56 protein-coding genes and 1 pseudogene (1 of these 57 running past the window's edge) are annotated in these 57,671 nt (G+C 27.8%); 38 read left to right on the forward strand and 19 right to left on the reverse strand.

What is annotated here, in order from left to right; genetic code table 11:
• The coding region (locus T324_RS18160; RefSeq protein ID WP_028330677.1) for a hypothetical protein at nucleotides 1-819 on the forward strand (819 nt) is incomplete at its 5' end.
• A 39-nt stretch (nucleotides 820-858) separates the two neighbouring features.
• On the opposite strand, the gene pyrR is transcribed toward T324_RS18160, so the two are convergent.
• Nucleotides 859-1,389 (reverse strand): bifunctional pyr operon transcriptional regulator/uracil phosphoribosyltransferase PyrR, encoded by a 531-nt coding sequence (pyrR, locus tag T324_RS0113145; protein WP_028330678.1) that lies wholly within the window; start codon nucleotides 1,387-1,389, stop codon nucleotides 859-861.
• Between the two features lie 232 nt (nucleotides 1,390-1,621).
• Here pyrR and T324_RS0113150 point away from each other — a divergent pair, with 232 nt between their 5' ends.
• The 18 genes from T324_RS0113150 (at nucleotide 1,622) to T324_RS0113240 (ending at nucleotide 18,663) form a co-directional block, all read left to right on the forward strand.
• A complete protein-coding gene (locus T324_RS0113150; protein ID WP_028330679.1) occupies nucleotides 1,622-2,170 on the forward strand; it encodes a flagellar basal body-associated FliL family protein in 549 nt (182 codons plus the stop codon).
• A 46-nt stretch (nucleotides 2,171-2,216) separates the two neighbouring features.
• Nucleotides 2,217-3,248, forward strand: a complete 1,032-nt coding sequence (gene fliM / locus T324_RS0113155) for a flagellar motor switch protein FliM (RefSeq protein WP_028330680.1) — start codon at nucleotides 2,217-2,219, stop codon at nucleotides 3,246-3,248.
• 4 nt (nucleotides 3,249-3,252) lie between these two features.
• The gene (gene fliN, locus T324_RS0113160; RefSeq protein ID WP_028330681.1) at nucleotides 3,253-4,329 is read left to right on the forward strand and encodes a flagellar motor switch protein FliN; all 1,077 of its coding nucleotides are present in this window, start codon (nucleotides 3,253-3,255) and stop codon (nucleotides 4,327-4,329) included.
• A gap of 157 nt (nucleotides 4,330-4,486) precedes the next feature.
• A complete protein-coding gene (gene fliN, locus T324_RS0113165) occupies nucleotides 4,487-4,831 on the forward strand; it encodes a flagellar motor switch protein FliN (RefSeq protein ID WP_028330682.1) in 345 nt (114 codons plus the stop codon).
• Between the two features lie 137 nt (nucleotides 4,832-4,968).
• The gene (locus T324_RS0113170; protein ID WP_028330683.1) at nucleotides 4,969-5,916 is read left to right on the forward strand and encodes an N-acetylmuramoyl-L-alanine amidase family protein; all 948 of its coding nucleotides are present in this window, start codon (nucleotides 4,969-4,971) and stop codon (nucleotides 5,914-5,916) included.
• 54 nt (nucleotides 5,917-5,970) lie between these two features.
• Nucleotides 5,971-6,885: a peptidoglycan DD-metalloendopeptidase family protein gene (locus T324_RS0113175; RefSeq protein ID WP_028330684.1), complete on the forward strand. Its 915-nt coding sequence runs from the start codon at nucleotides 5,971-5,973 to the stop codon at nucleotides 6,883-6,885.
• Nucleotides 6,872-7,099, forward strand: a complete 228-nt coding sequence (locus T324_RS0113180) for an AtpZ/AtpI family protein (protein ID WP_028330685.1) — start codon at nucleotides 6,872-6,874, stop codon at nucleotides 7,097-7,099. The genes T324_RS0113175 and T324_RS0113180 overlap by 14 nt, the downstream gene beginning before the upstream one ends.
• A 12-nt stretch (nucleotides 7,100-7,111) precedes the next feature.
• The gene (gene pncB, locus T324_RS0113185) at nucleotides 7,112-8,311 is read left to right on the forward strand and encodes a nicotinate phosphoribosyltransferase (RefSeq protein WP_028330686.1); all 1,200 of its coding nucleotides are present in this window, start codon (nucleotides 7,112-7,114) and stop codon (nucleotides 8,309-8,311) included.
• 595 nt (nucleotides 8,312-8,906) lie between these two features.
• Nucleotides 8,907-9,437, forward strand: coding sequence for an ATP-dependent protease subunit HslV (gene hslV, locus T324_RS0113195; RefSeq protein ID WP_028330688.1), 531 nt, complete (start codon nucleotides 8,907-8,909; stop codon nucleotides 9,435-9,437).
• A gap of 2 nt (nucleotides 9,438-9,439) precedes the next feature.
• Nucleotides 9,440-10,801 carry an ATP-dependent protease ATPase subunit HslU gene (gene hslU / locus T324_RS0113200; RefSeq protein ID WP_028330689.1) on the forward strand — a complete coding sequence of 454 codons (1,362 nt, stop codon included), beginning with the start codon at nucleotides 9,440-9,442 and terminating at the stop codon, nucleotides 10,799-10,801.
• Between the two features lie 82 nt (nucleotides 10,802-10,883).
• Nucleotides 10,884-11,348: a bacteriohemerythrin gene (locus tag T324_RS0113205; protein ID WP_028330690.1), complete on the forward strand. Its 465-nt coding sequence runs from the start codon at nucleotides 10,884-10,886 to the stop codon at nucleotides 11,346-11,348.
• Nucleotides 11,349-11,432: 84 nt separating this feature from the next.
• On the forward strand, nucleotides 11,433-13,700 hold the full coding sequence (gene lnt, locus T324_RS0113210; RefSeq protein ID WP_028330691.1) for an apolipoprotein N-acyltransferase: 2,268 nt from the start codon (nucleotides 11,433-11,435) through the stop codon (nucleotides 13,698-13,700).
• Between the two features lie 15 nt (nucleotides 13,701-13,715).
• Entirely contained in the window at nucleotides 13,716-14,888 is a 1,173-nt protein-coding gene (locus T324_RS0113215; RefSeq protein WP_028330692.1) for a chemotaxis protein CheB, read from the forward strand.
• Nucleotides 14,885-15,370, forward strand: a complete 486-nt coding sequence (locus T324_RS0113220) for a hypothetical protein (RefSeq protein ID WP_028330693.1) — start codon at nucleotides 14,885-14,887, stop codon at nucleotides 15,368-15,370. The genes T324_RS0113215 and T324_RS0113220 overlap by 4 nt, the downstream gene beginning before the upstream one ends.
• Nucleotides 15,371-15,390: 20 nt before the next feature.
• On the forward strand, nucleotides 15,391-15,804 hold the full coding sequence (locus T324_RS0113225; protein ID WP_028330694.1) for a hypothetical protein: 414 nt from the start codon (nucleotides 15,391-15,393) through the stop codon (nucleotides 15,802-15,804).
• Between the two features lie 90 nt (nucleotides 15,805-15,894).
• Nucleotides 15,895-16,749 (forward strand): 4-(cytidine 5'-diphospho)-2-C-methyl-D-erythritol kinase, encoded by an 855-nt coding sequence (gene ispE, locus T324_RS0113230; RefSeq protein ID WP_028330695.1) that lies wholly within the window; start codon nucleotides 15,895-15,897, stop codon nucleotides 16,747-16,749.
• A 63-nt stretch (nucleotides 16,750-16,812) separates the two neighbouring features.
• Nucleotides 16,813-17,817, forward strand: coding sequence for a hypothetical protein (locus T324_RS0113235; RefSeq protein ID WP_028330696.1), 1,005 nt, complete (start codon nucleotides 16,813-16,815; stop codon nucleotides 17,815-17,817).
• A gap of 12 nt (nucleotides 17,818-17,829) precedes the next feature.
• Nucleotides 17,830-18,663 (forward strand): hypothetical protein, encoded by an 834-nt coding sequence (locus T324_RS0113240; RefSeq protein WP_028330697.1) that lies wholly within the window; start codon nucleotides 17,830-17,832, stop codon nucleotides 18,661-18,663.
• Between the two features lie 8 nt (nucleotides 18,664-18,671).
• Here the strand turns inward: T324_RS0113240 and T324_RS0113245 are convergent, their stop codons facing one another.
• Nucleotides 18,672-19,754, reverse strand: a complete 1,083-nt coding sequence (locus T324_RS0113245; RefSeq protein WP_028330698.1) for a mannose-1-phosphate guanylyltransferase — start codon at nucleotides 19,752-19,754, stop codon at nucleotides 18,672-18,674.
• Between the two features lie 417 nt (nucleotides 19,755-20,171).
• Between T324_RS0113245 and T324_RS0113250 the strand changes: the two genes are divergently transcribed.
• Nucleotides 20,172-20,780, forward strand: a complete 609-nt coding sequence (locus tag T324_RS0113250; protein ID WP_028330699.1) for a response regulator — start codon at nucleotides 20,172-20,174, stop codon at nucleotides 20,778-20,780.
• 2 nt (nucleotides 20,781-20,782) lie between these two features.
• Here T324_RS0113250 and priA read toward each other — a convergent pair whose 3' ends face one another.
• The 9 genes from priA to T324_RS0113300 form a co-directional block, all read right to left on the reverse strand.
• Nucleotides 20,783-22,768, reverse strand: coding sequence for a replication restart helicase PriA (priA, locus tag T324_RS0113255; protein WP_028330700.1), 1,986 nt, complete (start codon nucleotides 22,766-22,768; stop codon nucleotides 20,783-20,785).
• Nucleotides 22,768-23,133 (reverse strand): TraR/DksA family transcriptional regulator, encoded by a 366-nt coding sequence (locus T324_RS0113260; RefSeq protein ID WP_028330701.1) that lies wholly within the window; start codon nucleotides 23,131-23,133, stop codon nucleotides 22,768-22,770. The genes priA and T324_RS0113260 overlap by 1 nt, the downstream gene beginning before the upstream one ends.
• Nucleotides 23,134-23,176: 43 nt before the next feature.
• Nucleotides 23,177-23,575, reverse strand: coding sequence for a 30S ribosomal protein S9 (gene rpsI, locus T324_RS0113265; RefSeq protein WP_028330702.1), 399 nt, complete (start codon nucleotides 23,573-23,575; stop codon nucleotides 23,177-23,179).
• A 17-nt stretch (nucleotides 23,576-23,592) separates the two neighbouring features.
• Nucleotides 23,593-24,048: a 50S ribosomal protein L13 gene (rplM, locus tag T324_RS0113270; protein WP_028330703.1), complete on the reverse strand. Its 456-nt coding sequence runs from the start codon at nucleotides 24,046-24,048 to the stop codon at nucleotides 23,593-23,595.
• 470 nt (nucleotides 24,049-24,518) lie between these two features.
• A complete protein-coding gene (gene panC, locus T324_RS0113280) occupies nucleotides 24,519-25,361 on the reverse strand; it encodes a pantoate--beta-alanine ligase (RefSeq protein WP_028330705.1) in 843 nt (280 codons plus the stop codon).
• A 3-nt stretch (nucleotides 25,362-25,364) separates the two neighbouring features.
• Nucleotides 25,365-25,826 (reverse strand): hypothetical protein, encoded by a 462-nt coding sequence (locus tag T324_RS0113285; RefSeq protein ID WP_028330706.1) that lies wholly within the window; start codon nucleotides 25,824-25,826, stop codon nucleotides 25,365-25,367.
• A gap of 223 nt (nucleotides 25,827-26,049) precedes the next feature.
• Complete coding sequence (locus T324_RS0113290; protein WP_028330707.1) at nucleotides 26,050-29,247, reverse strand: efflux RND transporter permease subunit; 3,198 nt, start codon at nucleotides 29,245-29,247, stop codon at nucleotides 26,050-26,052.
• A gap of 135 nt (nucleotides 29,248-29,382) precedes the next feature.
• Nucleotides 29,383-30,843, reverse strand: coding sequence for a TolC family protein (locus tag T324_RS0113295; protein WP_028330708.1), 1,461 nt, complete (start codon nucleotides 30,841-30,843; stop codon nucleotides 29,383-29,385).
• 9 nt (nucleotides 30,844-30,852) lie between these two features.
• Nucleotides 30,853-31,581, reverse strand: a complete 729-nt coding sequence (locus T324_RS0113300) for a TetR/AcrR family transcriptional regulator (RefSeq protein ID WP_028330709.1) — start codon at nucleotides 31,579-31,581, stop codon at nucleotides 30,853-30,855.
• A gap of 282 nt (nucleotides 31,582-31,863) precedes the next feature.
• On the opposite strand from T324_RS0113300, the gene T324_RS0113305 reads away from it, so the two are divergent.
• From T324_RS0113305 to T324_RS0113355, 11 genes and pseudogenes are all read left to right on the forward strand, one after another.
• Nucleotides 31,864-32,199 (forward strand): STAS domain-containing protein, encoded by a 336-nt coding sequence (locus T324_RS0113305; protein WP_028330710.1) that lies wholly within the window; start codon nucleotides 31,864-31,866, stop codon nucleotides 32,197-32,199.
• Between the two features lie 123 nt (nucleotides 32,200-32,322).
• The gene (atpB, locus tag T324_RS0113310) at nucleotides 32,323-33,231 is read left to right on the forward strand and encodes a F0F1 ATP synthase subunit A (protein WP_245580723.1); all 909 of its coding nucleotides are present in this window, start codon (nucleotides 32,323-32,325) and stop codon (nucleotides 33,229-33,231) included.
• A gap of 41 nt (nucleotides 33,232-33,272) precedes the next feature.
• The gene (gene atpE, locus T324_RS0113315; protein WP_028330712.1) at nucleotides 33,273-33,494 is read left to right on the forward strand and encodes an ATP synthase F0 subunit C; all 222 of its coding nucleotides are present in this window, start codon (nucleotides 33,273-33,275) and stop codon (nucleotides 33,492-33,494) included.
• Nucleotides 33,495-33,518: 24 nt separating this feature from the next.
• On the forward strand, nucleotides 33,519-34,022 hold the full coding sequence (gene atpF / locus T324_RS0113320) for a F0F1 ATP synthase subunit B (protein ID WP_028330713.1): 504 nt from the start codon (nucleotides 33,519-33,521) through the stop codon (nucleotides 34,020-34,022).
• Nucleotides 34,023-34,050: 28 nt separating this feature from the next.
• Nucleotides 34,051-34,599 carry an ATP synthase F1 subunit delta gene (atpH, locus tag T324_RS0113325; RefSeq protein WP_028330714.1) on the forward strand — a complete coding sequence of 183 codons (549 nt, stop codon included), beginning with the start codon at nucleotides 34,051-34,053 and terminating at the stop codon, nucleotides 34,597-34,599.
• Nucleotides 34,600-34,623: 24 nt separating this feature from the next.
• Complete coding sequence (atpH, locus tag T324_RS0113330) at nucleotides 34,624-35,265, forward strand: ATP synthase F1 subunit delta (RefSeq protein WP_028330715.1); 642 nt, start codon at nucleotides 34,624-34,626, stop codon at nucleotides 35,263-35,265.
• A 30-nt stretch (nucleotides 35,266-35,295) separates the two neighbouring features.
• Complete coding sequence (atpA, locus tag T324_RS0113335; RefSeq protein ID WP_028330716.1) at nucleotides 35,296-36,795, forward strand: F0F1 ATP synthase subunit alpha; 1,500 nt, start codon at nucleotides 35,296-35,298, stop codon at nucleotides 36,793-36,795.
• A 135-nt stretch (nucleotides 36,796-36,930) separates the two neighbouring features.
• On the forward strand, nucleotides 36,931-37,809 hold the full coding sequence (atpG, locus tag T324_RS0113340; RefSeq protein WP_028330717.1) for an ATP synthase F1 subunit gamma: 879 nt from the start codon (nucleotides 36,931-36,933) through the stop codon (nucleotides 37,807-37,809).
• 210 nt (nucleotides 37,810-38,019) lie between these two features.
• Nucleotides 38,020-38,760, forward strand: a pseudogene (locus T324_RS17395) (ankyrin repeat domain-containing protein).
• Nucleotides 38,761-39,135: 375 nt separating this feature from the next.
• On the forward strand, nucleotides 39,136-39,894 hold the full coding sequence (locus T324_RS0113350; RefSeq protein ID WP_028330718.1) for an ankyrin repeat domain-containing protein: 759 nt from the start codon (nucleotides 39,136-39,138) through the stop codon (nucleotides 39,892-39,894).
• Nucleotides 39,895-40,121: 227 nt separating this feature from the next.
• Nucleotides 40,122-40,832 (forward strand): ankyrin repeat domain-containing protein, encoded by a 711-nt coding sequence (locus T324_RS0113355; RefSeq protein WP_028330719.1) that lies wholly within the window; start codon nucleotides 40,122-40,124, stop codon nucleotides 40,830-40,832.
• Between the two features lie 363 nt (nucleotides 40,833-41,195).
• Here T324_RS0113355 and T324_RS0113360 read toward each other — a convergent pair whose 3' ends face one another.
• Nucleotides 41,196-42,371 (reverse strand): RNA-splicing ligase RtcB, encoded by a 1,176-nt coding sequence (locus T324_RS0113360; protein ID WP_028330720.1) that lies wholly within the window; start codon nucleotides 42,369-42,371, stop codon nucleotides 41,196-41,198.
• Between the two features lie 211 nt (nucleotides 42,372-42,582).
• Between T324_RS0113360 and T324_RS0113365 the strand changes: the two genes are divergently transcribed.
• The 3 genes from T324_RS0113365 (at nucleotide 42,583) to T324_RS0113375 (ending at nucleotide 47,962) form a co-directional block, all read left to right on the forward strand.
• Nucleotides 42,583-43,491: an SPL family radical SAM protein gene (locus T324_RS0113365; protein ID WP_028330721.1), complete on the forward strand. Its 909-nt coding sequence runs from the start codon at nucleotides 42,583-42,585 to the stop codon at nucleotides 43,489-43,491.
• A gap of 256 nt (nucleotides 43,492-43,747) precedes the next feature.
• Complete coding sequence (locus tag T324_RS0113370) at nucleotides 43,748-45,913, forward strand: PTS sugar transporter subunit IIABC (RefSeq protein WP_028330722.1); 2,166 nt, start codon at nucleotides 43,748-43,750, stop codon at nucleotides 45,911-45,913.
• A gap of 240 nt (nucleotides 45,914-46,153) precedes the next feature.
• A complete protein-coding gene (locus T324_RS0113375; RefSeq protein ID WP_028330723.1) occupies nucleotides 46,154-47,962 on the forward strand; it encodes a methyl-accepting chemotaxis protein in 1,809 nt (602 codons plus the stop codon).
• On the opposite strand, the gene T324_RS0113380 is transcribed toward T324_RS0113375, so the two are convergent.
• On the reverse strand, nucleotides 47,959-48,513 hold the full coding sequence (locus T324_RS0113380; protein ID WP_038375293.1) for a GNAT family N-acetyltransferase: 555 nt from the start codon (nucleotides 48,511-48,513) through the stop codon (nucleotides 47,959-47,961). The genes T324_RS0113375 and T324_RS0113380 overlap by 4 nt on opposite strands.
• 266 nt (nucleotides 48,514-48,779) lie before the next feature.
• On the opposite strand from T324_RS0113380, the gene T324_RS0113385 reads away from it, so the two are divergent.
• From T324_RS0113385 to T324_RS0113395, 3 genes are all read left to right on the forward strand, one after another.
• Nucleotides 48,780-49,211 carry a PepSY-like domain-containing protein gene (locus tag T324_RS0113385; protein WP_028330725.1) on the forward strand — a complete coding sequence of 144 codons (432 nt, stop codon included), beginning with the start codon at nucleotides 48,780-48,782 and terminating at the stop codon, nucleotides 49,209-49,211.
• A gap of 149 nt (nucleotides 49,212-49,360) precedes the next feature.
• Nucleotides 49,361-50,827: a SurA N-terminal domain-containing protein gene (locus T324_RS0113390; protein ID WP_028330726.1), complete on the forward strand. Its 1,467-nt coding sequence runs from the start codon at nucleotides 49,361-49,363 to the stop codon at nucleotides 50,825-50,827.
• Nucleotides 50,828-50,849: 22 nt separating this feature from the next.
• Complete coding sequence (locus tag T324_RS0113395) at nucleotides 50,850-51,776, forward strand: ABC transporter substrate-binding protein (RefSeq protein ID WP_028330727.1); 927 nt, start codon at nucleotides 50,850-50,852, stop codon at nucleotides 51,774-51,776.
• Between the two features lie 50 nt (nucleotides 51,777-51,826).
• On the opposite strand, the gene T324_RS0113400 is transcribed toward T324_RS0113395, so the two are convergent.
• Both T324_RS0113400 and guaB read right to left on the reverse strand, forming a co-directional pair.
• Nucleotides 51,827-52,195, reverse strand: coding sequence for a DMT family protein (locus tag T324_RS0113400; protein WP_028330728.1), 369 nt, complete (start codon nucleotides 52,193-52,195; stop codon nucleotides 51,827-51,829).
• Between the two features lie 376 nt (nucleotides 52,196-52,571).
• Nucleotides 52,572-53,693 carry an IMP dehydrogenase gene (gene guaB / locus T324_RS0113405; RefSeq protein WP_028330729.1) on the reverse strand — a complete coding sequence of 374 codons (1,122 nt, stop codon included), beginning with the start codon at nucleotides 53,691-53,693 and terminating at the stop codon, nucleotides 52,572-52,574.
• Between the two features lie 338 nt (nucleotides 53,694-54,031).
• On the opposite strand from guaB, the gene T324_RS0113410 reads away from it, so the two are divergent.
• On the forward strand, nucleotides 54,032-55,132 hold the full coding sequence (locus tag T324_RS0113410) for a hypothetical protein (RefSeq protein ID WP_028330730.1): 1,101 nt from the start codon (nucleotides 54,032-54,034) through the stop codon (nucleotides 55,130-55,132).
• 64 nt (nucleotides 55,133-55,196) lie between these two features.
• On the opposite strand, the gene rbr is transcribed toward T324_RS0113410, so the two are convergent.
• The 4 genes from rbr to T324_RS0113430 all read right to left on the reverse strand — a co-directional run.
• Nucleotides 55,197-55,733, reverse strand: coding sequence for a rubrerythrin (gene rbr / locus T324_RS0113415; RefSeq protein WP_028330731.1), 537 nt, complete (start codon nucleotides 55,731-55,733; stop codon nucleotides 55,197-55,199).
• A gap of 46 nt (nucleotides 55,734-55,779) precedes the next feature.
• On the reverse strand, nucleotides 55,780-56,376 hold the full coding sequence (locus tag T324_RS0113420; protein WP_028330732.1) for a superoxide dismutase: 597 nt from the start codon (nucleotides 56,374-56,376) through the stop codon (nucleotides 55,780-55,782).
• A gap of 157 nt (nucleotides 56,377-56,533) precedes the next feature.
• Nucleotides 56,534-57,598: a hypothetical protein gene (locus T324_RS0113425; RefSeq protein ID WP_028330733.1), complete on the reverse strand. Its 1,065-nt coding sequence runs from the start codon at nucleotides 57,596-57,598 to the stop codon at nucleotides 56,534-56,536.
• A 9-nt stretch (nucleotides 57,599-57,607) separates the two neighbouring features.
• On the reverse strand, nucleotides 57,608-57,671 hold the 3' portion of the coding sequence (locus T324_RS0113430; RefSeq protein WP_028330734.1) for a DNA polymerase III subunit delta'. 1,331 nt of this gene lie beyond the right edge of the window; 64 of the gene's 1,395 nt are visible here — the last part of the coding sequence; the start codon falls outside the window, past its right edge — the gene reads right to left on this strand; it ends in the stop codon at nucleotides 57,608-57,610.

The following is a 57,671-nucleotide window of genomic DNA, read 5'->3' on the forward strand; positions in this document are numbered from 1 at the left end:
TTGAATAAAGAATCAGGTGCAGAAGTAATAGATGAAAGTAAATCAGAATCTCCAACAGTTGAAGAAAGTACTTCATATAGCGATGCAGAACAATTAGAAGATGATATATTAGATGATGAAGAAAAATCTATGTATCAGGATTATTTGAATAAATTTGAGAATGATGTAAGCGAACAAGAATTAGAAGACCTTGTATATATTAATAATGTTCAGATTGATGAAATAAAAGATAGTGATCTAAGTGCATTAGAAAATATAATGATTGGCAGTGATGAAAATGATGGAATTGAACTAATTCATATATCTAATAATGATAAAGTAAATGAAAATAATAACGAAGAAGATAATAACACTAAAAATAAATCTTTAGAATCTTTTGATTCTATGGATGAGCTTTTAAATAAGGAGACTAATATGTCTGAAGAAAGAGAATTAGATACTATTGAGAAAGATGGTTTGGATAGCAATATGTCAGTTGATGAGGAGTTCACTTTGGTAGATGATGATAATGAGCCTATACTTGAAGAAAAAGAGAAACATGAAGCTTCCGATGATGAAGATTTTGATGGAGAAATTACTCAATCAGATTTAGATTATGCAATAAAATTATTTGAGTCAGAAGAGGAAAGTGGTCATGTTAATGAATATAGTTCAAGACCAGATGTTTTACTATCAGAAAGTGAAATAAATAAATTTAAGAAATTATTTGGATATTTCAAAAATATTGTGGAAAAGATGCCGCCTGAAGATTTAAATGCTTTCTCTAAAACAGAGTTTTATGATATGTATTCATCTTTATTTAGAAAATTTGGTGAGTAAACTAAAAAAGGGCTTTTTTAAAGCCCTTTTTTAATTATTTTAATTAGCTTTATCTTTTAATAATACTAAATCTTCACCTTCTAACTCTTTAACTCTTACAGATACATATTGATCTTGAGGAACATTAAGAGCAAGTCCAACATAATTAGCAGATACAGGTAATTCTCTTCCGAATCTATCTACTAAAACAAGTAAAGACACTTTTTTAGGTCTTCCATAATCAAATAAAGCATTTAAGGCAGCCCTTATTGTTCTTCCAGTATAAAGTACGTCATCAACAAGCAGTACAGTTTTTCCAGTAATATCAAAAGGTATATCGGTTTCTTTAATCTCAGGAAACTCTGAGAGAGAAGATAAATCATCTCTATAAAGATTTATATCTATTGCTCCTATAGGTATGTCTATATTAACTTTTTCCTGCAAAAGTTTTTTTAATCTTATACCTAGGAAATCTCCTCTTCTTCTTATTCCAACAATAACAAGCTTTTCAATATCCTCTTTTTCTATAATTTCAGCTGCTAATCTAGGAAGCACTTTTTGATATTCTTCAGCCTTTAATAAAACTCTCATTTTGCTTTCTCCTTGTAAATGAAATACTTAAGAAATTATAACGATTAAAAGTAAAAAAATCAATATAATTATTTTTTTACTTTTGTATAAAAAATATGTTAAGTGTTTTTGTACTTTACCGATATTATATATAAGGACAGTAAAAAAAGTTAAAGTTAACATAAGAGTTGATAATTTTATTTTACTGTTATATAATTGAAAATAAACATATTAATTTAAGAGAGGAAATTATATGGCAGACGAAGAAAACTTAGACTTAGAAGAAGGCGAAGAAGAAGAGGAACAAGCTGAAGCTACGCCAAAGAAAAAATTTGGTTTAAGCCCTATGATTGTCAAAATACTTATGGGAGTTGCTGCCATTTTAGTTGTGGCTTTAATATCTGGGCTTATAGCATTTTTTGTTTCAAAGAGTGTGGGAAGAGCTGCAGGAGTTCAAGGTGGGGTAGTTGATGACATGGTAAAACAGCCACCTCCAACATATTTTGCAGTTACTCCAGAGTTCAATGTAAATACAGCTGATATGGATGTAGCAAGATATGTAAGAGTTAGTATTATATTAACATATACTACTAATGTTAAACAGCTTGCGGTGGAACTTCCAGAGAGAGTTTACATGATAAGAGATAGAATAACTACTATACTTAGTTCTTATACTTATAATCAATTGCGAACTAATGAAGGTAGAGAACAGTTAAAAGCTGATATTAAACGAGAGATTAATAGTATGCTTAGAAATGGTCAAATAGATGGTATATTATTTGATAACTTCTTATTAAGCTAATGCTACTAATGCTAATGGAAAAAATTTATAAGAGAAGGATACTTGTATGACAGAAGTATTGTCACAAAGCGAAATAGATGCGTTACTAAGTGCTATATCATCTGGAGAAAGTTTAGATAATATTGATACTAAGCGTGTAGAAGTAGAACATAGAAAAATAAAGATATATGACTTCAAACGTCCTGATAAGTTTTCAAAAGACCAAATTAGAACGCTTCAAATGATGCATGAAAACTTCGCACGTGTTACTACAACTTCATTATCAGCACAATTAAGAACATTAGTAGGTATTCACGTAGCAAGCGTAGACCAGCTTACTTATGAAGAGTTTATAAGAAGTGTTAGTAATCCTTCTACTTTGGCTATTGTTAGTATGGACCCTTTAAAAGGTAGCTCTATATTAGAGATTGACCCATCTATCACTTTTACTATTATTGATAGATTATTTGGGGGACCTGGTGAAAGCCCTAAGAACTTAAATAGAGAGTTAACAGATATTGAGTTATCAGTTATGGAAGGTATTATAGTAAGAATACTTGGTAACTTAAGAGAGGCTTGGTCGCAGGTAATAGATTTAAGACCGCGTTTAGGTTCTATAGAAACTAACCCTCAGTTTGCTCAAATGGTTAGTCCTAATGACATGGTTGTTTTAATTACTTTGGAAACTAAAGTAGCTGATGTTGAAGGTATGATGAATTTTTGTATACCTTATATTACTATTGAGCCTATACTATCTAAGTTTTCAGCTCAATATTGGTATGCATCTATTAGAAGAGGAAGCAGTAGTGAGAATTTGAAAATTATTAAAGAAAAATTACAAAATATATTCGTTGAAACTTCAGCGGAACTTGGATCTATGCAATTGCCGCTATCAGACATTCTCAATCTTCAGAAAGGTGATGTTGTTAAGTTTACTGATACTAAGATTACAGATCCTGTCATATTTAAGATAGGAAATAGAAAGAAATTCTTATGTCGTCCTGGTATATCAGGTAGCAGAATGGCTGTACAGCTTACAGGTGTTATGGATGGTGAGGCTGATATAACCGAAGACGATTTATTAAAAGAGGAGGATTAAGGTTATGATGAGTGATGGTGCATTATCTCAAGATGAAATAGAAGCTTTGTTGAAAGGTGCTGATGATGCTTTTGGCGGCAGTGATGCTTCAGCTGGAAACAGCGGCTCAACAGTAGATAAACAGCTTTTTAATGAAGCTGCAAAATTGATAGCTGAGAATCAAGCTTTTTCATTATCTTCTATTTCTACAAAAACTGCGTCTATTACTAATATTACGACTACAGTTGGAGATGTGAATAACTTGCATCAAATGCTATCAGGTAAGATGATAGAGGCTAAAGTTGGATATACAGGCTCTATTAGCGGAAATGTTTATTACTTCATGGGAGAAAATGAGGCTTTAGCTGTTGCTTCTCTTATGATGGGACAAAAAGAAGCTGCTTTAAATGATATGGTAGCACAAGTATTAAAAGAAGCTTTTTCCCAAATGGTTGGGGTTTCTGATAGTGCTTTATCTTCAAGATTTGGAGGAAGTTTTACTAATTCACCTATAGAGACTTCTATATTAGAAGATGCTTTTGGTATTAATATACCTGGACCTTTGGCAATAGTTAGCGGTAATTTATCTATTGAAGGAGAGATAGACAATGCTCCTTATGTATTTGCTTTAGAACTTCCACTATTACAAAGCCTCTTAAGTTCAGCTTCTAGCAGTGCTGCTTCATTTTCAGCTCCTGCTTCTTCTGCTGGAAATGCTGCTTCAAGCAATAGTTCTATGGGTGGACTTGTTGATAATCAAGCTTTTGATTCAGGTCCTCAATTAGGTGTACAGCATGCTGAATTTAACTCTTTAATGTCTGCTTCTGATGTTCAGGGTACCGGCAATATAGGTCTGCTCATGGATGTAACTATGAACATGACTGTAGAGTTAGGAAGAGCTACTATGACTATTAGAGATATATTAGGACTTGGTGAAGGTTCTATTATAGAGCTTCAAAAATTGGCTGGTGAACCTGTGGATTTGCTTGTTAATGGTAAGTTAATAGCTAAGGGTGAGGTTGTAGTAATAGATGAAAACTTCGGTGTTCGTGTTACTGATATCATAAATCCTATGGATAGACTTACTAATAAACCTAGATAAGTTAAAAATAAGTACCAATATAATAAAAGCGGGGAATTTATTCCTCGCTTTTTTATTTTTATAATTGAAATTATCTAAATAAACGTATATAATTGTACATATAGAAATACCAAAAGTTTTTGCATTTTTTTAAATATATAAAGTAAGAAGTGAAATAATGAGTGATAAAAAACAAGAGAATGAATCTAAAGTTAATGCTACGCCTTCTAGTAACATTAGTTTACTTATGGATGTTTCTATTAATGTTACAGTAGAGCTTGGAAGAGCACGTTTAAGTATACGTGAAATATTGGAGCTTGGTGAAGGTTCTATTATAGAGCTTCAGAAATTAGCAGGTGAACCTGTGGATTTGCTTGTTAATGGTAAGTTAATAGCTAGAGGTGAGGTTGTAGTAATAGATGAGTGCTTTGGTGTTCGCATAACAGATATTATGAATTCTACAGATATATTAGTGGAAAATATTTCTAAAACTGATACTTCAAATAATAAAAAAAATAAATAATTCATATTGTTTATAATAAATTTTAAATTATCAAACTTTATAGCTTGTATTAATAAATTATTATTTCTAATAAGTAACTAAAAAATATTTTATATATTATAACTAATTTAATAATAAATATTTACGATAATATAACTATGAATAATAAGAATCGTTTTATAATTTTTTCAGTTGTTATTATCGTTTTAATAATAGTATCTTTTTCATCACTTATAGTTACGGCTAATACTAGAGCATCTGAAACTATAGTTAGAGATAGCGAAGTAAAACAGGATAATTTACAAAATAATGAAATTAACACTCTTAATCCAGAGAATAGAAAAATAAGAATACTAATAGATCCTGGACATAATGCAGCAACAAAAGGTGCATTAGGTTCATTGGGATATGAATATTATATGACTTTGAGAGTAGGCAGAGAATTAGCTAAAATACTTTCTGAAGATAGCAGATTTGAATATTTTTTGAGTAGGGATGGTGCTTATTACAGCAGGCCTATTAAAGAATATATGACAAATAATTATGAAAAACTTTTAGGTATATATAATACAAAAGTAGAAGATCAATATAGAAATGGTAATTTAACTAGATATCAAACATTAGAATTATATGCTATAAGACATTATGCTATAGATAATAATTTTGATTTATTAATTAGTTTGCATTTTGATTATATGCCTTATATAAGCAGAAGAAGAAAAACTTCAGGTTTCCATGTTATAGTTAGCCCTTATAATAGAGAATTTGCAGCTTCTATGCAGGTAGCTCAGAGAGTATCTAAAAGAATGCAGGAGGAATATAATATTTCACCTATTATAGGACATGATGTGGTGCTTCCTGATTCTGTATGGAAATTTTATGATAAAGATGAATTAATTGATGATGGTATATCTTTAAGAGGTTTAATTGTTATAGGGGATGCATTTGAACATACTTACAATAAGCAGGAAATGAAAAAAGATGTTCCTTCTATTATGATAGAATCTGCTTTTATACATGAAGCTAAATTTGGAAGTACAAAAGAGATAAAAGAATTGGCTAATCAAATATATAAAGCATTAGTTGATATCTATACTACGACTTGATAAATATTATATATTTTGTTAAAATGGTTGTAAAAGTATAGGTAGAATTATTTTATGTCTGAAGTTTATAAAATAAAAAAGAAGAAAAATCATAAGAAATATTTTAATAAAAACGAATCTTCATTTTCTTTATTTTTAAAAAAAATAGGTAAATTCTTAACGCATAAGATTTACTTTATGTTTATACCTCACTCCAAAAAGAAAACTAGAACTCTATCAATTTCAATATATGCTTTGATTATCATAATACTTTTAGTTTCTATAGCATTGCTTTCTACTTTTTCATTTCTAACCAAAAATACTATAATGGCGAGCAAAACAGAAATATTGAGCGGAAGCTATCAGGATAAATTAAGAGAAATAAATTCATTTGAGGAAATATTTAATTCTGTTGTTACAAATGATTATTACAGAACAGACATGTCTAATGTGGCTAGAAAATTAAATATAGAGAATTCTAATATTGATTTTAATAGTAGTAATTATGCTGATAATATTCTTCTTTTGAATTCAAGATCTGAGGAATTGGAGAAAATAAGGGGATATTTGGATGAATTAAAAGCTAATGTATCTTCAAAAAATAATTCTTTAGAATCCATACCATCTATACTTCCTATAGACTCCAGATATGCCGTTATATCAAGACCATATCAGGATGGTTCAGTTATATCTAAAGGCGTTGGTTTTGAAACTATTGCTGGTACTTTAATAAGAGCTACTGCTTCCGGAACAGTTAATGATATTTCTTATGATAAAGATACAGGATTTACTATAACTATTTATCATAGATTCGGTATTATAACAAGATATAAGGGACTTGCTACATCTTTGGTATCTGAAAATATGGATGTAGGAAAGGGTGAGATTTTAGGTAATGCTAAGACAGGTGAATTTGAATATGAATTAAGATTAGCTACAGAATATGTTAACCCTTTAATATTTACTACTTTAGATTATGAAGATAACTGATAATAAAAAATTGCAAAATGGAATCAAATATGCAGCACTTGGCGCTGAATTTGGAAGTATGGTATTAGGTTTAGCTTTTGTAGGACATTATGCAGATAAATATTTTGGAAGCCGGCCTTTATTTACTATAATAGGTATATTTGTTGGTTTTGTTTCTGGTATTTATAGATTATATAAAATATCAAAAACTTTTGACAGGATTAATAAAGATTAAAAGGAATTTTAAATGGAGCCTATAATAATTAGTTTATTGGATACGGATTTATATAAATTTACTATGCAGCAATGTGCTTTAAGACAATTTTCTGATGTTTGGGTGCGTTATGTTTTTAAAAGCAGGAATATATTAGAATGGACTAAAGATATGCATGAAGAATTTTTAGCCCAAATAAAGCATTTCTGTAATTTAACTTTTAAAAAAGATGAATTGGATTATTTGTCATCATTAAGATTTATAAAGAAAGATTTTATAGAATTTTTAAAGTTATATAGGCCATTAGAAGAACATATAAGGGCATTATTTGATAATAATAAATTAACAGTAGAAATAGAAGGTCCATGGTATCAAACTATTCTTTGGGAAATACCTGTGCTTGCTATGATTAGTGAAATTTATTATAAGCATACTGTTTGTAAAGATGATAACGGAGAGAAAGCATATAAACAGGCAGAAATTAATTTAAATAGTAAATTAAAATATATTCTTCTTCCAATGCATAGCCATGATAATGGATTTAAATTTTCTGAATTTGGAACAAGGAGAAGATTTTCATTTAAATGGCAGGATAAAGTTATTGGTATTCTTAAAAAAACTCTTCCTGCTTCATGCCTAGTTGGTACAAGTAATGTATATTTCGCTTATAAATATAATTTGCTTGCTGTTGGAACGAATGCTCATGAATATTATCAAGTAGGTCAGGCTTTAGATAAAGTAAGACTTGCTGAAAGTCAAAAGTTTATGCTGCAGTCTTGGGTAAATGAATATAGAGGCGATTTAGGTATAGCATTATCCGATACACTAGGTACCGATAAATTTTTGAAAGATTTTGATTTATATTTTGCTAAACTTTATGATGGAATAAGACATGATTCAGGAGATCCTATAGTTTGGGGATATAAAGTTATAGAACATTATAAGAAATTGAGAATAAGTCCTAAAACAAAGACTCTACTTTTTAGCGATAGTTTGAATTTTGAAAAAGCATATAAAATATATAAAGAGTTTAAAGATGAAACCAATGTTACATTTGGTATAGGTACTTTTATTATGAATGATTTTGAGCCTGTAGCTAAACCTCTTAATATTGTTATGAAACTTCAAAGTGTAAATGGAAAACCTGTTGCTAAGCTGTCTGATGATGAAGGTAAAACTATTTGCGAAGATGAGGAGTTTTTGCATTATCTTAGAATAGTAGCTAATGAGTAGTAAAATTATAAAATAATATTTGTATTATAAGCGAATATATAATACTAAATAAACAATAATAAAACCGAATATAATAGAAAATATATTTGAATAAAAAATTTTACTGATTGAAATAATTGTAAGCTGTAAGTTTTCATTTGATTTATTTTTACAGTTTCATTTAATATTTCTATGGATTTATTATAATATCTCATAAAATAATATGTTATACCTAAAATGTTTGTAGAATTTTCTATATAAATAATAATTTGATATATTTCCATAAATTCATTTCTTTTTTATATTTTCAAAATAAGGAATATGAAGTTCTATTTAAAAAGCTCTTTTATCAGATATTTTATATTTAAGTTTTAATTGATTTAATATTTTTCTATTATCATCATTGATTTTTCGTTTATATTAGCATCTTTACAAAAATTAAGATATTATATCTCTTTATCAGTTAAGAAAATTATAATTATTTTTATCATAATTCATATTGTTATTTCTAAATAAAACATATAATTGGATTATAATAAATTAAAAATTTATTTGCAATAGAAATCAATATATAATACAATATAAGATAATATATTAATTGAGAGGAATAACGAATATGTTTAAAGGCACTACAATTTGTGCTGTAAGCAGAAATGGAGTTACAGCTATAGCAGGTGATGGACAGGTTACGTTAGGAGAAACTGTAATGAAGCCAAATGCGGTTAAACTTAGAAAATTGTATGGTGGTAAAGTTGTGTCTGGCTTTGCGGGTTCTACTGCTGATGCTTTTACATTATTTGAGAAATTTGAAAAAAGACTACAAGAGTTTTCTGGAGATTTAACTAGAGCTGCTGTTGAGCTTGCACGCGAATGGAGAACTGATAAGATGCTTAGAAATTTACAAGCTCTTATTATAGTAGCAAGTAAAGATAAAATGCTTTTACTTTCCGGAAACGGCGATGTTATAGAAAGTGAGAATAACATATTAGCTATAGGAAGTGGGGGGCAGTATGCTAAAGCAGCAGCTATTGCTTTAACTGAGAATACAGATTTGTCAGCTCCAGATATAGCAAGAAAATCACTTGAAATAGCTTCTAAAATATGTATATATACTAATAGTAATATTTCTTTGGAGGTACTTGAATAAATATGTCATTTGATGCGAAATTAGAGAGTGAACTTACACCTAGAAAAATAGTAGAAGCTTTAGATCAGTATATAATAGGTCAAACAGAGGCTAAGCGTTCTGTTGCTATAGCTTTAAGAAATAGATACAGAAGACGTCATTTACCGGAGGATTTAAAAGATGAAGTTGCTCCGAAAAATATTATACTTATAGGACCTACTGGGGTTGGTAAAACTGAAATAGCGAGAAGACTTGCTAAATTGGTAAATGCTCCTTTTATTAAAGTTGAGGCTACTAAATATACAGAGGTTGGTTATGTCGGCAGAGATGTTGAGAGTATGGTTAGAGATTTAGTTAATGTTGCCATATTTGATTTAAAAACTGCTATGATGAAAGAAGTAGAGAAAGAGGCTACAGATATAGCTTTGGATAAATTAGCAAAATTGTTACTTCCATCTGTAAAAAAAGAAGATTCAGAAAATTTATCTGAAGAGGAAATGGAAAAAAAGAAAAATGCCAAGGAGCAGATAAAAAAACGTATAGCTAATGGTGATTTTGATGAAAGTTATGTTGAGATAAAAATAACAGGCGGTCAAAATAGAATGTTTGGTATAATACCAGGCATGGGATTTGAAGAAAGTGATATGATTCAATCTATGGTTGGCAGTATTATGCCTCCAAATAAGAAGCATAAGCGCCTTAGAGTAAAAGAGGCTAAAAAATATCTTATTAATGAGGCTTCTGAATCTTTAATAGATATGGAAAAAATCACATCAGATGCTTTAAGTCTTACTGAAAATATGGGTATAATATTCCTTGATGAAATAGATAAAATTGCAAGCGGAAATAAAACTGACAGTGCTGATGTTGCTCGTCATGGAGTACAAAGAGATTTACTTCCTATAGTGGAAGGAACTACTGTTAATACTAGATATGGCCCTATAAAAACAGATCATATATTATTTATTGCTGCGGGTGCTTTTCATATTAATAAACCTTCTGATTTGATACCAGAACTTCAAGGAAGATTTCCTATAAGGGTTGAGCTTAAGGCTTTATCTAAGGATGATTTTAAGGATATACTTGTTAATCCTAAAAATGCTATAACTAAGCAGTATCAGGAACTTCTTAAAACAGAAGGAGTAACTATAGAATTTGAAGACGCTGCTTTAGAGGCTATAGCTGATATGGCTTATAATATTAATACTAATGTTGAGAATATAGGAGCTAGAAGACTTTATACTATAATGGAAAAAGTCTTTGAAGAAATTTCTTTTAGTGCGGATGAACATAAGGGTGAATTTATTAAAATAAATGCCGATAATATAAAAGATGCTATGAAAGATATTGAGGATAACAGGGATATTAGCAGATATATATTATAATAGTGTTTTTTTATATAAGTAGACTTTTTGTAAATTTTTTATAAAATTTAAATTGTAAATAAAAAATTTAAAGGGGACTGAGATGGATAATAATAACAATAATAATGAGCAACAAGAATCATCGGTTTTTATTAAATGGGTGCCTCTGTATGAAACTAGACATAAACTTATAGATAGTCAGCATAAAGAATTAGTAAATATTGTTAATGAACTTTACACTGCAACAGTAGATAACAATGCAAATGCTAATGAAGCATTTATAAAAGCTATTAAAAAGTGTATAGATTATACTCAATATCATTTTAAAACAGAAGAAAAAATAATGGATCTTATTAATTATTCTGATGCTGAGAATCATAAGGCTATGCATAAAAGTTTCTATTTGGAGATAGTTGACCATATTAGGAAATATGAAGAAGGTCAGCCTTTTGTTGCCAATAAATTCATTAAATTTTTAAAAGATTGGCTTTTGGAACATATAGGATTCCAAGATAAAAAATTTGTAAATGAAATTAAAGAAGCTTTAAAGAAAAAAGAAGGTCATTAATTTATTTTACTTGTATTTTATAAACTATATAAAGTCTATACTTTTTAAAATAGTAATCTATAAAATGTTTTAGGAAATTTAGTTGTGTCTAGGAATAATTCGTATACTGTTGGTGTAATTATATTAAGTATTGTTAGTGCTGTACTTCTATCTTTGTCTTTTCCGCCCCTTAATTTATTTCCCGTATCATTTATAGCACTTGTCCCTTTAAATATTATAATTTATAAGTCTGATAAACTTAGATATTATATAATATCAGCATCTATATTTGTAGTTGTATTTTTTGGTTATCTCCTGTTATGGGTAACTTCTTTTATGTTAAAAGAGACAGAAGCAATAGTTTCTTTTTTAACCTTATTTACTATACTTTTTTTAATTACTTTTCTTTTTTATTTTCCAGCAATGTTATTAAGCAGTTTTATTTCTAAAAGAATGCCTAAATTTAGATTTTTAGCTGTAGCTGCAACTTTTACATTTATGGAATATATGAGAAATGTAGGGTATTTAGGTTTTCCATGGGGTATTATAGGATATTCTCAATGGAATTTTTCTTTGTTTATACAATCTGCTGATATATTTGGGGTATTGGGAATTAGCTTTTTTATATATTTAAGTAATGCTTTAATAGCACATTATTTAGTAATGTATGTTGAGAAGCCTAAATATAAAAGACCTTATATTCCAGCTTTAATTTTTATTGGTTCATTTTTACTTATCATAATTTATGGAGCTATAAGAATTAATGTAGAAGAGTCTAAAAGAACTTTACAGCCTAAAACTAAGATGGCATTAATACAAAAATCTTTTGACCCTAATATTTATTGGAACAGTATATATACAGGAGAACCTTATAGAAAAGGCTCTAAAGGAATACAAGGTTTTGCAGAAAAATTCTTATTAAAACCTGAGAAATTTAAAAGTGAAGAGAAACCAGATGGAGTAACACAAAATGGTACTATATCTGTTAAAAGAATAGCAGAACTTGCAAGAGATGCCTCTCTTTCAAAACCTTCATTAATAGTATATCCTGAATCTGTTACATTGGATTCTTATGGTTTTTATATATCAGAGTACAAAGAAATTTTTGACTATGGTTTGGCATCAAATTCTATGTATCCTGGTGTATTCAATACATATATACTTTATGATATGATCAGATATACTCAAACTTACCATTTACTTGGAACAACTATTATTAAAGAAGATACTAATGAGGATGCTTATAATCCATATAAATATTATAATGGCATGGAATTTATTAATGATAGAGGAAATGTTATTGGAGAATATTCAAAAATAAAATTAGTTCCAGGCGGGGAATCATATCCTTTTCAAGATAATGAATTTCTGCTTAATACCTTCCCATTTAAAAATATTATTAATTTTATGTATTCTCAATTTGATAAAGCAGGTGCAAATAGATGGGATAGAGGAAGAAGTTTAACAGTATTTAATCATCCTAATGGTTATACTTTCTCAGGCGTTATATGTTTTGAGAGTGCTTTTGGAAATTTTGTAAGGAAATTTGTTTATGATGGGGCTCAGACTTTAGCTGTTATTACAGAAGATGCTTGGTCTTATAGTGATGAATCCTTACTTCAGCATTTTTATATGTCAATATTTAGAGCTATAGAAAATAGAAGAGATATTGTACATAATGGAAATTCAGGGGTGACAGGTCATATATCAAGTACAGGAAAAATAATTTCTACTCTTCCTTTTTGGAAACCTGATTATATGATAGCCAATGTAGCTTTAAATAGTGATATAACAATATATACAAGATTTGGTGAATGGTTTGTATATCTTTGTTTTATATGTATATGTGTTTTATTATTCTTTGCTACTACTAAAAGTATATCAGAATTAAAAGAAATTATTAAACAGCGTTTATTTAATAAAGAAGCTAAAGAAGAAAAACAGGAGGCTGTTGTTATAATACCTTCTGGAAAAAAAGTTGATGATTATATCAATAGCGATACTTTTGATGAATTACCTAGTTTAGATGACATAGAAGATTCTGTATCAAAAGATAAAATTGATAATAAAAAAGTTATAGAAGATAAAGAAGCACCTAGTAAAGAAAAAGTTATAGCAAAAAAAGAGATTCTTAAAAAAGATAATGCAGAAAATGATAAAAAGATAATAGATGTATTTTCTGAAAGTAGTTTAAATGTTGATTATAGTAAAGAGATTTCTGATATAATTGAAGATTCTAATAAGGATTATAATATATTTGATGATAGTAAATTTACATCTGATATTTATTCTACTTTGAGTACTATTATAGAAGAAAATGAAGAAAATATTAGTAAAAATAATACTAAAAAAAATAATAGTACTAAAAAATAATAATAAAGGGTGTTTATGTTGAGTTCCATTAAGGTACTTATAGCTGAAGATTCTAAAGTAACTGCAGAAATGCTTAATAATATTTTATCAAGTCATTATAGAATAGATGTTGTTGGTACAGTTAATAATGGTATAGATGCGTATAGAAATATAATTTCCACTAAGCCTGATTTTCTTGTTATGGAAATAGATTTGCCTTTAATGGGTGGAATAGAACTTTTAAAATTATTAAAAAAAGAAAATATATCAATAAATATTTTAGTGATGACTTCTTTTAGTAAGAATAATGATTTGTCATCTAGAGCTTTAGATTTGGGGGCTTTAGATATAATTTATAAGCCTAAAAATATATCAGATGATTTTTTTAAAGAATCTGTATTAAATAGGATTATTGAGATAAGTAAAAGTAAATTAACTAATTTAGAATTTGATTTTGAAGTAAATTCTAATATTGAAATACCTTCAAATAATTCAAAAGAAATTATATATGCTTCTAAAGATCCGAATATTGCAAAATTTGATGACAATGTTAGAATACTGCCTTTTGATCAAAAAGGCGTAGCAACAGCCATATCTAAAGTATCAAAATTAGGATTTGAACCTCCTAAATTGGTAGCTATAGGCATATCAACAGGAGGTCCTAGAGCTCTTAGGATAATGCTGCCTAGTTTGCCTAAAGATTTTCCTATTCCAATACTTATATCCCAACATATACCTAAAGATTTTTCATCATCTCTTATATCTAGTTTGAAGGATATATCTAAAATAGAAATAAAGGAAGCTGTTTCTGATGAAGAGATACAGCCTTCTATAGTTTATATATCACCAGGTGATAAAAATATGGGTATATATTCTGATTCATCTGGAAAAATTAAAATAAGATTGTATACTGATTATGAAAATAAATTTATTTATACACCATCTGTAGATTATTTATTTGACACTATTAATGATACTTTAGTTAATAAATCTATAGCCATAGTTATGACAGGAATGGGCAATGATGGAACTCAAGGAATGATAAAATTATATAATAATAAAAATTTGTCTATAGCGCAGAGTAAAGAAACATGCACGGTTTATGGTATGCCTAGAAGTGTTATAGAGAATCAAGCGGTTCATTTAGTGCTTTCTCTTTATGATATAGCTGAATTTTTAGTACAATATGTGAGGTCTAAAAATATATGAAAAAAATACTTTTTTTAATGATGATATTATTTTTTATTTCTTGTGAGAAAGAATATAAGACTGATGGAGAATATAGTGCTTATGAATATGAAGCATATATTTCCAAATTAATTGCTAATAAAGATACTTTGGAGTTTACTTCAAATTTTATTCTTAGTTTGGATGAAAATATTGCTAATAATTTAAATGAAATGAATTTAATATATGAACTTACTCCTGGTAATATTATAGAATCTATAAAAAATAGAGGGGCTTTATATCAAAGAATTTTTTCTGATAATGATGATTCTCTTTGTAATTATTTGCCTAAAGACGGTGGATATTATGATGTTAATGTAACTTATAGGAAGTATAAGGGTATCATTGTGGCTCAAATTGAGTATCCATCTTTTAATAAGATATCTGAGAATTCTATAGAGTTAGTTGCCATTTATTTAAATAATAAGTGGAATCTCATTACTATTAATTTTTTGAATATTTAATTTTTTAGAGGAATTTTTAAATGAAAAGATTATTTGCGGCATTTATTATTATATTAATGTTTTTAGTATCATGTTTGGAAGATGCTGATACTTTAAGAAAAAAATCATTATTTGGATTTTATGATGATATGAAGCTTCAATTGCTTGATGATAATATTGATTGGATAAAAGATAATTCTGATATTGAAAATATAGATTCTATTAAGGATATATTGATAAATAATAAAGATTCTATAAAAAATCTTATATCATCTTCAAATGCAGAATATTCTGTTACTATAAATTATACTATAGGAGATAATACAAATCCTCATAGAGGATATTATATAATTAGGAATACAGAGTTTTCTCCTACTTATTATTATATTAGATTAGTTAATAAATCAACAAGTAAATGGAAGATTGAATCTATAGATAAATTACCTTTACAATAATATTTTGTTATTATTAAAAATGTTTCTATTGCATTAATTTTTTTAAAGTGTAGTATTATTTAATATAAATATTTACTTTAAGGAAAACTTATGCCTACAATAAAATCTCCTTGTAAAATTAATCTTTCTCTTGATATAACTTCTAAAAGAGATGACGGATACCATTTAATAGAATCACTTTTTCACACAGTTAATTTATATGATATTATAAATATTGAAAAGTCAAACGAATATAATATAACAACAAGCGGACAATTTGCATTGAAGGATGAAACAGAAGAGAATATTGTAACAAAAATATTTAATTATTTCAAAAACAATATTGGACTTAATGATAATTATTCTATACATATAGAAAAAAATATTCCTACCGGAGCTGGACTTGGAGGCGGTTCATCTGATGCAGCAAGTATTATAAAATTTTTTTTAAGCGAATTAGATATAGAAATAAATAATAGTTTAATAGAATCTTTTTCTAAATTCGGTGCCGATATTCCTTTTTTTATAAGAGGAGGATGTGCTTGGGTTTCTGGAATAGGGGAGAAAATAAAAAATTATGATTTTACTTTACCTTATAATATAATATTGTTGTATCCTAATATTCATGTTTCTACAAAGCTGGCATACTCAAAATTCAATAAATATGATTTCAGCAAATCAGATATTTTTGCTATAAAAAATATGCTTGATAATAAAGATTATGATTTTGAAAGTATAGTTTCCAATACATATAATATATTTGAGAAAAATGTTTTTAATATAGAGAAAAAAATAGAAGAAATAAAAATTGAAATGGAAAATATAATCAAGCGAAAAGTATCTATGAGCGGTTCTGGGTCTTCTCTTTTTGCTTTGTATAAAAATAATGATGAAAAAATAGAAGATGATTTTAATAGATTAAGGTCTGTTTTTAATGAAAATATTTATAAATTAAATTTAATATAGTATATCTATTTAATCTTTTTTATGATATAATCTAAAAAATATTTAAATAAATAAAAAAATTGTATGATAAAAAAAATAATAATAGCTATAATATTTATATATGCAGCTGTTTCTTATGCAGCTGTTTCTTATGCAGCTGTTTCTTCAAAACATTCATTATCTGTTTTAAACACAAGCAGTACAAGATCAAGAGGTATGATGGGGGCATCTTTCTTAATAGGAAATGATTCATCTGCTTTATTTTTAAATTCTGCTTCTTTGATGGGAGTTTTGAGAGATAGTATAAATTTAAATTATACTTTAACTCCTAATTTACAGAATGAGTATATATTCAATGCTTCTTATGCCCATATAGGTGCTTCTTATGCTGTAGGAGTTGGTTTTGCAGGAGAGGTAAATAAAATATATTCTTATGATAATTTAGGAATTAAAAAAAATGATATATATAATGGTTTGTATTTGATAAATATTGGAGCAGCTTATGCTATTAGCGACAGTTCTTTTATTGGTGGAAATATTAAGAGTGTTATAAATAATAGCGGAAAAGATAATAATTTTGGAATGTTTTTAGATTTATCATATATGCAGTCTCTTTTTACTCCTAATTTTAAATTAGGTGTTGGTGTTAGAAATTTCGGATTTTATGATAATGTATTCGGCAAAATAGATACAGATATAGTGGCTTCTTTAGCCTATAGTAAAAGCGATTCAAAATTTAATGTATCTGTACAGTATGCTATATCTGTTCCTTCTGTGAGCCATGAAATATCTGTAGGGCTTGAAGCTATGATTGTTGATTTTAATAAATTAGGATTATTCAAGAATAAGAATTCTGCATGGTATGATGATTTGCCTGAAAATATATTGGATGCTCCTAGTGCTATTCAGAAAAGATTATCAGCAAAACTTCCTAGCGGTATTTTAGCTAGAGTTGGAGTTGGAAATAAAGGTGCTTCTTTAGGTTTATCACTTTATTTGGATTTATTTAGACTTGATTATGCTATTGTTTTTGATAATTTTAGCAAAGATAATATATCACATGATTTTGGTTTAAGCTTCATGTTTTAAAGATTGATTATTATGGCTATTTGTAAACAGAAAATATCTAATACAGAAAACTGTGACAGAGAAGAATATAAAGATGGTTTATGCATTATACATCATAATAGTAATGATAAACCGGACGGGCTTTTCAGACGTATTATAAGAGATGATTTTTACAGAGGATTTTATAATTTCTCTTATATGATTAGCTATGAGGGATTTAATTTTGAAGGGTTAAAAGTTGATAAAGATATAAATTTGATATTTAAAAATTGTTCTTTCTTTGGTCCTTTTCAAATGAGAAACTTTGATTTAAAGGCTTCTTTAGATTTTACAGATTCTAATTTTGATTCTGGTATATTTATAACTATGTCTAATGTTCATAAAGAACTTATTTTAAAAAATTCTAATATAAATATTGATTTTAATTTTTCATTATCTGATTTCTTTTCTATAGATGTAGATAATATAACAGTAGATTGTAATTATAGTATGGCAAATTCTGATATACATGATAAACTTTCATTTAATCATATACATTTTAAGAATAATTTTAGCCTTCTTAATTCCAGTCTTCATGGAGATGCTAGTTTTGAAAATATAATTATAGAAGGTGATGCTGATTTTAGAAATATAATGTTCTATAAATCATTAAAATTTGAGAATGTTCAAATAAAAGGTAAAACTATACCATTTGAAATAGCAGATAACAAAAATATAGAGTTAAAAAATGTTGTTATGAATGGAATATTGATAGAAGATAATCAAAAAGAAAAGAAAGAAGAAGAAAAGAAAAAATTAAATCTTGAGAAAATAAAAGAAGCCAAAGATAAAATATACAAAGATTCTATTTTAAAAAATAAAAAATAAAATATTATTTATAGTAAATCTCTTTTATCTTTTAGTTCATCTTTTTCTCTTATATCCTTTAATATTTCCTTAATTTTTGAATCTTCATTATTAGGATAAATTAAAAATACACCATTAGAATGTACGATAGTTAGGTTATCTACTCCGTCTATTGCTACAAATGTATTGCTTTCATCATTTATTATGATATTATTATTTGCCTCTTTAGCATATACATTTCCAACAATTACATTGTTATTGCTGTCTTTGTCATGTATTCTTCCAAGTGCAGAGAAAGCTCCTAAATCATCCCAGAAAAAATGCGATTTTATACATATAATATTATCCAGTTTTTCCATTACAGATGAGTCAAAGGATATTTTGTCTATATTTTTGAATAATTCTATAATTTCATTATAATCTTTGTTATCTTTTAATGCTTCAAATGTTTTTAATACCTTATTATATGTATCAGGCATAAACTTTTTGATACTGCTTATAATATTATCAATATCCCAAATAAACATTCCGCTATTCCATAGATAATTTCCATCTTCTAAAAATTGTATTGCTTTTTCTAAATTTGGTTTTTCTAAAAATCTTTCTACGTTGTACTTGTCATCTTTTATATTATCTTTTAGTTTTATGTATCCGTAGCCAGTTTCAGCTCTATTAGGGGTAATCCCTACTATCACAATATTTTTTGTTTCTTTCGTTATACTTATTGCATCTTCGATATTTTTTATAAACATATCTTCATTTTTAATTATAGGGTCTGCAGGCAGTATTACAGCAATAGCATCCCCTAATTTTTCTTTTATAGTTAATATACCTAAAGTAATTGCAGCAGTTGTGTCTCTTCCCATAGGTTCATATATTATATTTTCTTTTTTAAAGTTAGGTATATATTTATCAAATGATTCTGAGTATCTTTTTCCAGTGATTATAAATATATGTTCTTCATCTGTTATTTTTAAAGCTCTGTCTATGGTCTGCTCTATTAATGATTTATTTTCTATTATATTTAAAAATTGTTTTGGTTTGTTTTCTCTACTTAAAGGCCATAGTCTTTCACCTATTCCGCCAGCCATTATAAGTACAGCTATATTCATTTTATTATTTCCTTTTTTATATTATTATATAATTACAATATATATTATATTCAAAAATTAATAAAAAACAACAAATATATTATTTTATATATAATATTTTTTATAAAAATAGAATAGTATATCACTAAAAATTGTTAGATATAGCTATATTTTATTTATTAAAATCAAACATTATAATTTTTATGTTTAACTGCTAGTATCTAAAAAATATTATTTACATTTCATACATTAAAGAAAAAAAAATATTTTTTTTGTAAAAAATGTAGTTCTTATAGAAACATAAGTAAATTTTGTTGTATTAATATAAAATATTCTTTAATATTTTTATTTGACAAAATTATGATTATGTATTAATCTTTATCTATAATGGGGATAAGTTAATTTTTTTTTATCAAAAATTTTATTTTGAGGAGTATTATGAATAATAGTGAGCAACTAATATATGATGATGACGATTTGTTGTCGCCTATAGATGCCGCGAAGATAATAGGTGTCTCTAGAACAACAGTTAATTATTGGGTCAGACATTACGGGTTAAAAGCGGATGTTACTCCGGGCAAGAGATATAAAATACGTTATGCCGATTTAAAAGCCTTTTTAGCCTTTAATAAGAAGGAGAAGAGAATAAAGTTAAAAAGGAAACGTTCTAAATACAAGCTTGCTATTATTGAACCCATGGAAATAACTAGGAAAAATTATGTTGATTGGCTTAGTACTGATTATGATGTTGTATGTGTATCTAATTTATTAAGCCCTCTTAAGGAATTAAAAAAAAATGCTCCTGATATAATCCTAATGGATATTAATTTGTCAGAAGACAAGGACTATTTTTATTTATTAGATGAAATAAAAAAAGAAATTTCTCTAAGGACTGCACTTATTATAATTATAACCAAAAAATACAATGAAGATGATGTTGTTAATGGGCTTGAAAAAGGAGCTTGTGATTATGTAAAAAAGCCTGTTGGACAGAATGAACTTAAAGCTAGGATAAAGAATGCTATTAGGTTTTATGTAGATGTATAAACTTATAGCATGCTTACAGGATCTATATCTATTTCTATGTAATTACCATTTTGAGCTATAAAGTTATCACTTAACTTGTTGAAAAAGCCTCTTAATAGAGCATGTGATGGAGTTTTTATGAGTATGTTCCATCTGTAGTATTTGTTTAATTTACTTATTGTACATGGAACAGCTCCTAATATTATAATTTTATCAGAGTGTTCATAAATGGACACTCTTAACATATCCGCTATAATATTAGCATCATTTTCCACATTTTTTTCATTTGTACCTCTTATTACCAATCTTACAAGCCTTGAGAATGGAGGATAATTAAGAGGTGATTTTCTTTTTTCTATCTCATTATTATAAAAAGAAATATAATCATGGTTTTTAGCACATTCTATACTATAATGATTTGGAGAGTATGTTTGAATATATACTATACCTTTTTTATTTCCTCTTCCGCTTCTTCCTGCAACTTGAGTAATAAGATTAAATGTTCTTTCTGCACTTCTGAAATCTGGTATATGAAGAGACATATCAGCAAATAAAACACCTACTAATGTTACATTTGGAAAATCGAGCCCCTTTGCTATCATTTGAGTTCCTATAAGTATATCTATTTCACCATCAGAGAATTTTTTGAATATCTTTTCATAGTTTTTTGTTCCTCCTACTGTATCTTGATCCATCCTTTCTATTACTGCATTTGGAAATAGTATATTTAAATTTTCTTCTACTTTTTCAGTACCGCTTCCTATACGTTCAAAATGTCCTATTTTGCATTCATCACATAATTCTTCTAAAAATTGAGTATATCCACAATAGTGACACATAACTACATTTTTTTTCTTATGATATGTTAAAGAAACCGAACAGTTAGGACATTCTAATACTTTTCCGCAATGTGAACAGCTTACAATAGGGGCATATCCTTTACGGTTTAGAAAAAGTATAATTTGTTCTTTCTTTTCTAGCTTATTATTTATCTCTTCAACTAGCTTTTGCGTCATCATTGGAAATATATCCGATTTTTTTTCATGCTTTAAATCCAATATTTTAACTTCAGGCATATTTACAGAAGCTGCTCTTTTGTTTAAACTTAAAAGCTCTATTTTACCAGTTTGGGCATAATAAAAACTTTCTATAGAAGGAGTAGCACTCCCTAAAACTAATGTAGCATTTTCTTGTTTTTTTCTATAAAAGGCTATTTGTCTTGCATGATATCTAGGTGTATCACCTGCTTTATAGCTAGTTTCATGTTCCTCATCTATAACTATTATTCCCAAATTTGGAGTAGGGGAGAATATTGCACTTCTTGCTCCTATTACTATTTTTATTTCATCCTTTTTTATCATCTGCCAATATCTGTATTTAGCATTTGGGGATAATTTGCTATGAAGTACTGCTATTTTTCCTTCAAATCTTTCAGCAAACCTTTTTATAGTCTGAGGTGTTAATGATATTTCTGGTAATATTACTATAGCCTGTTTTCCCATATCTACAACTTTTTTAATAGCCTGTAAATATACTTCGGTTTTACCACTTCCTGTTACTCCATGAAGTAAAAAACTTTTTGGATTATTTGATTCTATACTTTCGATTATTTTTTTTAATACAGTTTCTTGTTCATCATTTAATACTAGATATGGTTTTTGTTTTGCTGGAATAGGCTGGGCTTTTTTCTCTTTTTTAGCAGGTGTTCCTACTGGAAGGGCGGCAAATAATGCCTCTCCGAATGATGAATGGTAATAGTTACTCATCCATTTAGCTAACTGGAATTCTTTATCAGAACATATAGGTTCAAGATCTATTCTAGCTTTAATAGGATGTATTTTATAATTTCCATCAGCAGAGTCAGTTTCTTCTATAACAATACCTTTATTACCTTTTCCGCGTATTGGAGCAATAACTCTACATCCTACCAAGCTATCATTAATCTCGTCTGGTTTTTTATATGTAAGTATTTTATCTATAGGTAGGTTAAAAACAACTTTAACATACATTACATTTTTTCACGACGTTTTTTATCTTCATATTTAGCCATGCAATTTACGCATCTTAAAGTTTGCGGTATGGCAGTTAATCTCTCTTCGCTAATTTCTTCTTTACAATCTATACATTTACCATATGTGCCATCTTCTATTCTTTTAAGAGCATTATTAAGCATTTCTAATTTATCTTTTTCTTTTTGAGAAAAATTTACTAAATTTTGTTTTTCATAAGCCTGAAATGCTATATCTGCCATATCTCCATGAGAATCTTCTTTTAGAGACTCATAAATTTCATTGCCGCTTAACAACTCATCTAAAGTCTTTTTCTTTTCTTCTAATAATAAATCTTTAAATTTTTTTAATTTCTTAGCAGTCATATAATAAACCTTTAAATAAATTCATAATAACTAAGATAAAAGCTTAACGTTTAGAGAACTGGAAGCGTTTTCTAGCACCAGATCTTCCGTATTTCTTACGTTCAACCACACGTGAATCTCTAGTAAGAAAACCATTTCTTTTTAATGTAGTTCTGAAATCCTGACTTTCTCCTACTAATGCTTTAGCAATACCATGTCTAACAGCATCAGCCTGAGCAGAAACTCCGCCGCCATGTACATTAGCAAATACATCATATTTACCAAAATTACCTGTTACTTTTAAAGCATCTTCTACTACTTTAAGAAGTGCTGCTCTATTACAGAAGTATTCAGCATAATTTTTTCCATTTATTATAATTTTACCGCTGCCTAAAGTAATACGTACTCTAGCATTAGCTGTTTTTCTTTTACCAGTAAAAATAGTTAATTGTTTAGCTGCCATTTTTATTTATCTCCTAATTATATATTTACTACAGTAGGTTTATTAGCTTCATGCGGATGTTCGCTTCCGGCATATACTTTTAATTTTTTAAGATGAAGTCTGCCTAATGGATTATGAGAAAGCATACCTTTTACAGCTATTTTTACCATTCTTTCAGGATTTTTCTCTAATAATTCTCCATAACTAACAGCTTTAATACCGCCAGGATAACCTGTATGTCTATAGTGAATTTTTCCTTTCTTTTTATTGCCTGTTAATACTATATCTTTAGCGTTTATAACTATAACATAATCTCCATTGTCTAAATTGTATGCATAGTCAACTTTATGTTTGCCTTTTAGCATATAAGCTGCTCTGCTTGCAACTCTTCCTAATGACTTACCTTTGGCATCTATAATTAGCCAATTTTGTTTAATATCTTTTTGTGATAGAACGTAAGTACTATTTTTTGTTTTTAATGTCTTTTTATCCATCATACACACCTTGATTTAACGTTTAAAAAATTTGGTAGTTTTATAAAATCTTAAAATGTAACGGTGCGTTATTATAACATAAAAACATTGTAAAGTCAAATTTTAATTGCTATTTTAACATAATATTATGATTTATATGGAATTTTTAATTTAATGTGTTTTATATATTATTCTTTTATTGTTCTAATTATCAGAAATGTGTTTTTTATACCTATTAAACTAATTATTTTAGCTGATTTTTTTAGTCCTATTATACTAATTAAGCCTATTAAGTTTTTTTGTTTAGTTAGTTTTGGTATATTTTTTAACCCTATTAATTTAATTACACTTTTGGATTTTTTTAGTCCTATAGCTTTAATAATTTTGGATATCTTTTTAATATTATTCATAAACATTCAATTATATTTTATACTATTATAATTATAATAAAATATTCGTATTTATTTTTTTATATTTTATAATTAAAATATTTATTTTAAATGTATATTGTCTAATAATCTGGTAGCTCCGCAATAGCATGATATTAATATAATAGAATTTTTCGTTGCTGTTTCGACACTAAGTAAAGTATCTTTATCTACTATATCAATATATTCTAATTTAAGCATTTTATGTGTACGCAGATTATTTTTTATAATATCTATTAAATATGAGGATTTTGTACTTGCTTTTTTGAATTCTTCTCTAGCTTCTTTTAATAGCTCATATATAATAGCAGCTTCTTCCTTTTCTCTATCACTTAATAAGGCATTTATACTACTTAAAGCAATCATATTATCATCTCTTACTATGGGTATAGTTTTTACTGTTATATTATAATTCAAATCTTTGATCATTTTATTTATTATGAATACTTTTTGATAATCATTTTCTATTAAATATACATGTGTCGGAGATACTATATTGAAAAGTTTAGCCATTATTGTAACAACACCTTTATAATACAAAGGTCTTGATATTCCATAAGATTTACTGTAAATACTATCTATATTTATATAAGTCCCATAATCATCAGGTATCATATCTTCTACAGAAGGTAAAAATAATATATCTGCATTAAGCTCATTTAATATTTTTTTATCTGTATCTATATCTTGGGGGTATTTTTCTATGTCTTCTACTTTAGTAAACTGAAGAGGATTAAGAAATATGCTTACAATAACAATACCACATTCTTTTTTTGCCTTTTTTATAAGTTCTTCATGTCCTTTATGCAATGCTCCCATAGTTGGTATTAAAGCTATTGTTTTATTTTTATTGTTATTAACAAACTTGTATACACTCTTGGCAGTTTTTAGTATAGTTAAAGCCATTTGTTATTCCATTTTCTTATTCATTTTATCCTGATTTGTAGCAGGTTCATAAAAATATAATGCTAATATAGTTTGTATTGGAAACATTATAACAGCTTCCGCAAACATACTAATTCTTCTTACAAAAAATATACTTTCTTTTTTTATTATAAATACATTTAATATATATAGTATTTTTACAGCAGCAAATGCTAAAAATAATAATATTATTAAAAAATAAGGAATAGTATTTGGTGCCGGAAGTAATGCTATATATTTTGGTATTTCATCATTATTTGAGTTTACTATAAATAAATAAATTCCAAATAAATATATAAATGCAAAAATAGCATCTAATACAATAGTAACAATAGTAGCATTTTTGTATGATATTTCCGGATAAAGCAATGTACCGCAAGAACGGCATTGTTTAGCATATTTATCATTAACTGTTTTGCAAGATTTACATTTAATAGTTTTAGCCATAATTTTTTAATAGCTCCTTCAATTTAATCAGCTTCAATGTTAAAAATAATCATATTTATAAATAGTAAAATTGTCAACTGTTATTATAAAAAATAGTAATATATTCAATTAAAATGTATATTATTGATTTTTTAATTATTAAAAAAGAAGTTAATAGAATTTTTGTAATTTTCTCTATTAACTTCTTATTAATTAAAATATGTCCTTTAAGTACAAGCTATGATTAATTTGTTGTTGTGGTTACTGTAGTAGTAATTTCCTCTGAAGAAGTTTTTGTAGGAGGAATTTTTATTAATCTTAAGTCAAACATAATCATAAACATACAAGGCAAGAATATAAGGGTAAGCAATGAAGCAAATAAAAGTCCATAAGCTAATGCCATAACTATAGGAATAATAATATCTGCTCTACCGCCTATACCATAAACAGTAGGTAAAAGTCCTATAACTGTAGTAACTGTAGTTAAGAATACAGGGCGAAGACGCTGTTTAGCACCATCAACAATAGCTTTTGCCACACCTTTTTTACCGCCTTCAACACCTTCATCTATAAGTTTGTTAATCAAGTCAACAAGTATGATACCATTGTTTACTACAACACCTGCCAAACCAATAATACCTACAACACCCATGAATGATAAAGGCATTCTGTGAATAGCAAATCCAAGCAATACTCCTATCAAACCAAATGGAATAATTATCATTATCATAATAGGCTGTATGAATCTGTTTAACTGTAATAATAGTACAATATATACGAATATGAATGCCATAGCAAAACTGAATGCCAATTGTTTTAATGCTTTTACAGTTTCTTTAGCTTCACCTCCGAATACTAGTTTTAAGCCTCTGTATTGTTTAGAGAAATCTTTGAATTTTTCTCTAACAGCATTCATCACCTTTTGAGAAGTATTTTTTCCATATTCTATATCGGCTGTAATTTTTATTGTTCTTTCACCATTATAGTGCTTTAAAGTTGCAAGTCCGTCAGCAGTTTGTATTGTAGCTAAATTATGAAGATATAAAAGCCTTCTGCTTGAATTTGGAATAAGTAAATTGGTAAGATACTGCATATCATAAGTATATTTATCATCAAATACAACTCTGAAATTTAATTTATTTTCAAGCTCTTGTATATATGTAGCTTCTATACCATAATAAGCTGCTCTAGCTTCATTAGCAACAGTTGCTACATCTACTCCAAGTTCTGCTATTTTGTCATAATCAAGCATGATTCTTAATTCTTCTTTACCAACTTTATCATCATCATCAATATTGATAACACCAGGTATGGTAGCTAAAAAATCTTTTATTTCAACTTTTGCCTGTTTAGCTAATTCAGTTTTGTTACCTACAATTCTAATATCTACAGGATCCCCAGGGTCAACGCTTCCTTTTGTATCCATACTAAATATAGGGACAGTTTGTCTTATATCTGTTTTATCTAATTCTTCATTAATTAAAACAACTAGTTCATCAGCTGTTCTATTTCTCTCAGCAGCAGGAACCAAATAAACCATAATACCTGCTAAACTTCCTTTTTCTTCAGAAACAACCTCTTGGTCAACCTGCTTACCAACTAAAGAGTATAAAGCAACAAGCTCTTCAGGTTTTACAACTTTTGCAATAACATCTTCTATTTTTGCAATTTCTTTAGTTGTAACTTCTTTAGTGGTACCTGTAGGCATTTCTATATTTATAACTATAGTATCAGCACTTGTATCATATATAAGTACGAAGTTTTTAAAGCTGTTTTGAGCTAAAAATACTGAAGCTATCAATAATGCTACGAACGCTCCTACTACAATATATCTTATATGTATTAATTTCTCTAATGCTGCTCCGAAAGGTATTTTCATTTTATCGAATAAGGCATCTTTATCAAAATCAAGAGGATTTTTAAATCTGCTTTTCTTTTTAGGAGGTTTATAAGATTTGTATTTATCTTCTTTATCCTGCAATTGGTTAGGAAGCAATAGTATAGCCTGAAGCATACTCATAACAAGAGTGAATATAACTATTTTTGGGAATATATTTAATATTTTACCCATTATACCGCTTATTGTAAGCATAGGGAAGAATGCTGCTACTGTTGTAAGAGTTGATGCTAGCATCGGCATTACAACATCAGAAACAGCAAGTCTTGTAGCTTCAAGTCCTTTATATCCCGCCTGCTTAAAGTTAAATATATTTTCAGATACTACTATTGAGTTATCTACTATCATACCAAGTACTGTAATAATAGCAGCTAATGACATCATATTGAAAGTAATACCTGTTACCTTCATATATATAAAACATGCAAACATAGTAATTATCATGCCTAAACTTGTAAACATGGCACTTTTAAAGTCTAGGAATATGATTAATGTAATAAATATTACAATAAAACCTTGTATAAGGTTTGAAGTTACAATATCTAAAAGTGATTTTATTGTTCTTGAATCGTCACCCATAGGAGTTACCTGTATATTTTCAGGTATTAAATCAGCATTATCTTTTAAATATTGATTTACTACATTAATAGTTTTAAGAATGTCTGCATTTTCATTTTTTACAACAGATAAAGAATATCCTGATGCTCTGTTTACTCTCATGTATACTGTTTTATCTTCAAAACCTTCTTCAACATGTCCTATATCGCTTACTCTCACTCTTTGTCCATTAAATGTGGAACGTATAACAGCATTGCTTGCATCCAAAGGATTTTCAAATTCACCGTAAGTTACAACGGTCTGTTCCTTTCCGCCAGATTCCATATCTCCGCCGGTAGCTCTTACGTTTCTTACACTTAGAGCATTAACAACATCGCTTAAAGCTATATAATTTTGCTGCATTTTTATAGGATCAACATAAACTTTTATCTCAGGATCTGTTCTTCCGTCTATTCTAATTTCTCCTACACCCTCAAGTCTTACAAGTTCATTTTCAAGCATTTGGCTTACATCAAATAATTCTCTTTCATTACCTGACATGCCTTCTTTAAAATGCACAGCTAAAGTATATATAGATTTTTTATTAGGGTTCAAGTCATAAGTAGTAACCTCTTCAACATCTTCTGACAAATCAGGTACGTTTTGCATTTGTCTGAATACTTCATCTTTAACAGGCTGTCTGTCAGGCAAGGTTTCATCTAATGTTACTATAATGATTGCAACATTTTCAATGATTGTTGTTTCATATTCATCTATTCCTGATATTCCCTGCAATTCCTCTTCAATAGGTATAACAGCATTCTGTTCTACGTCAAGAGGAGTAGCTCCAGGATATGTTACAGCAATTAACATTTTATCTAAATCAGTTGAAGGTATTGATTCTTTTTGTAAGTTAAAGTAGTAATATCCTCCAACGAATAAAATAGCCATTACTATTATATTTACAAGCATAGTTTTTTTGGCAAAAAATACTATAATTCTTTCCATATACTGCTAAATCTCCTATTTTTCTATTTTTGTATTACACTAAAAACTTAAAAGATTTTGTTGTTTGGAGATTAATTATAATAATTAACCTCCAAACAATATATATATTCCTCTAAATCCTTATATGATGACTGCTTATTCATAATCAATAGCAAGTAAAGCTCTGTAATCAAATATAGTTGTTATAAACTCATATTGAAGATTTAAAAGCTGAGTTTGAGTATTTACCAAATCAAGCCTTGATGTTAATAAGTCATCAACTTCTAAACGTCCTTGATCCAACTTTTGAAGCTGTGTTCTTATTCTTGAATTGATAGCTCTTATTTGAGCCTGTTTGCTTGCTATCAAATTTTTATATGCCTTGAATGCGGAAATATATGATTGCAGCTGTGTATTAAAGTCTTTTTCCAACTGATCATATTGAGCAATAATTCCATATAATGAGTTTTCAGCCATTTGGTATTGTGCTTTATTTGCTCTGTTTCCTATTGGATAAGAAAATTGTATTCCTGCAAAAAAGTCAACATTTGTCATGCTTCCAAAAGACTGAAAATATCCATCACTATTAGGACTAAGTCCATTTAAACTTACACTTCCTACTAAATCTAAATTAGGAAGAGTACCGTTTTTCATAGCTTCAAGAGTATATTCTGCTCTTATCTTTGACTGATATGCAATTTGTCCATTAACACTGTCAGCAAAAGGTACAGCTTCCATTTCCATTCCGTTTCCAAGTTCTAAATATGCATCCCATGTAGTATGATCTGGTTTTATATTAGTTACCGGCATAAAGAAACTTATAGTAGTTAAAAGAGTTTCTAAATAAATTTGGTTTTGGGCATAGTAATCGCTGTACATCATAGTTTGAGTTCTAGCATTTTGATAATCATCATTATCTATAAGTCCATTATTATATCTGTCTCTCATCTGATTTTCAAAACGCTTTGCTGTAATGTACATGTTTCTATAGTATGCAAGTAATTTTTCATACATTATCCATTGATAATAAAGTTTCTGATATGAAACAATAACGCTTGCATCATCTAATTTTCTTTGTAATTTTGCGATTGCAAGTGCATATTCTGCATCTTTTATTGGGTATTTATCTAATGTACCGAAAAAATTTCTTAATAAAGGTTGAGTTACTTCTATTGTTAGAGAAGGCTGATAATTATTAAAATCTACAGCCTGAGAACTTCCTGGATAGTATAATTTTCCTCCCATGAATGAAGTATGAGTTAAATTTACAGACCATGTTGTACCAGTATATGGTATTAAAGAACCAATACCTATTCCAGCCTGTATACCAGTTGCTTCTACGGTAGGACTTGCTGTTGTAGAAGTTGAAGTACCGCTGGATAAACTTCCGTATTTTCCTGCAGCACCAATCTGAGCTGATAAATTTACATCTCCTGAACTTTTAGCACTTAATAAATTCATTTCAGCATTAGTTTCTGTTACAGCATTTATTTTTAATTCAGGTATTTGATCTCTTATTGCCTCCATATAAGAAGCATAAGTTAATGTATTAGTTTGAGCATTCAAAATATTAATAAATATTATTAAACATGCAATTATTTTTATACTTATTCTCATTCACTCTCCTTATCTGCTACCAATAGTGTTAATTTTATAATTTTTGAAACCATATTTATATACATTTTTACTTCCAAGCAAAATTAATGATGTTTTATATAAAGTATCTATCAAATTGTCTAGATTTACATCTAAATTTTTTTTGACTCCTTTATAGTAGTATAATTTTCTATCCAAGTTATAATATTTATCAAATATTAGTTCATTTCCTATACCGGAAACAGTAACGATCATATGCATATAAATATCATGTGTATCAACTATTGGATTAAAATATTTTTCTTCAACTTTACTATCTATAAAATTAAATAACTCTACAAACCAATAATGCAGTATAAGATCCTTATTTATATTATCTCTTAGAGTCTTCATTCTGTCTTTATTATTAAAAAACATTGCCTGCAATTCAAACATTATTTTTCCAAATTCTTTGGCTGTTATAAAGAAAAATTTTCTAAAAGCATCAAATAATTCAAATATAGCCTTTTCAGGATCATCATTATATTCAATTAAAAAGTCTTTTGGATTTACAGTTATTGTGCTTGTATTCAAAAGTGCCACCACAATTTCATCTATATTTGAATAATATTTATAAACACCCCCTTGACTTAGTTTTGATTCCTTAACAATATCCTTCATTGTAACACTATATGCTGGTTTCCTTTGAAATACCCTCATAGCTGCATCTAGTATTATTTTCCTCTTATTTTCAAAATATTCTTCATTTACTTTAGGCATTGTGTTATTTTGATGTTCACCTCATGTTTGAAAAATTAATATGAAAATAAAAATGACATGTATGTCGTTTTTATTGGTAGAATACATATTATTATAATTATTTTTATTGTCAATATATTATATATATTAAATTTTAAACTTTTTCATAAAACATTGATATTATATATTTGTTTATACTACATTTTATACTATTAAAAAATATTGGAATTAGCTATTGTAAAAAAAATTATTTATGTTATTTTAAAAGTATTAGAATAAAATTCTAGTTTTATGGAGTTTTTTATGGATATATCTGTCAAAGAACTTGAGAATAATGTTGTTATACTTAAGTTAGACGGTGATATAGATGTTTATACATCATCAGACTTGAAAGATGCAATTTTTATGCAGATGGATCTTGGGGCTAAAAAAATAATTGTAGATATGGAGTATGTTTACTATATAGATAGCAGCGGAATAGGGGTATTTATTTCTGCATTAGGTTCATTTAAGAAAGTTAATGGTAAGATATGTATTGTAAAAATTACAGATCCCGTTAAAAAAGTGTTTGAACTTACAAAAATTACTAGTTTTTTTCCAATATTTACGAGTGAAACCGAAGCATTAGAAAACTTTTAATTAAAAATAAAAATAGTTGATTTTTTATTTAATAGTTATAAAATTATTAGAAAATTATTTGAAATTCTTTAATAGTTATGATTTGAATTAAAGTTTTCATAAATTAAGTTGGCAATTTTTATTATGAAAGAATTATTTTTAATTAGAAAATTTTTTATATTTGTATTGATTTTTTTTGCTTTATTTAGTAATAATATTGTTTATGGTGCTGAAAGTATTAATGATTTCATTATGGAAGAGATTACAGATAATACAGCCCATCCGTTCTATACTATACCTATAAAATTGGGTCATTATATTGATTTTGATTTTAAAATAACTAAACATGTTATATTAATAACATTGGCAGGTATATTATCTATTGCCAGTATGAAATATTTGGCACATAAATTAAAACGTCCTTTCAAAAGACCTACATATTTGCAAAGTGTATTAGAAACTCTAATAGATTATATGAATAAAGATGTAATAGGAGCCACATTAGGAGAAGAGGGAAAGAAATATGTACCTTTTTGTATGACTATATTCCTATTTGTGTTATTTTCTAATATATTAGGTTTAATTCCGGCACTTATAAAACTTCCTACTCAAGATGGTCATTATGCATATATTGCGGGTGGAATTGGAGCGAATATTGGTTTTACAGGGGCTATAGCTATAATAGTATTTGTAGTATATATGTTTGCTGGAATTAGAAAGAAAGGTGTAATAAAGTTTTGGATAAAATTAGTTCCTAAAGGTCTTCCAGTGCCACTTATTCCTATAATATGGGTTTTGGAATTCATTACTTTATTTAATAGAGCATTTGCATTGGCTATACGTTTATTTGCTAATATTACAGGCGGTCACATAATGATGATGGTTATACCGTATTTAATAATATTGTCTGGTACATTATTTGTTTCGCCTTTCGCAATATTATTTTTAAGTTTTATATATGTACTTGAAATGTTTGTGGCAGTTTTGCAGGCTTATATATTCTCATTATTATCAGCGGTTTATATTGGTATTGCTATTAGTGATGAGCATTAATTATATAAATTAAAAAATTAAATAAAAAGGAGAATAAAAAAATGGAGCTTTCTATATTAGGCGCAGCAATTGGAGCAGGTCTTGCTGCTATAGGAGTTGGAATAGGAATAGGATTTATTGGTTCTAGAGCAGTTGAAGGTGTTGCTAGACAGCCTGAAGTTTCTGGAAAAATACAAACAGTTATGCTTATAGCAGCAGCATTAATAGAGGGTGTTGGTTTATTTGCTTTAGTTATCTGTATACTTGCATTATTTACTAAGTAATAATAATTTGGGGGATTGATTTGTATGGCACTTTTAAAAATAGATCCTGGTATTATAATATGGACTTGGATTACATTTTTACTAGTTCTTGCTGTATTAGGTGCTTCTACATGGAAAATAATACTAAAGGGATTAAATGCACGTGCTGACAAGATTCAAGAGGATTTGGAAGAAGCTGAAAAGACTAGAGAAAATGCTAAAAAATCTTTGGCTGCGTATAGGGAACAAATTGATAATGCAAAAGCAGAGGCAAGTTCTATTATAGAAAATGCTAGAATTGAAGCCAACAGAGTTAGGGATAAAATTATCAATAATGCTAGAGAAGAAGCTGAGGCCAATAAAAATAAAATACTTTCTGAAATAGACAGATCTAAAGAAGAGGCTGTAAGCAGTGTAAGAAAACAGGCTGTTGATATTGCTATTGTTATGGCTGAAACTATCTTAAAAAGAAATATTAATAGAGAAGATAATCAGGCATTAATTAATGAATTTATCAATAAAGCTAATAAAGAAGATAATGTAAAATAAATATTTTTGGGAAAAATTAATTGGAATTATGAAAGAAAGTAATAAATTAGAAATATTAAGACCCACTGCAGCAGCTATATTTGATTTGGCTAAACAGTTAGGGCTTATAAAAGAAATATATAATGAACTTTTCGAATGTTCTAAGTTATTTAATGATGATGATATAAAGAAATATTTTTTTGATAAATTAATTTCTAAAAAAGATAAATTGGAGCTAATAGAAAAGAAACTTAAACCTTTACTTTCTAAAGAGACTTATGCTTTTGTAGCTATATTGACTGAACATGACAGTATTTGTGTTTTGCCTGAGATTACAGCTTTGTATAAAGATATGATGGATGATTATAATGATACAGTTAGAGTTCGTATTATAACTGCTTATAATCTTGATGAGGCAACTATGGATAACATTGTCAAAACTGTTAAATGTTTTTCTAATAAAAAAATAGTTTATGAAAAAGAGATAGATGAAAGTATTGTAGGAGGTATAATAGTTCATATTGGTACTACAGTTTATGATTATAGCGTAAAGAATCAAATAAATATGCTGCAAAGCAAATTTGCTCATGGCGGATAATAAAAGCATTATAGGAGTATAAAAATGGATTCTATCACTGATAATATTTTAAGCAATCTTAAAAAAGAGGTTCTTAAAGAGATTACCAGAGAAAAAGCCAGCAGATTCACCAGAATTGTTAAAAATGAAGCTAGTGCTAAAAATTATGCAAAAGCTATGTTTGATGCAGCTACTGAGCTTGGAAAGATAGAAGACATTAAAAAAGATTTAAATATTGTTTACTCATCTTTGCTTGTTGATAAAGATATATTTGATTTTTTTAGGTCAAATTTTATCGATGTGCATTTAAGAATGAGTATGCTTAAAAAGGTTTATGAAAATAATATATCTGAAGAAACTTTTAATCTCATTGCTATTTTAACAGAGAGAGGTTTGATAGATATATTATTTGCTATAATAGTAGAATATGAGAATTTATGTAATGAATACTATAATATAGTAGTAGCAAAAATTACAACTTCATCTGTTATAGAAGATACTCCGGAAGTAGAAGTTTTAAAAAAGCATATAAGAAGCATGGTAAAAGGAAAAGATGTTCATTTTACTTTTCATGTGGATGAATCTATAATAGGCGGAGTTATTGTAGAGATGGAAGATATAGTTTATGATTATAGTATAAGGAATTTACTTACAGAATTAGGGCTTTCTATCTCGGATAATGGTTAATGATATTTTTTATATTTGGGGAATAGATTTATGAATATAAAAGCTAGTGAAATAGCAGCTGTTCTTAAAGAAGAGATTAAGAATTATAAAGCTGATTTTACTCCTAATGAAATTGGAGTAGTTGTTGAAGTTGGAGACGGTATAGCTAGGGTTATAGGACTTCCTCATGTTATGGCTAATGAGATGATTCTTTTTGAATGCGGTTCCGTTGGTATTGCTTTTAACTTGGAAGAAGAGACTGTAGGCGCCATAGTTTTAGGTGATTATTTTGGTATTAAAGAGGGAAGTAAGGTTTCCAGACTTAAAAGAATATTAGAAGTTCCAGTAGGAGAAGCACTTTTAGGAAGAGTTGTTAATCCTTTAGGTGTGACTATAGACGGACATGGAGATATAACAACAGATAAAAGAAGAGTTATTGAGTTTCCGGCACCTGGTATTGCTGACAGACAGGCGGTAAAACAGCCTCTTCAAACAGGTATTAAAGCAATAGATTCCATGACTCCTATAGGAAGAGGTCAAAGACAGCTTATAATTGGAGACAGAGGAACAGGAAAAACTAGTATTGCTCTTGATGCCATAATAAATCAAAAAGGTAAAGATGTTATATGTGTGTATGTAGCTATAGGTCAAAAGGCTTCTACTGTTGCTGGTGTTGTTGAAACATTAAGACAGAATGGGGCATTAGATTATACTATAGTAGTTGCTGCAACTGCTGCTGATTCTGCTCCGCTTCTTTATATAGCTCCTTATGCAGGCTGTGCTATGGCAGAATATTTCATGTATGAAAAGAAAAAAGATACATTAATAATATATGATGATTTAACTAAACAGGCTAATGCTTACAGACAGATTTCATTACTTTTAAGAAGACCTCCTGGAAGAGAAGCATTTCCTGGCGATGTATTCTATTTGCATTCAAGACTTCTTGAAAGAGCTGCTAAACTTAGCGATGAATTAGGCGGAGGTTCTTTAACTGCACTTCCTATAATAGAGACTCAGGATAATGAGGTTTCTGCTTATATTCCTACTAACGTTATTTCTATAACAGATGGACAGATATATTTGCTTGCAAGTTTATTTATGAGCGGTGTTCGTCCTGCTATTGATGTTGGTATATCCGTTTCGCGTGTAGGAGGTAATGCTCAGACTAAGGCTATGAAAAAGGTTGCCGGTACTTTAAGACTTGACCTTGCTTCTTACAGATCTTTAGAGGCATTCTCACAGCTTGGTATAGGACTTGATAAGGCTACTTTGGCACAATTAGACAGAGGTGCTAAAATGGTTGAATTACTTAAGCAGAAGCAATGCACTCCTTTGCCTTTTGAAGAGCAGGTAGTTGTTATATTTGCTGCTACTAAAGGTTTCTTAGATAATATTGAAGTTGAAAGAGTTCATGAGTTTGAATGGAGATTATTGCAGTATATGAGAGCTGATAAGCAGAATATACTTGATAAAATTAAAGATTCAAAAGATATAGAAAATCCTGATGAACTTTATGCTGTTATAGAAGAATTTAAAGCTAAGTTTTAAATAGAATTTAGAGTAATAATTTTTATTGGTATTATTATGTTAAATATAAAAATTATGAGTGTTCAGCATTTGTAAGAATTTTTATTATCTAAATTATGTTTTTATTATGAAGCAGTGTTAATTTGGAGTTTTATTATGGCAGAGAAACTTAATGTATTGAAGGCAAGAATAAAAGCTGTAACAAGTACGCATAAAATAACTAAAACAATGGATATGATAGCACGTTCCAGAACGGCAAAGATATTAACAGTGGAACAAGGTATGCGTCCTTTTACTCAGAAATTAAACAGAATAGTAGAAGATCTTTCTCATTCAGATATGGATCATCTTCATCCTTTGCTTTCTCCAAAAAAGAAAATAAAGAATATAATACTTTTTGTTGTAACTTCAAGCAGAGGTTTATGCGGTTCTTATAATACAAAGATTTTTGATGAGGCTATGGAGAGAATAAGGCATCATCACAGACATGGAAGAGAGGTTGAGCTTCATGTACTTGGCAAAAAAGGCGAAGTATATTTTGAAAAACAGGGAATACCTATAGCGCGTAAATATCCGCGTATAGATGAAGAGTCTAATTTTGATGATTGTGCTACGGTTGTTCAGCGTTTCATGCACCAGTATGCTATTGATAAAGCATCAAGAGTAGAAGTTATATATACTAGATATTATACTAGGGTTGTACATATACCTAAAATAAAAAGTTTAATTCCTATGATTCCTGATGAAGAGGATATTGAAGGACATAAAATAAAAAAACAATTAGATTATGTTATAGAACCAAATAGGGAAGAAGTGTTAAAAGAGATTGTACCTATGGCCATTAAAACTTATTTTTATTTTATGCTTACTAGTTCTTTTTTATCTGAGAATGCCGAAAGATCCATTGCTATGAGAAATGCTACCGATAATGCTGAGAGATTATTAGCTGATTTAAAAAATAAAGCAAACAGAGCCAGACAGGAACATATTACTAATGAGCTTCTTGATATTATAGGAGGTTCTGAGGCTATATAATTTATTTTTTATATAAAAATTAAATACCATTCATATATTTATTTTATGGATGGTATTTTTTATTTTAAATTAAGGAATGATAAAAAAAATTATGAGTATAAAGGTGAGATTTTTTAATTATTTAATGAAGCAATTTTTATTAGCAACAATAGAGAATAATTTATTTTTATAGTATAATACCTCAAATTATTAATTACTATGAGGCGGTATATGAAAAATTTGTTATTAATTTCTTTTGTTTTAATGATTACTTTTATTGTTTCTTGCGGTAAAAAAGAAGAGGCTAGTATAAGTAATAATTCTCTGTATGTAAGTGATTCAAATAATATATATCATAAAACCTATAGTAATGTTGTAAAGATTCAGGGTAAATTTGTTAGCATGAATTCTTCTTTTTTTTATGCTGATAGAGAGGAAGGATAATACAGTGAGGAGTATGATATATTTGAGGCTATACAAAATCATAGCTTAAAGAGAGTGATTGAATTAATAGAAGAATGCGTACATATAGATCAAACTTATAGTGGGGATAGAAAATATAGCGAGTTTTTCAATGATGATTATTATCTTGGCGGAGCTACTCTTTTAATGTTTGCTATATTTTATAGGGATTTAGGTATAATGAAATATTTGCTTGATAATGGTGCTGATCCTCATATTGAAGATGATAATGGATTGAATTCTTTTTTATGGGCTTGCGGTGTTGGAAATGTTGATGTAATAAAAATGATTGTAGAGGCAGATCCTGATTTAGTTAATTCTCTTATTCATAGTAGAAACGGACTTCATACTGCTATTTTATATAATAATGTTGAAGTATTTGAATATTTAGTAAATGATTTAGGTATTGATATAAACAGCACTGATGAGGACGACAACGGTGTTTTATATTATGCTGCCAATGAAGATGAAGCATTAGAAAAGTTAAGAGAATTAGGTGCCGAAGAATAATTTTATAAAAATGATGCATTTAGCAGATAGAGTCATTTTCTAGACTCAATTAGCGAACAATTTTTATTAGCAATAACAAATAATGGATTGTGAGCATTTCATATATTTTTAAGATTAATAAATTAAAAAATTGAGCGTCTAGCAATCGCCAAAGGCGTGCTAGAGCTTTAAAGCGAGATTTTTTAATTATTTGATAAATCAATTTTTATTAGCAACAACAAATAATAAATTGTGAGCGTCTAGCAAATTCGCCGAAGGCGGACAGAGTCCTTGCTAGACTCAATTAGCGAACAATTTTTATTAACAACAATAGAAAATAATTTGTTTTTATAGTATAATACTTCGTAAATTATTAATTATTATACGGCGGTGTTTATGAAAAGAATAAATGTTTCAAAAAGTACATTATTGATTTCTTTACTACTAATTATTTCAATTATTTCATGTAAAAAGAAAGAGGAAGCAAGTGTAAATATAGCAGGAAATACTTCATATGTGAGTTCTCCAGAAAATATATATCATGCAACATACACTAATGTTGTAAAGATTCAGGGTAAATATGTTAGTATGAATTCTGCTTTTTCTTATGGTAACAGAGAAGAAGGAGAATACAGCGAAGACTATGATATATTTGAGGCTATACAAAATCATAGTTTAAAGAGAGTGCAGGAATTAATAGAAGAAGGTGAAGATATAGATGAAACTTACTTTGGAGATAGTTTATATAGTGAATTTATGGATGATAGTTATGCAATAAATGGTGCTACACCTTTGATATTTGCTGTATTTTATAGAGATTTGGGTATAATGAAATATTTACTTGATAATGGAGCTGATCCTTATGTTACTGATGATGACGGATGGAATTCTTTTTTATGGGCATGCGGTACTGGAAATGTTGATGTAATAAGAATGCTTGTGCAGGCAGATTCTGATTTGGTTAATTCAAAAAATCCTTATGATGCAAACGGTCTTCTCATGGCTGCTTTAAATGATAATGTTGAAGTATTTGAGTATTTGGTAAATGATTTAGGAATAGATATAAACAGCACTGATGAGGATGGAGACGGAGTTTTATATTATGCCAATGAAGATGAAGCAATAGAAAAGTTAAAAGAATTAGGGGCAGAATAATATTAGATAAACTTATATTTATATATAATGAAATACCATTCATATATTCATTTTGTGAATGGTATTTTTTATTTTAAATTCTTTAGATTATTGAATGATTTTATAAAAATTCTGAGTGTCTATCAATGAATAGAGATTTAAAGCGAGATTTTTTAAATTATTTATATAAAATAATTTGTTTTTATAGTATAATATATTAAATTATTAATTACTATATGGCGGTATATATGAAAAAAATGTTATTAATTTCTTTTGTTTTAATGATTACTTTTATTGTTTCTTGCAGTAAAAAAGAAGAGGATATTATAAGTAATACTGATAATGCAGATAATAATATTTATACTAATGCTGTAAAGGTTCAGGGTAAATATGTTAATGTTAATACTGATTTTTCTTACGGCAACAGAGAAGAAGGAAAATACAGCAAAGATTATGATATATTTGAAGCTATAGAAAATCATAGTTTAAAAAGAGTGATTGAATTAATAGAAGAAGGTGAAGATATTAATCAAACTTACAGCGGCGGCAAAAAATATAGTGAGCTTCTTAATAATGATTATTATCTTGATGGAGCTACTCCTTTAATGTTTGCAGTATTTTATAGAGATTTAGGTATAATGAAATATTTGCTTGATAATGGCGCTGATCCTAATATTATTCAAGATGAATATGAACGAAATGTATTTTTACTTGCTTGCGGTTTTGGAAATGTTGATGTAATAAAAATGATTGTAGATTTTGACTCTGATTTAGTTGATTCTATATCTAGCCGTGATGAGAATGGACTTGATATAGCTTATTTGTATGGAAATATAGAAGTATTTGAATATTTAGTTAATACATTGGGTTTAACTACTGATATTTTGGATCATGTTGATGAAGAAGATCCGTACGAAAATACTGAGGACATAAAAAAATTAAGAGAACTTCTAAATTAGATTAGTTATTTTTATCTTAATTGTTAATAAAAAATTATAAATAACGCACGATAAATTAGCTTTTATTTATCAATTCATTATATTTTTTATAAATAAAATTCTTCGTGCAATAAATTTAAATAACTCTAGGGTGGGCGGCAGAAATAACAGTGTAAAGTTAAAAAGAAAAATAATATAAAAATACCTGTGTTAATAGAAAGCCTAGAGGGTGGGGAGTGAAAATAAGTTTTAAAAATTAATTAACATACCCCGCCCTTTATTATTTATCACTTTATCAAAAAATTTAACTTTAATTATATTGATGACATACTTAGAAATTTCGGCACCCGCCCAAGCTTTTATTATAAATAGTTAAACAATTTTTTATGAAGTAGCTTTTATATTTAATATAGGTTTTAATCTATCTACAACTTTTACAGTAGGTTCTATTAATTTTTCTATATCTTTAGGATTTTTATAAGCCATAGGTGATTCATCTAAAGTATTTTTGCATACACTGCTTGAATAAATTCCTTTCATAGAATCTATAAATTCTTTCATATCTAATTGATTTTTTGCCTGTGCCCTTGATAAAACTCTTCCTGCTCCATGAGGTGCAGAACAGTTCCAATCTTCATTGCTTTTTCCTTCGCATATTAATATACCATCACGCATGTTAAAAGGTATTATCATTTTTTCGCCTTCATAACTTCTTATGGCACCTTTTCTTATAATAAAATCTTCAAAATCAATAAAATTATGCACAGATGAAAAAGTGTCTTCTATTTCTATATTTAATAAATCTTTTATAATTTTTAAAATAGTTTCTCTGTTTATTTTTGCATAGTATTGTGCTATTACCATATCAATTAAATAATCAAACATTTCTTTGTCTTGTAAATAACAGTCTTCGCTATTTTTAGCTATTTTGGCATGATATCTGCAAACCTGATTACCGAAATTCCTTGATCCTGAATGTATAGTGATATAATAATCATTATTTGAGGATTTACCTATTTCTATAAAATGATTTCCTCCTCCAAGCGTTCCTATGGAGTTATGGAATTTCTCTAAATCTATTTCTACTCTTTTGCATAGATTTTCTATATATTCATTATCTATTTCAAAAACTTCAAATTTGGTATTAAATTTTTTATTATAATTAATTATAAAATTTCTTATAAGTTCATTAAGTTCTTTAAAATTAAAAAGTGTATTAAAACTTTTTTTATGAGTCTTCTGTCCCATAGGAATATTCTGTTTTATAGTTTTATCTATTTTTTCTAATGGAATATTTTTTATATTGTCATCCAATTTTGATGTAAGCATTCCGCAACCTATATCAACGCCTATATGAAAAGGATTTACTCTATCTGTAAGAGGCATTGTAAAACCTACAACTATTCCTTTGCCCAAATGAGTATCTGGCATTATTCTTATCTTTACATCTTCACTGGCTTTCTCATTTAATATTTTATACAATACAGAATAAGATTCTTCATCAATATTATCAGTGAAAATTTTGCAGTCTTTATTGTATTTTCCTTTAAGCTCTATCATAAACACCTCTTCATTTACATTAAATTATATTCTACCATTTATTATAAATCATTGAAATGTCAGAATTTGTCAAAAAATTTATATTTCAATATAAACATATATTTATTTTTATAAATTAAATAAATAACAAGTTGACAAAATATTAATATACAGTATTATTATAAATACAATATTTTGATACAGAGTAAAAAATAAAAAGAGATAAAATAAAATGCTTAAATATAGAGAAATCAACTGCAAATCGGCTTTAAATAAAATAGATAATGAATACGGATTCTGTTATGATTTAAATATTTACAGAGGATGTCTGCATAAATGCTATTATTGTTTTGCTGTGTATTCTCATAAGTATATTAATTCAAGAGATTTTTTTGGAGAAATATTTGTAAAGAAAAATATTGCTGAAGTATTAGAAAAAGAATTATCATCAAGAAATTGGAATAGAGATATTATTAATCTTGGAAGCGTTACTGATAATTATCAGGAGGCTGAAAAAGATTATAAACTTATGAGAGATGTTTTAAAACTTCTTATAAGATATAAAACTCCAATGTGTATATCTACAAAAAGTGATTTGATATTAAGAGACTTTGATTTAATAGATGAGCTTTCAAGAATAGTGCCTGTAAGAATAGCATCAACTATAACAACATTAGATGAAAAGTTATCTTCTTTAATAGAGCCTAATGTAATAAGCCCTCAAAAAAGATTTGATATGCTTAGAGAGTTTAAAAAAACAAAAGCAATAGTTGCAGTTCATACTATGCCTGTTATGCCTTTTATAACCGAAGACAGTATAGAAGATATTTTTCAAAAAGTAAAAGAGTACGGCATAGACTACTGCGCTACTGATGCATTAAAACTTAGAGGCGAATGCAGAAAAATATACCTCAATTTCATAAGGCAAGCATTTCCAGAGCATTATAAAAAGTATCTATATATTTATGGTTCTGATGGCATTCTTAAAGATGAATACAAAGAAAAATTATATTTAAAAATAAATGCCTTAGAAGAGAAATACAATATAACATACAAAACTAAAGAAGAGCTTAACACAGAAGACAGTGTTTATAATAGATATAAAAATAAAGTATATGAAGAGGCACCAACTTTATTTTAAAAGTTATATGCAAATAAAAATAAATCAATTTTTAATTATAATTTGTATCAATATCAAAAAAATTATAATAATTTTATATCAAATTTATATAAATTATCATAGTATAAAAATTAGTATTAAAAAAAATATATACAATTATAAAAAAATTTATTATACTTAATATAAGGTTTGATATTATATATGTGATATTAGTATACATAATATCTTTAATTTTATAATATCAAAAGACATATTCTAAAAATCTGGAGTTCTTTATATGAAAGATAAAATTTTCGGAGTACTGCAAAGAGTAGGTAGATCATTCATGCTGCCTATAGCAGTACTTCCTGTAGCAGGTTTGTTCTTAGGTATTGGTAGTTCTTTTACTAATACTACAATGCTTGAAACATATAATTTAATGGGCATTTTGGGTCCTGGTACTATTGCTTATAATATATTGTCAGTTTTAAGTGAGGCTGGTAATATTATATTTGGTAATTTGCCTATTATATTTGCTATGAGTGTTGCTATAGGTATGGCTAAGAAAGAAAAAGAAGTTGCTGCTTTATCAGGAGCTATAGCATTTTTCGTAATGCATGCATCTATAGGTAAAATGATAACAGTTATGGGCGGAGCTGATAAATTATTAGCTGGTTCTACTGCAAATGTTGTAGGTATATTATCACTTCAAATGGGTGTATTCGGCGGTATTATAGTAGGACTTGGTGTAGCTGCATTACATAACAGATATTATACTATAGAGCTTCCTCAAGTATTATCATTCTTCGGCGGTACAAGATTTATACCTATAATATCTTCAATAGTATTCTTAATTGTTGGTATATTAATGTATTATGTATGGCCTCCTATACAGCTTCTTATGAATAAATTAGGCGACTTAATAGCTGGTTCTGGTTATGTTGGTACTTTATTTTATGGTATTATAGAAAGAGCATTGATACCATTCGGTTTGCACCATGTATTCTATACTCCATTATGGCAGACATCTCTTGGCGGTACTATGATGATAGACGGTACATTAGTAGAAGGTGCTCAGAATATATTCTTTGCTCAATTAGGTTCTCCTAATACAACATCATTCAGTGTTGAAGCTACAAGATTTATGACTGGTAAATTCCCATTCATGATATTCGGTCTTCCAGGTGCAGCTTTAGCTATGTACAAAACTTCAAGAAAAGAGAAAAAACAAGTAGTAGGTGCTTTGCTTTTCTCAGCAGCATTAACTGCAATGATTACAGGTATTACTGAGCCTATAGAGTTTACATTTATATTCGTTGCTCCAATATTCTATGCTATTCACTGTGTACTTGCTGGTATATCTTTCATGCTTATGCATATATTCCATGTTACAGTAGGTATGACATTCTCAGGCGGTTTAATAGACTTGTTATTATTCGGTGTACTACAAGGAAATGCTAAAACTAATTGGATATGGATAGTAATAGTTGGTATACCTTATTTCTTCATTTATTATTTCTTATTCTCAACTTTGATCAAGAAATTTGACTGGAAAACTCCTGGTAGAGAACCAGACAGTGAAGAACCAAAATTATATAGAAGAGCAGACGTTGTTGCTGCAAAAGCTGCTGCAAGCGGAGAAAATGTTGATGCTAATCCTTTATTCAAATACGAAGAAGCTCCATTAATAACTTCTGGACTTGGCGGAAAGAAAAACATAAGCGATGTTGACTGCTGTGCTACAAGACTTCGTGTTACAGTATTCGATCCATCTAAAGTTGTTGATGCTACATTAAAAGCTAGCGGTGCTGCTGGTATAATTAAGAAGGGTAATGGTATACAGGTTATATACGGACCTAAAGTTACTGTTATAAAATCAAGATTAGAGGATTATTTACATGATCCTATAAGCGATAATGAACCAGAGGCTGCTTCTGCTGAACCAGTAAAAACAGAAGAGAAAAAAGAAGAAGTTAAAGAGGAAGCTAAAAAAGCAGATTCTTTTTCTTTAGTAGATAAAGTATATGCTCCTATAAAAGGAAATATAGTAAAATTAGAAAGTGTTGAAGACGAAGCATTTTCAAGCGGTGCTATGGGTAAGGGTATAGCTATTGATCCTATTGAAGGTAAAGTTTATGCCCCTTATGACGGTATAATAGAAACTGCTTTCCCAACAAAACATGCTATAGGATTAACTTCTGATAAAGGAGTTGAATTGCTTATACATATTGGTATGGATACAGTAAAATTAAACGGCGAGCATTTCACTTCTCATATAGAAGAAGGACAAAAGGTTAAAAAAGGCGATTTATTATTAGAATTTAATATTGAAGGTATTAAAAAAGCAGGATATCCTGTTGTTACACCTGTAATAGTAACTAATTCTGATGATTATGCAGAAATTTCTACTTCTGATGCAGTTTCTGTAAATGCTGGCGATGATTTGCTTGAAATTAAAAATTAAAAAATAATATATATTATATTTGAGGGAACTTATTAATTTAAGTTCCCTTTTATTTTTTATAATAAATAATAGAATGATGTTAGTAATTAAAATAGTGTTAGTTGTTCAACTGCTGTTAATTCTTTTATTTTTTTTATAATAAATAATAAAATAATATTTATTGTGAATAAAAAATTAGTTGACAATAAAAAATAAAAAAATTATACTAGTTTAAGAAGTTTTAATTTGGAGATATTATTTATGAATGACAGAAAGAAAAAATATATATTGATGCTGAAATTTTTAATTCCTTTTACTATATTTATTATAGTGCTTGTCATTGCTTTAATGCTGTATTTTGTTCCAAGATATAAAAAAGAATTTTCTTCGGAAATAAGATCAAATATGTATGAGAACGAATCATCTGTTGCCTCTTGGCTTAATTATTTTTATTCGCAAATAGAAGTATTAGCATCTTATTGTAAATTTGAAACAGATTATGGACAAATGTTAAGTTCATTTAAAGAATTATCTGATTTAAAAGATGAGATAGAAAATATATATTATGCAGGCACAGTGCCATATAAAGACGGAGGAACTTTAGTAATTGTATATGGTGATAATTTAGAAGGGTTTGATCAAACTACTAGGGAATGGTATATTGAATCTATAAAGAATCCTTCTGCTGCATACATTAGCAAACCATATATAGATGCTCAAACTAAAGATACTGTAATTACTATATCAAAGGCTATAAGCATTAATGGAGCTATTAAAGGCGTTATAGGTGTTGATATATCTTTCAAAAAAATATCTGAATTATTGCTGTCGAATGAGGAAAATAAATTTTTTATAGCATTAAAGAGCGACGGAGTGTTTATCACTCATTCAGATAAGAGCTTAATTTTCAATAATCAAAAAAATATATATACAGAGTTAAATGCTCCTAAACTTAATGGAGGAAATTATGGTTTTAGACTAAATAAATCTTCTTGGGTGGCTTTATATTCTATGGAAAATACGCCTTGGCTTTTGGTTGGAGCTGGAAGCTCAGCTAACCTTAATAAAAAAATAACTACATTGTCTATTATAATGTTTATAGTAGCATTGGGTTTTTTAGGAATTCAATTTATACTTGTAGTATCTAACGTTATGCCTTTATCTCATACATTGGATCGCGCCATATCAGTTATAAAAAATATGACAAATAAACATTTTAATGCTATTTTTGAGGATAAATTGCTTAAAAAATCTGATCAGACAGGGGTATTAGTTAATTCTATACAGGATATGCAAAAGTCTATCGGAAACTCTATACATTCTTTGCAAGATTCATTAAACTTTATAAATAATGAAATTGATATAGTATCTGACGGAAGTACTAATTTATCTGATAGAACTAATACTCAAGCCTCTTCGCTTGAAGAATTATCTAGTTTAATAGAATCATTATCTGCATCCCTTGACGAAACAAATGTTCAGTCTAATGATGCTAAAGATATGAGCGTAAAAGTTGCTGATGCCACTAAAATTGGTGTGGAATCTTCTTCTGAAATTATAAACAGTATGAATGAAATATCTGAGTCAAGCAAAAAAATATCAGACATGACTAAACTTATACAATCTATTGCTTTTCAAACTAATATACTTGCTTTGAATGCGGCAGTTGAAGCAGCACGTGCAGGTGATCAAGGTAAAGGATTTGCAGTGGTAGCTTCTGAGATACGTTCTTTAGCTCAAAATGTTGATGAAACAGCTAAAAGTATTACAAACACTATTAATGATGCTTTATCCAAAATAGATGCTGGTAATAAAGCCGTTGCCAATTCTTCTAAAATACTTGGAGATATTGAAGCTTTGGCAGAGGATATGCTTGCTAAACTTACATCAATTTCAGAGCGTGCTGTTTTGGAAGCAGATAGTATTAATCAGATAAATGTTTCCGTAAGACAATTAAATTCTATAACTGGTGAAAATAGTAATTTGGCAGAGTCTAATGCAAGTTCAGCAAAAGAAGTAAGAGAAAAAATAGAAGATATGGTTGAACAGATTAATAATTTTAAATTTTAATTATATAAATTATTATTCTCAGCACAAAAAATATAATGAGGCATATCAATATTATAATAATGCTTTACTGTATAGCCTACTATTTGCATACCATTTCTAATGGCAACATTTTTAGATGATATATTATTATCTCTTATAATAGAATAAACTCTTTTTTCTTTTAAGGTATTAAAGGCATAATCTTTACAGGCAGAAGAAGCTTCAGTTGCAAATCCTTTATGCCAATAATTTTTATTGAATAGATATCCTATTTCAATGAGTTCATCAGAATTATGAATTTTCTTATCTATTTTTTGCATAGTAAGTCCGCATTGTCCTATAAACTCATTATTTTCTTTTAATATGCATGCCCATAAACCAAAACCATAAGTTTTATATCTGTTTATTTGATTATTGAACCATTGTGAAACCTCTTCATCAGAAAAAGCATGCTCATAAGCATACATAGTTTCTTTATCCTGAAGTATAGAACATAATCCCTTATAATCTTTTTCATTATCTTTTTCTAATTCTCTTAAAATTAGTCTCTCTGTTTCTAATATTTTTTTCATAATTATAAAACCTATAATACCTTTTTTTATAAAAATTCGATATTTTTTTAAATTAATAGCTATTAAAGTAAAATATTTTTACCTTAATAATTAAATTGTAAAATAATATGTAGTATTTGTTTAGTTTTTATTATTAAAATAACATTTTTTAGTAAATTTTTAGTAAATTAAATGTAAAATATATTGACAATTATTTGTTTTCTGCTATACTTATAATTGTAAAGATAATTTACAGTAACTAATTAAGAAATTAAAGGAGATTAATTATGACTAAAAAAATATTTGTTTTATTAATAACATTAACTATAGCTTCAACTTCAAGCCTTTTTGCTGATTGGGTAGTTTCTCCATCATCATTACCTCAAAAATCAAAAGCATTTATACAAAGAACATATCCTGGTGCACAAATATGGATGGTTGAAAGAGATGGTGGAAAATTTGAGGTTAAATTATCAAATGGTGTTTCAATAGATTTTTTAGTTAATGGAAATTGGCATAGTATAGATGGTGAGTATAATGGAGTTCCTTTGAGTGTATTACCTCAAGCTGTAGCTAATACAGTAAAAAGAACTTATCCTCAAGCTATGATGATAGATGTAGAAAAAGAGTGGGGAAATTACAAAATAAAACTTAATAATATGATGGAATTATTCGTATCATCAGGCGGTCAATTAATGGGACAGAAATGGGACGACTAATAATTAATATATATTTATTATAGCTTTTAGGCATTATCATATTGTATGGTAATGCCTAAATTTAATTTTACAACACCTTGAATTTTTTAAACTCTTCTTATATAATTATTCAATTATAATATAATAGTAAATAATGTAAGGATAATGTAATGTCATCTAGCAAAAAATTTGTACCAAAAAAGAAAAGTCCAGTAGTAAAAACACTGCAATGGATTGGTGTATCCGCTGTTTCTATACTTTTAATAATTTATTTTTTAGTCGTAGATACTAGAGGAAGCCAGAAAACTCCTACAATAGGTTCTGTTAATGGAACACCTATTTACTATACAAGCACAAGCCCTTATGGTAAGGCGTTCAAAGAAATAGAAAGTGATTATCAAAGTTTAGGCATACAAATTAATAATGAAATGTATGCTTATATAGAGGATTTAGCATTTAGAAGAGCTGTTTATTCAATACTTTTGTATGATACTGCTAGAAAAAACATAAATGTAAGCGATAATTTTATAGTAGAAGCTATGAAAAGTCAGTTCATAGATACTAATGGTGTTTATAATGAAATGGCTTATGAGGCTTTTATAAAAAATACTACTCAGGCAGAAAAGCTTAAAATACAAAAAGACATAAAGGAAAGTGTATTAGCTCAAACTGTTTCTTCAGAGTTGTTCAACAGTATCAAATTAAATTCTCTTGAAGTGCAAAGAGAATATAAGAAAAACTTTACAAAAAGAGATGTTGAAATGGTTTATATAGATGCTGCTTCAATAGTTCAATCTTCAGAGATTCCAGCTTCTGATTTAGAAAAATATTTTACAGATAATAAAACAAATTTTATTCAAGCAGATATTTCTTGGATAGTGTTGGAAAGTGGCGGTGTTGCTGATAATTTATATAAAACATTGAAAGATGATATAACATTATTTGAGAAAAATGCTTTAGAAAAGAGCGTCAATACTAATAATTATAAATTAGGTTATATTACAAGAATGGAAATGCCTTCAGAGGATTTTGCTAATAAAGTATTTGCTGATAATAAAGGTAATTCTTTATTAGAGCCTATATATGCTAATGGTTTATATTATGTGGTTTTAGTTAATGGAACAAGAGTTCCTGAAAAATATACTGATATTAATCAAGATGTATTAAAAAGAGAATATTTTAATGCAAATCTACCAGCTCTTTTAGAAGCAGAGAAAACAAAACAAGCTGAGATATTAAAATCAGCTGCTGCAGGTGTTAATAATCTTGGAACATTAGATGGTAATGGAAATATAAAATATTACAAACCTGCTGCTGCTTTTTCATATAATCAGGGAAGACTTAATACGGAAAACGGAGCTATAATACCAGATTCTTCTACTGAAGCTTTTTATAATAATGCTTTTACTCTTCAAGTAGATGCTATAAGCGATGTTATAAAATTGGATAATGGAGTAGCTATTATGAGAGTAATATCTGCTGAAAAGCCTGATATTACAAGATTAGCTACATTAGATGCTGCTACTAGAAACATTATGAAAAGAGAACTTTCAAGACAAAGAGTTAATGATATAGTGTTTGAATGGGGAAATCAAAATATATCAAAAGCTAGAGTAAAAAGACATAATATAAGATAAATAATTGATAGGGCAATTTTATATGATTAAAAGTTATTTAAAAAATATAATTGCCCTTATATTAATCCTTTTAATATCATCATGTTCAAAAAATAATGACAGCATAAAAAATAGATACGGCGATAATATAGTATTGCCTGAGAGTATAAATAAAGTTGTATCTCTTTCACCTGCTATAACAGAAATTTTAATAGATTTGCAAGTTTCTGATAAAATTATAGCCTGCGATCCATATTCTAAAGATATATTAATAAAAAATAATGGTAAATATACAAATTTAATTACTTTTGATTTAGTAGCACCAGATGCAGAAAAAATAATATCATTGAATACAGATATTGTGCTTGTTAATTCATTAAGTTTATTTTCTGGTGAAGAGTCTTTAGATAATTTAAAAAATATGGGTTTATGTGTAATTGTTATACCATATAGTAAAAGTATTTCTGATATAGAAGATGATATTTTATTTATATCTTCTATATTCAAAAAAGATAAAGAGGGCAGGCATATCGCAGATAATATGAATGCAAATATAGAAAAAATAAAATTAATATCAAATTCTATAACAAATAAAAAAAGAGTATATTTTGAAATAGCTTCATTGCCAAGTTTTTATTCATTTGGTACTAATGTATTTTTAAATGAAATGATAGAAATAATAGGTGCTGAAAACATATTTAAAGATAGGGATTCATGGCTTAATGTATCAGAGGAAAGTATTATATATGAAAATCCGGATACTATACTTACTAGTGTGAATTATATAGAAAATCCTGAAAATGAAATATTAAATAGAGAGGCTTGGAAAAATATTAATGCTGTAAAAAATAGACAAGTTTATTATATAGATACGGATTCAAGTACATTAGCAAATCATAATATCACAAAAGCATTGATTCAAATGGCTAAAAGTGTTTATAGTAATGAATATGCTGATTTTAAATTTTAAATATTGGTATACTAAAAAGCATACCAATATTATTAATTTTATTTAAATTATTATTTTTTGAAAATGAAAAATACAGCTAATATTAAACATAGAAAACCTATAAAATGATTTATTTTTAATGTTTCTGTTTTGAAAAATACTACTGTAAAAATTGTGAATATAGTTAATGTTATAACTTCCTGCATAACTTTTAACTGCATTAGAGAAAATGGTCCTCCGTTTCCCTGAAAGCCTATTCTATTTGCTGGAACTTGAAAGCAATATTCAAATAATGCTATAGCCCAGCTAATTAGTATAATCATAGGTAAAGATAACTTTGAAAAACCTTTCATTTCGCTAAATTTTAAATGTCCATACCAAGCAAATGTCATGAATGTGTTTGATAATATAAGTAATAATATTGTTGCTATAGATTTCATAATAATTTTTACTCCTATTTATTTTTATTGATAAACTATTATATATTTTTAAAAATTATTTTCTATATTTATTTATAAAAAAATTAAGACCCCCACTTTTAATGGAGGCCTTAAACAGTTTAATTAAATGAAGGTTATAAAATATATTGTATCAATTTAGGGATACAAAGTTGTTGACATTGATTTATTACTCTAACATTTGTTAGTATATTCTAACATATTATATAATTTTGTCAATAGCTTATATTAATTTTTTAATTATGATTAGATATTATAATAGTTATAAGCAATAATACTTGGTTCTATAATATTGCTTATAACTTTGTGAAATATAAACTGGTTATATTGGTTAAAATTTTGATATATTCATTGATTATTAATAATTAGGAGCTTTTGAAGTTATTTTAACATCGTGCACATGGCTTTCAGCAAGTCCCTGATTAGTTATTCTTATAAACTCAGCTTTTTTCTGAAGCATTTCTATATCTTTTGCACCGATATAGCCCATTCCAGCACGTACTCCTCCTACTATTTGATATATAACATCTGAAACATGACCTTTATATTCTGTAACACCTTCTATGCCTTCTGGAACAAATTTAGATTTAACTTTAACTTCACTTTGGAAATATCTATCTTTGCTTCCATGTATCATAGCGCCTACAGAACCCATGCCTCTATATGGTTTATACTTTTTACCATCTATTACAATAACATCTCCAGGTGCTTCATAAGTAGAAGAGAATAATCCTCCTGCCATAACAGCATCAGCACCTATAGCTAAGGCTTTTACTATATCTCCCGAATATTTTATTCCTCCATCAGCAATGGAACCTACATTATTCTTTTTAGCTATTTCAGAAGCATCATATATAGCAGTAAGCTGAGGAACTCCGACTCCTGCTATTATTCTAGTTGTACATATAGAACCTGCACCGATCCCTATTTTTATAGCATCAACTCCAGCATCTATTAATGCTTTAGCTCCATCAGCAGTAGCTATATTTCCAGCTATTACATCAACATCTTTATATTTATCTTTTATTTCTTTTATAGCCTTTAATACATTTTGAGAGTGTCCATGTGCTGTATCTATAACAATAGCATTAACCCCAGCCTCTATAAGTTTTTCTATTCTTTCATATCTATCATCTGATATACCTATAGCAGCAGCAGCAATTAAAGTTCCTTTACTGTCTAAACTAGCTTTTTCTTTGTTTTCTATATCTTTAAAATTTTTAACTTCCTCTATTTCTTTAGCCTGTTGTTCTAAAGGCATGTTTTTATGTATAACACCTAATCCTCCGCATAATGCCATAGCTATTGCCATTTTTGATTCAGTTACAGTATCCATAGGAGAACTTATCAGTGGAATATTTAATGTTATTCTATTTGTTAATTTTCTTTTTAAAGATACATCTTTAGGAAGAATATCTGATTCTTGCGGAACTAATAATACATCATCAAATGTTAATGCTTCTCTCATTTTTATAGACATAATTTTATCCCTCTTAATAGATATGAATTAGATAATTTGATAAACTATTTTATAGTAAAAATGTTTTAATTGCAATATTTTTTATATAATTTATTATTTTTTTATTGAAAATCATTTAATATTTTAAGATATGTCAAATAAACTTACAATACTTTATCGTTTTATGTTATATATGTATTAAATGTATTCTATAAATATAAATATTGTAAAAAATATTTATGATATATAATTTTTTTAGTAAAATATATTTACAAATATTTTGAAATATATTATACTATAATTGTAAACAAAATTTACCAATAGCAAAATGATTAATAAATCCTTTTAGGAGGTTAACTATGACAATAAGTGTTATGAATTATACAAACAAATTTTGTGAGATATATGGAAGTTCTATTATAAATAATGATGAGTTTTTTGGTAATATAGTTGTTAGAAAAACAAATAGTTTGCTTATCTCAATAGAGAGGGATATAAATGAATTAAAATTGAGAAAAGATAATATAACAGAAAAAGAAATAGATTTTATGGTGCATATTTTAACTAAACTTTCTTTTATAAGCAGAGTTAATCTTATTAAAGCTATGAATGACATAAAAAGAAAAGATTTTAAATTTTCCAAGGAAATTAAAAATTCTAAACATATTATAGATTATACTTTGAAAAATATAGTTAAAATATTTATTGAATCAGAAAATGATATAGATTTATATAATAGAACAATTCTTTTAAATAATGATATTATATCACATACAAACAGAGTCTTTTTTACAGTTATTAAATTTATTAGATATTATAATAATTGTATAGATAATAATATAGTATCTGATATAAGACAAAATTTCAAAAATAAATATTTGAAATATTATAAATCTGTGTTAAAAAAGTTTAAAATTAATAATGATATTAATAAATTGGAAGATGTGTATAAATATGGTTTAAGAGAAATATTTATAAAAGAAATAATTGAAATAGCAATAGCTTCATTCTGGCATGATATAGCAAATATAAGTCCTGATTATTCTCCTAATTCAGATGATGAATATTATGCTTCAAAAGGTTATTCTTATTTAAAGTATTTCATAAATTATGGTGATAATATATCTTTAATAGTTGGAATGCATAATGAATATTTTGGATATGGAAAAGGAATATTTTTAGATTATTATAATACAGCTAATAACTCTGAGGCTAATTACATTGTAAGTTTTGATTATGAGGATGTATTAAGATTGGGTAGTATATCATATTTTCCTTCTAAAATATTGGAGATTGCAGATTTATTTGATCATCTAGTATATAAATATAATGAGTCAAATTCATCAAAAGTATTAGAATATATTAGAGAAGATTATTTAAATAAAGAAGTGAAAGTAGATCCTATAATATTTGATATATTCTCTTCATTTGTGTATAGTGAAAATAAATTAATAGCTTAAAATAGAAATAAGGGGATATTATAAATAATAATATCCCCTTATTTTGTACTTAAATAAAAATTAATTAATAATTTTCAACACGTACTTCAAAGAATTTTTTAGCATGTTTACAAGCTGGGCAAAGTTCAGGAGCTTCTTCGCTTTCAACTATATAACCACAGTTTCTGCATTTCCATTGAACTTTAGTAGCTTTTTTGAAAACGCTTCCGCTTTTTACAGCTTCTCTTAATTTAGCATATCTTTCTCTGTGTTCTCTTTCAACATCACCGATTAATTTCATAGAACGAGCTATTTCATCGAAACCTTCTTCTGTAGCTTCTTTAGCCATTCTTGGGTACATGCATTCATATTCTTCATTTTCACCTTCCCAAGCAGCTTGTAAGTTTTGAAGAGTATCTCCTATACCGTTAAGATATTTAAAGTGTATTTTAGCATGTTCTCTTTCATTTTCAGCTGTTTCAAGGAATATAGCAGCTATTTGCTCATAGCCTTCATTTCTTGCTACGCTAGCATAGTAAGTATACTTGTTTCTAGCCATAGATTCGCCAGCAAAAGCTTCATTTAAGTTTTTTTCTGTTTTTGTACCTTTTAAATCCTTCATTTTAATTCTCCTAAAAAAATATATAAATAAATTAGTATTTAGCTAATTATTTAGCAAGTTTAATTCTTTCAGCAACATAATCCCAGTTTACTAAATGATCAACAAAAGCAGTTAAGAAATCAGGTCTTCTGTTTTGATAATCAAGGTAATAAGCATGTTCCCAAACATCGCAAGTTAAAACACCATGTACTTTATCAGCAACTGGGTTCATAGCATTAGCATATTTTCTAACTTCTAATTTACCATTGTTCATTACAAGCCAAACCCATCCAGAACCAAATTGAGTTTTACCTCCTGTAGTGAAAGCCTCTTTAAAAGCATCAAATGAACCGAAATCTGCTTCTATTTTTGATTTTACTTCAGCTGGTATTGCTGTATCTTTTTTTATCATTTTAAAGAATTCTTCATGGTTATAAACTTGTCCGGCATTATTAAATACAGCTTGTTTATCAGCATTATTATGAGATAAAACAATTAATTCCTCTATGCTTTTACCTTGTAATGATGCATCTTTTGACACTAAATCATTTAATGTTGTAACATAAGTATTTAAATGTTTACCATGATGGAAATCTAATGTATTTGAAGACATATATGGTGCTAAGTCTTCTTTACCATAAGGTAATTTCATTAATTCAAACATATTTATACTCCTTCATTTTTATGTTAAAATAATAAACTATTTTTAAATTATGTCAATAGTTTATTAAATAATATTTATATCTTATTAGTAATAGTTATTAATAATAAAGGCATACCAAATTAACTTGGTATGCCTTAAAATTCTATTTTAATTATAATTAATTAGCAGCTGTTTCTTCTGTAGTTGTTTCAGTAGTATCAGTATTTTCAGTTGTTGTTGCTGTTGGATCAGCAGCTTCATTCTCATAATCTCTATATACTGGTCTAACTTCTCTGCTTAAGATCTCATCTTCAGTTTTACCATAAGTGAAGCCTAATTCATCATAATATTTAGAATAAGTTGTTCTAAATCTGTCTGAAGTAGTGTATAATATTTTATGGTATTTAGTTATAAGTAATTTATATTTAGCAGTTTTGATTGCTTCATCAGTTGTTTTTAAAGTAGTTAAATCCCAAAGATTATTGAACATTTCGTTTAAGAAGTAAACTTTACTAACATCACTATTTTGATTAATAGTAGCTAATTTGTAGTTAACACCTGCTAAATATGTGTTTAACATTATTAAATTAGTAGTATCGCTTTTAGCAGCACCTTCATTTTGTAATGCTTTCATCAAATGATATCTACTTTTAGCATAATAACCTGCAGTTCCTTTGAAAAGGTTAAAGATACCAGCATAAAGGTTTATCTCATAATCAGCTTGTACTAATTCATTAGTTTTTCCAAGTACTTCATATATAGGTTTAATGCCATCATAAAGTCTGAAACATTTATCTAATTCATTAAGAGCTAAATCTACGTTTTTGTCATTAGCTAAAGGGTTAGCAACTAAATCATAATAATAAACTGCATTATAGAACATTTCATTAGTGTCAGTGAAATTAACATTAGTATAACGTTCTAATATTTTGTTAGCTTTATAAACAATTCTGAAAAGATAATCTTCTCTTATTTTTGTTAAATTAGTTTGAAGAAGATTATATTCTTTATCAAGAGAAGCGTCATCAGTGTTTTTTAAATCTGTAAAAGTAGGAGCAAAAGATGATATTTCTCCTACTGTATTTGTATCACCTGTTTCAGTTGCTTCTTGATTTTCAGTTGTATCTGTTTGTTCAGTAGTAGTTGTATCTGTAGCAGTAGTATCTGCAGCAGCCTCATCCTGAGCGTATACTGAACTTAACGCTAGAATCATTACGCTTAATACAAGAAATATTTTTTTCATGTATAACTCCTATAAGTTTTTATTATAATTGTGTAACCACATATAAATATTGCCTAAAATTTTATAAAGCAAC

It is taken from the genome of Brachyspira alvinipulli ATCC 51933, from assembly GCF_000518245.1.
In the GTDB taxonomy this organism is placed as follows: Bacteria; Spirochaetota; Brachyspiria; order Brachyspirales; family Brachyspiraceae; genus Brachyspira; species Brachyspira alvinipulli.

Bases quoted from the DNA above. Each gene is read 5' to 3' on its own strand.
- T324_RS0113410 (WP_028330730.1), top strand. From the start codon at position 54,032: ATGACAATAAGTGTTATGAATTATACAAACAAATTTTGTGAGATATAT.
- T324_RS0113290 (WP_028330707.1), bottom strand. From the start codon at position 29,247: ATGGAAAGAATTATAGTATTTTTTGCCAAAAAAACTATGCTTGTAAAT.
- T324_RS0113360 (WP_028330720.1), bottom strand. From the start codon at position 42,371: ATGATAGAGCTTAAAGGAAAATACAATAAAGACTGCAAAATTTTCACT.
- T324_RS0113170 (WP_028330683.1), top strand. From the start codon at position 4,969: ATGAATAATAAGAATCGTTTTATAATTTTTTCAGTTGTTATTATCGTT.
- T324_RS0113395 (WP_028330727.1), top strand. From the start codon at position 50,850: ATGATTAAAAGTTATTTAAAAAATATAATTGCCCTTATATTAATCCTT.
- ispE (WP_028330695.1), top strand. From the start codon at position 15,895: ATGCCTACAATAAAATCTCCTTGTAAAATTAATCTTTCTCTTGATATA.
- T324_RS0113295 (WP_028330708.1), bottom strand. From the start codon at position 30,843: ATGAGAATAAGTATAAAAATAATTGCATGTTTAATAATATTTATTAAT.
- T324_RS0113235 (WP_028330696.1), top strand. From the start codon at position 16,813: ATGATAAAAAAAATAATAATAGCTATAATATTTATATATGCAGCTGTT.
- T324_RS0113285 (WP_028330706.1), bottom strand. From the start codon at position 25,826: ATGGCTAAAACTATTAAATGTAAATCTTGCAAAACAGTTAATGATAAA.
- T324_RS0113175 (WP_028330684.1), top strand. From the start codon at position 5,971: ATGTCTGAAGTTTATAAAATAAAAAAGAAGAAAAATCATAAGAAATAT.
- pyrR (WP_028330678.1), bottom strand. From the start codon at position 1,389: ATGAGAGTTTTATTAAAGGCTGAAGAATATCAAAAAGTGCTTCCTAGA.
- atpF (WP_028330713.1), top strand. From the start codon at position 33,519: ATGGCACTTTTAAAAATAGATCCTGGTATTATAATATGGACTTGGATT.
- T324_RS0113240 (WP_028330697.1), top strand. From the start codon at position 17,830: ATGGCTATTTGTAAACAGAAAATATCTAATACAGAAAACTGTGACAGA.
- T324_RS0113220 (WP_028330693.1), top strand. From the start codon at position 14,885: ATGAAAAAAATACTTTTTTTAATGATGATATTATTTTTTATTTCTTGT.
- guaB (WP_028330729.1), bottom strand. From the start codon at position 53,693: ATGTCTATAAAAATGAGAGAAGCATTAACATTTGATGATGTATTATTA.
- T324_RS0113150 (WP_028330679.1), top strand. From the start codon at position 1,622: ATGGCAGACGAAGAAAACTTAGACTTAGAAGAAGGCGAAGAAGAAGAG.
- fliN (WP_028330681.1), top strand. From the start codon at position 3,253: ATGATGAGTGATGGTGCATTATCTCAAGATGAAATAGAAGCTTTGTTG.
- atpG (WP_028330717.1), top strand. From the start codon at position 36,931: ATGGCAGAGAAACTTAATGTATTGAAGGCAAGAATAAAAGCTGTAACA.
- atpH (WP_028330714.1), top strand. From the start codon at position 34,051: ATGAAAGAAAGTAATAAATTAGAAATATTAAGACCCACTGCAGCAGCT.
- panC (WP_028330705.1), bottom strand. From the start codon at position 25,361: ATGGCTTTAACTATACTAAAAACTGCCAAGAGTGTATACAAGTTTGTT.
- T324_RS0113350 (WP_028330718.1), top strand. From the start codon at position 39,136: ATGAAAAGAATAAATGTTTCAAAAAGTACATTATTGATTTCTTTACTA.
- rpsI (WP_028330702.1), bottom strand. From the start codon at position 23,575: ATGGCAGCTAAACAATTAACTATTTTTACTGGTAAAAGAAAAACAGCT.
- T324_RS0113215 (WP_028330692.1), top strand. From the start codon at position 13,716: ATGTTGAGTTCCATTAAGGTACTTATAGCTGAAGATTCTAAAGTAACT.
- T324_RS0113365 (WP_028330721.1), top strand. From the start codon at position 42,583: ATGCTTAAATATAGAGAAATCAACTGCAAATCGGCTTTAAATAAAATA.
- T324_RS0113245 (WP_028330698.1), bottom strand. From the start codon at position 19,754: ATGAATATAGCTGTACTTATAATGGCTGGCGGAATAGGTGAAAGACTA.
- T324_RS0113225 (WP_028330694.1), top strand. From the start codon at position 15,391: ATGAAAAGATTATTTGCGGCATTTATTATTATATTAATGTTTTTAGTA.
- hslV (WP_028330688.1), top strand. From the start codon at position 8,907: ATGTTTAAAGGCACTACAATTTGTGCTGTAAGCAGAAATGGAGTTACA.
- T324_RS0113260 (WP_028330701.1), bottom strand. From the start codon at position 23,133: ATGACTGCTAAGAAATTAAAAAAATTTAAAGATTTATTATTAGAAGAA.
- T324_RS0113385 (WP_028330725.1), top strand. From the start codon at position 48,780: ATGACTAAAAAAATATTTGTTTTATTAATAACATTAACTATAGCTTCA.
- T324_RS0113305 (WP_028330710.1), top strand. From the start codon at position 31,864: ATGGATATATCTGTCAAAGAACTTGAGAATAATGTTGTTATACTTAAG.
- T324_RS0113390 (WP_028330726.1), top strand. From the start codon at position 49,361: ATGTCATCTAGCAAAAAATTTGTACCAAAAAAGAAAAGTCCAGTAGTA.
- T324_RS0113180 (WP_028330685.1), top strand. From the start codon at position 6,872: ATGAAGATAACTGATAATAAAAAATTGCAAAATGGAATCAAATATGCA.
- rplM (WP_028330703.1), bottom strand. From the start codon at position 24,048: ATGGATAAAAAGACATTAAAAACAAAAAATAGTACTTACGTTCTATCA.
- atpA (WP_028330716.1), top strand. From the start codon at position 35,296: ATGAATATAAAAGCTAGTGAAATAGCAGCTGTTCTTAAAGAAGAGATT.
- T324_RS0113205 (WP_028330690.1), top strand. From the start codon at position 10,884: ATGGATAATAATAACAATAATAATGAGCAACAAGAATCATCGGTTTTT.
- T324_RS0113380 (WP_038375293.1), bottom strand. From the start codon at position 48,513: ATGAAAAAAATATTAGAAACAGAGAGACTAATTTTAAGAGAATTAGAA.
- T324_RS0113355 (WP_028330719.1), top strand. From the start codon at position 40,122: ATGAAAAAAATGTTATTAATTTCTTTTGTTTTAATGATTACTTTTATT.
- T324_RS0113420 (WP_028330732.1), bottom strand. From the start codon at position 56,376: ATGTTTGAATTAATGAAATTACCTTATGGTAAAGAAGACTTAGCACCA.
- T324_RS0113400 (WP_028330728.1), bottom strand. From the start codon at position 52,195: ATGAAATCTATAGCAACAATATTATTACTTATATTATCAAACACATTC.
- atpB (WP_245580723.1), top strand. From the start codon at position 32,323: ATGAAAGAATTATTTTTAATTAGAAAATTTTTTATATTTGTATTGATT.
- fliN (WP_028330682.1), top strand. From the start codon at position 4,487: ATGAGTGATAAAAAACAAGAGAATGAATCTAAAGTTAATGCTACGCCT.
- priA (WP_028330700.1), bottom strand. From the start codon at position 22,768: ATGTATGTTAAAGTTGTTTTTAACCTACCTATAGATAAAATACTTACA.
- pncB (WP_028330686.1), top strand. From the start codon at position 7,112: ATGGAGCCTATAATAATTAGTTTATTGGATACGGATTTATATAAATTT.
- fliM (WP_028330680.1), top strand. From the start codon at position 2,217: ATGACAGAAGTATTGTCACAAAGCGAAATAGATGCGTTACTAAGTGCT.
- rbr (WP_028330731.1), bottom strand. From the start codon at position 55,733: ATGAAGGATTTAAAAGGTACAAAAACAGAAAAAAACTTAAATGAAGCT.
- T324_RS0113250 (WP_028330699.1), top strand. From the start codon at position 20,172: ATGAATAATAGTGAGCAACTAATATATGATGATGACGATTTGTTGTCG.
- T324_RS0113375 (WP_028330723.1), top strand. From the start codon at position 46,154: ATGAATGACAGAAAGAAAAAATATATATTGATGCTGAAATTTTTAATT.
- hslU (WP_028330689.1), top strand. From the start codon at position 9,440: ATGTCATTTGATGCGAAATTAGAGAGTGAACTTACACCTAGAAAAATA.
- T324_RS0113300 (WP_028330709.1), bottom strand. From the start codon at position 31,581: ATGCCTAAAGTAAATGAAGAATATTTTGAAAATAAGAGGAAAATAATA.
- atpH (WP_028330715.1), top strand. From the start codon at position 34,624: ATGGATTCTATCACTGATAATATTTTAAGCAATCTTAAAAAAGAGGTT.
- atpE (WP_028330712.1), top strand. From the start codon at position 33,273: ATGGAGCTTTCTATATTAGGCGCAGCAATTGGAGCAGGTCTTGCTGCT.
- T324_RS0113370 (WP_028330722.1), top strand. From the start codon at position 43,748: ATGAAAGATAAAATTTTCGGAGTACTGCAAAGAGTAGGTAGATCATTC.
- T324_RS0113425 (WP_028330733.1), bottom strand. From the start codon at position 57,598: ATGAAAAAAATATTTCTTGTATTAAGCGTAATGATTCTAGCGTTAAGT.